The organism is Arthrobacter flavus, from assembly GCF_039526005.1.
GTDB lineage: Bacteria > Actinomycetota > Actinomycetes > Actinomycetales > Micrococcaceae > Arthrobacter_D > Arthrobacter_D flavus.
Map to the genome: position 1 here is coordinate 54,738 of NZ_BAAAIJ010000007.1, position 56,585 is coordinate 111,322.

Genomic DNA, 56,585 nt, shown 5'->3' on the forward strand with positions numbered 1-56,585 from the left:
GATCGGCGGGAACCACGATGTTCAGGCGATCTATGCCGCCTTCGGGGGTTTCGCCACTGCTGTCACCGCACGCCGACAGTACCAATACCGATGCGGCCGCCGCCGCGACCAAAGCTGAACTGCGCTTCATTGGGCGATCAAGCTTCATGATGAATTCCTTTCCTGGGCGTGATGCAGATCACCAAGCCGTCCGGTTCATCGTAGGGAGCCATGATCTGGTGGAGAAGAATATGGACATAACGCGCGTATTGGTCATTACGGTCATGAGATCCGCGGCGTCGAATGGGCCCTGACGTGCCAAAATGGCTTCATGATCCAATCAATGTCGCTTAGGTCACAGTTGTTTCTTCTGCAGCTGTCGATCGTGCTGATCATTGTTCTCATCGCTGGGTCAGTGGCAATCCGAATGCAGGAGCAGCAGATTCGCGATGCGTACGAATCGCGAATGGTTGGGGTAGCCCAGTCGGTGGCGCAACTGCCCACCATCATCGAAGCGTTCGACGATGAACGTCCCAGCGACACCATCCAGCCGATAGCAGCCCTGATTGCCCAGTCGACCAACGTCACCTACGTGGTGGTCACCGATGACTCCGGGATCCGCTATTCACATCCGAACCCGGACATGATCGGGAGCATGGTCTCCACCGATCCCTCAGTTCCGCTGTCGGGAGAAACGTTCGTGGGTACCCAGACAGGAACGCTGGGAGAGTCGTGGCGCGTGAAGGTCCCCATTTTCGCTGCTGACGACTCGGTGATCGGTACCGCCTCAGTGGGAATCCTCGAGTCCCGGCTCAGCCAGGATCTTCAGGAGGATCTGCCCCAGTTGCTGGTCTGGCTGATCGCTGCGGCCCTGATGGGATCAGCAGGAGCCATTTACGTGTCCCGTCTGGTCTGGCGCCGGATCTACAAACTCGAACCTGAAGAAATTGCCACCTTGCTCGAGACCAGGGACGCCATGTTGCACGGCATCGGCGAAGGAGTGGTCGCCGTCGACGAACGCGGGAACCTGGCACTCATTAACGATGAGGCGCGGCGGTTGCTGGGTCTAGATGACTCGGCCGTTGGGCGTCCCATCGACGATGTGCTGGAACCAGCACTCGGCGGGATGCTCAATTCGGACGGGGCGGTGGAAACCACAGTGCTGGTGGGCGAACGGGTACTCCTGGCCCAAGCCAACCGCGCAGTTGTTGACGGTAGACGGGTGGGTAGCGTGCTGATCCTCCGTGACCGCACGGAACTGCACCAGTTACTCCAGGACCTGGACGGGGCCCGGGATGTCACCCAGGCTTTACGCGTGCAGGCTCACGAGTTCTCCAACAAAATGCACATCATTTCCGGCTTGCTGGAACTCGACCGAACCGAGCAGGCGGTTGATTTCATCACCCGGTCCGGGCACGGTGGATCGGTGGTCTCAGGCGACCTCTGCCCGGGGATCACCGACCCCGACGCGGCGAGCCTGCTGATGGCGAAGAGTACGATCGGCGAGGAAAAGAACATCCGGGTGATCGTTGACGGGAATTCTACGTTGCATCCCGACGGGACCACTGATCAGGTGACCATCCTGGGAAATTTGATTGACAACGCGATGGAGGCGATCGTCTCCAACGGGACGATCCATATTTCGACTACAGCCAACGAGACGGGGTGCGTGATCACGGTGTCCGACGACGGACCAGGTGTTCCGGAGACTGCACGGCAGCAGATCTTCGAAAGCGGCATCACCACCAAGGCCGATAGCTCATCAGCTGCACGAGGCTTCGGGCTTTCACTGGTTCAGAGGGTGACCGAACGCCGGAAGGGCGAGATCTCCGTGACCGATTCCCCACTGGGAGGTGCCGAGTTCAGGGTCAACCTGACCCCTGCTCCTGCGCCGGTTCCAGTGGGCGTGGAGCGCCAGTGACACAGTTGATCCGCACAGCAGTCATTGATGATGACCGGGAGGTGGCTGGGATCCATACCGGGTTCCTCCTGGCCCATGGAGGGTTTGACGTGGTCGGTGTTGCCTACAACGGAACCGACGGGCTGCGACTGATAACCAACGATCGACCAGAGTTGGTGCTGCTGGATATTCACCTACCGGACCTATCGGGTATTGAGGTACTTCGCGCGGCTCGGAATTTGCCCGGCGATCCCGTGGACATCATTGCCATTACCGCTGCCCGTGAACTCGAGACGGTGCGCGCTGCGATGGCGGGAGGTGTGCTGCACTACCTGGTGAAGCCGTTCAACTCGAAGGTCCTTCTGGAACGTCTTGACCAGTATGTTGCCCATCGGCGCAGCATCATCGAACACAGCGCCGGGGGGTCCCCCACGCTCGATCAGGCGGTGATTGACCGGCTCCTGGGCCCCGCGCAGGAACGACGGGGAGCGGGTGGCGGATCACGATCGTCGCAAAAAACACTCCCGCTTGTCCTGCCGAAAGGACTATCAGGTCCGACCCTTGAAGCTGTGATCGGCGATCTCCGGTCGCACCCCGACGGGTCGTCAGCATCGGAAGTTGCCCTGAGGCTCGGATTGGCGAGGGTGAGCGCTCGTCGCTATCTTGAGTATCTGGTAGCTCGGGACCAAGCGAAAATCACGCCCAAATATGGCGCCGCGGGCCGGCCGGAGAAACGCTACGCCTGGACCGGCTGACCCACAAAGCACGGGTAGGTGCGTCCACCCGTTCTAATGGACGCCCCAACCCGCACTGTAGCTCCGCCGTCCCCCACGGCAAGCGGAGTTACACAATCATAATTTTGACATACGATGATGAAAACGTGAATACCCGGGGGGTAATCAATCACAAATAGTCAAACATCACGCAAGATGATTGGCACGCGGCGTCAACTCAGTCCGCCTTCGTGACGCCCAGATAATCGTCAGGCCGCTCGTCACCAGTAAGATCGCGCCGAAGGGCAGACCGATTTCCCACATTCCAAGGTGCTCCTCGGATACCAGACTCATCACCGCAAAGACTACGACTGCTCCGAAGCCGACGGCCAGCAGCGCCGACGCGCTCCGGTGCGCGGGTCGCCCGGCGGGATCCACAAGACCTTTCAGGGCGGGCAGGATTAGGCAGGCTGCGACGTAAGCCGGGTAGAGCCTCCCCGCTTCCGCGTAAAGACGAACCGTTTCCTGATTCCCGTAGGCGAAGAGGCCGGTAGAGCTTTCTGGGAGGTCGCTGATCGCAAAGAGTACGACGGTAGATAAAACAACCACTGCCAACACCGTGACGCCAATTGGGCCGACGATAAGCCAACGCGTACGTGGCGACCTAAACGCCGCGGCAATGCGGAGCCCAAGCAGCACGAAAACCGCATACAGAGAGAGCCGGATCACGAGATTGGCGATATTGATTCCACCAAGGAGCCTGTCGCAGGGGAGGTAAATCTGCGGCAGGCTCAGGCCCACAGCGATAACCAGCAGGACCAGTGCAACGAAAATCCCCCGCCCCCTCCCCCGGAGGGCATCAGGAAGGCGCAGCAGGACAAACGCTGTGCAAAGCCCCAGCACTATCCACTGGATCACCTGCCCATTCATCCGAGGTTCTCCCAAAGGTCCTGGTCCCGGCTACTGGCTAGCTCGAGCTTTTTCAACGACTTACCCAGCACGTCCAGACGGTCGCGCGCCAGCAGCACCAGCTCCGCATCTGACAACATACCCAACGCCCGATTGCGACCGTCGGCCGGCCATCCACCCTCTGCTGAAGTGAGGAGACTGGTCACAACCAACCCACTGGCGAGCGAGACCCCAGCGACCCGTGCAGCCTCGACTGCGAGTTCAGGTGTCAGCCGGCCAGCAGTGAGCTGCGCTGATAGATTCTGCGGAGCAATCCCTGCCCGGGCGGCGAGTCCCTGACGCAGCTCGCCCCGGTCCACCGCGTCAATCCAAGCCCGCACCGAATTCCGATGCGGAAACGGTGCCAGCTCAAACCGGACGTCCCGGCCGGCCGCCTCCTCATCCTGGCTACGGGCCACAATGAGTTTCAACACATCGATGTGTGAAACCTGGCTGATCAGCTCCGCGTCGGTTGGCTCCCGGATCCCTGTAGGGAGGTCCCGGTAACCATCAAAATTGCCGAGCTCGTGTGCTGGGTTCAACCCATAGGCTCGGGCACTACTGACGACGGTGCCAATCGCCACCTTCCCACGCACCAGCTGCTGGCCGAGGGTGGACCTCTTGATTCCTGCCTTGCGGCAAAGGTCCGCGACAGTGTCGTCGGGCGCAATCCGAGAACGCCACAGCTGAAATGACTTAGCTGTGACCGCCATTACGACCCCTCAATTGGACTTGTAGTGCAAAAGTTGAAGTATACTGAGATCGCTGGCTCCCCATTCTGCGATTCCCCCATACGCAGAACGCGGAGCCAGTCTCAATTTAACGGCCGGCTCCCTTTCGAGGTGGGTGGCACGGCCATCTGGGGCGGCGGGCTACCAGCGGGCCTTCTTTTCTGTCTTGCCCTGCTTCCCGCTGCGGTGGACCGGTTGGTGGTTGGGCCCGGTGCTCCGCGATCCCGCCAGCTTCCCGAAATCTGGGTTCTTTTTCTCCAGCGCAAGCTTGGCCCGTGGGTCATCCTGAAGCTTTTTCGCCGCCAAGTCCGACAACTGTACCGACAGTTCTTCGGGCTTGTCCTGGGATTGGCTTGTGGCGTGGTTTTTCGATTGGTCGGTCATGATGATCCTTAGATAGTCGACCGCCGAACTCGATTCAACGGCCGCTGGGTGAGTAAGAAACGTCGCTCGGAGGCACGGCCTCTACAAGCATGGTTTTCGATAGGAAGCAGGTAATCCCTGAAGGGCTACTCGAAAATTAGTGTTCTCATGTGCCTAAACTTACACGCTGCCCAGCAGGTCGGCCAGAGCTGCACCGGGACTGACTAGATGGATTTGCTGCTGGTCGGCAGTTCGCGCCCCATCGAGTCGGTTGGAATAACTCCGGCGGCCGTCTCGGCTACTCGTAGCGCCGCCTCCAACCCTGCTACGGCCCTTTCGTACTCGGAGCTGTCCACCTCGTCGCCCTCGAACCGCTCCCGCAACAACGCCGCCGTACGCATTGATCGGATCAACTGTGACGTGTCGCTTCGGCTGAGGTCAGTCATCGCCGGGAAGTCGATTGCCGCGGCCGGATCCAGCTCATAGGTGACCCATTGCTGCAGGACTCTCTCGTGCCTGGTCCGCAGGCCTTCGCGCACCTCCCGTATCTTCTCAGCCTGGACCCTGCGTCGGCGTTCACGCTCGCCCCGCCATAGCCAGCCCACTGCTACACCAGCGAAAACCAGCGCCCCTGCGCTGACCACTCCCCCGCTCCCGGGCACTGTTGCTACTGCGCCGATGATGACGAACACGACAGCGAGAAGACCCGAGAATCCGTACCAGAACAGGGAGTCGGCGTCGTCGTTCCGCCTCAGGGACCTGGACAACGCGAAGGCTGTTGCCGCGGAGAGGATCCCCACCAATGCAAGGGCAATCGCCGCGTGAAAGATGAAACTGGCAGCATCCATAAGTTGTCCTCTCAGCGGGGCCGAGGTCTCGAACCGGGGTGGGCCGAAACCGTGGCGCCCAGATGGAATTGCCTACTATCTATTCAAACGCTTAATCGGGCGGAGTCAATCCCCGCTTCTTGCCTGAAACGCAAAGAATCCCCGCCGTTACGCTTAACGGCGGGGATTCCTTGTTCGGGTATCCCACTAAGGTGGGCCCTGAGGGGCTCGAACCCTCGACCCACGGATTAAAAGTCCGATGCTCTACCATCTGAGCTAAAGGCCCGCATCATCCCTGACCACCGAAGTGGTCGAAATGACCTGCCTACATTATCGCATCCTCCCCCGGTGTGCCGAACGCAGCCATTTGGCGCACCGTCGACAGCCGAGTGAGTGAAGAGCAGGTTGTCCCGGATGGTACCGGGCAGCTGAATTCCGCTTCCGGTTCAGCTGCTCTGGCTGGAAGGAAATGGCAGGAGTATCCTCAATTCATGAGCGGCAACTACGAGAACCAGAGTCCACGGCATCATAAGCCCAAGCCCTTCGCGCCACTGGACTTTGAAGTTTTCGCAGGCGGTGCCGATCCCTCAAGGGTGTCGGAGGCCGCCCATCTCTCAGCGCACGCACTGGTTCACCATGGCCGCCTTGCTGACGATCCGGACATCACCCAGCGTCTTGTTGAGTTGGCCGACCAGCAGGGTCTTGAAGCAATCGCGGAGATGTGGGCGGAAAGCCCCGCACGGTCCCTTCCCGGTGCGCTGTGGCGTCTCTATGCCCTCAGGGCGGCTACCCAGCAGAACCCCGAACGCATCGCCGCCTATTTTGAGTCCGGCAAGGATGTGGCGCAGGTCTCCAAGGTCGTCGCTGGCGTTGCCGAGCCACCGGGCGCAGAGGAGGTGCGGTCCATGGCCGACACCATTCTTTCGGGTGCCTTCGAGGGCGAGTTCGATGTCGCACTCGAGCGTTTCGCCGCATTCTGCCGGGTGATTGCCCTGGGCCAGACCCACCATGCCGACGACGCCGAACCAGCCAATGGGGTGCACGCAGCCAAGCTGACCCGCAATTCGCACCAGCTGATCAAGACCGCCGAGGACCTTGAACACGCTGCTGCCTCTTGGCGCCGGGGCGAATTGGACTAGTTGGCGCTGGGACGCCGGTCAATATTGACATGAGCGCACCGGAGGAGAACACTGAAAGTGGTGTCGGACCGTGGAACCCCCGGGCTTCAACATTTAGCCGCTTCGAGCGGCCTTCCGCCGAGAGGCGCTCCCGGTTCGACACCATTTTTGTGCCTACTGAACGAAATCTGAGTGGCAACGGCAATGCAGCCGGGCACCGGGGCGGCGACAACTAGTCGAAATGAGCCTGTCAGTTATTCTTAGGCAGCAACCGATCAACTCGATGCCCCGGCAGGTTAGGTAGTCCACGTGAAGCTTCGCCTCTTCCCACAGGAGGATGCTGGCCTTGTCCTGCTCTCGGACATGGCCCAGCAACTGGTGCTCGGGGTACGCACCATGTCGGGGATTCTCGGGGCGGACAAACGTGACTATGACAGCCTGACTGAGGAACTGCACCAGCACGAGGCGAACTCAACCGATCTCCATTTCGCGTTGCTCACGTCGATGCGCAGCAGCTTCGTCAACCCGCTGCCGCGCGAGGACCTCTACGCCTTGTCCAGGATGCTGAACGAGGCAATTGAGAAGCTCGACGGCGCTGCCGAGCTCATTTCCCTCTACCAACTCAGTAAACTAAGCCGCCGGGCCGCCGAACAGCTTGAGGTGATCACCCGTCAGGCGGAACTCACCGCTGGCGCGATGAAACGACTGAATTCGATGGATGATCTCGAGGAGTACTGGATCGAGATCCTCCGGTTGGCCAAGCGAGCCGAGCGCACCCACCGGATCTGGTGTGCTGAACTCCTCAACGACCACAAACCCCTGATCTATGCCAGACACCGGGATGTGGCCAACCAGCTGGTCGATGTCACCAAGGACATCCGGAAGGTTGCCACCCACGTGGGCAGCATCCTCGTCAAGGAATCATAGGTGGAACTGTTCCTCCTGGGCATGGTCATCGTGCTCGCTGGAGGTTTCGCGTTTCTCAACGGGTTCCACGACGTTTCCAATTCGGTAGCCACTGCCGTGCGCACCAGGGCGCTGACCCCTAGTATCGCCGTGCTTCTGGTGGCGGTCTTCAACCTCATTGGCGCCCTTTTCGGCACCGGCGTCGCCCTCCTCTTCACCGGCGACGCTCTGCGGGTCCCATCCGGACGGGTGGGCCTCGGTATCCTGATTTCAGGCCTTCTCGGTGCGCTGTGCTGGGGGTTGTTCACCTGGTACCGGGGCAAGCCGTCGTCGTCCACCCACGCCCTCATTGGCGGCTTGATTGGGTCCGGTGGGGCTTCGGCCCTGATTGGTGGCGAATCGATCGCAGACTCGGAGCAGGTATTCCTGCTGCAGATCGCCCTGCCCCTGCTGCTCTCGCCGTTGGTGGCGTACCTGCTCGCCTATCTTGCAGTGTTCCCAGCCATCTGGCTGCTACGTTACAGTCCGCCGCGGAAGGTCAATTCGGGTAGCCGAATGGCGCAGTCAGTTCTTGCCGGGGTGTTTGCGCTGGGCCATGGCCTGCAGGACGGTCAACGGACCATGGTGGTGGTGGTCCTCGCTCTGGTGGCAAGCGGTGTTGCGACCGGGACCGATGTGCCCCTCTGGGTTCAGATCTTTGCGGCAGTGCTGCTGGCAACCGGGTCGTTGTTCGGCGGCTGGCGCATCACCCACACCTTGGCGCACCGGCTGGTCCACGTGGACCCGCTGCGGGGGATGGCTGCCCAGGGCGTCAGCTCGGCGATGCTGTTCGTCGGCTCCATCTCGCTGTCGATGCCGCTTTCAAGCACCCACACCATGACCTCGGCCATTCTTGGAGCTGGCGCCAACCAACGGTTCCCGACCGTGCGTGGCCGTGAGGTGGTGAAGGTGCTGATCGTGTGGTTTTCGACGGCGGTCGTCACCGCATTCATCGGCGCAATTCTCTTCCTGGCGATGAGCCCGCTGCTCTAGACCGTGGGTGGCGGTGCCACCGCTGCACCAGCAGAAGCGGCCCCGAGCGTCAGCTCTGCCGGTTGGAACCGGCGGATCTGACCCTGAGGGCCGCTTCTGGGCTTATCCGCCCGGCTTGGCTAGCCGAAACGGCCTGACACGTAGTCTTCGGTGGACTTTTCCTTGGGCCGGTTGAAAATATCGGTGGTGTCGCCAAACTCGATCAGTTTCCCCGGCTTGCCGGTCGCCGCGATGTTGAAAAACGCGGTCTTGTCGGACACTCGAGCGGCCTGCTGCATGTTGTGGGTCACAATTGCCACCGTGTAGTCGTTCTTCAGCTCGTTGATGAGGTCCTCAATGGCGAGGGTCGAGATCGGGTCCAGGGCTGAACAGGGCTCGTCCATGAGGATGACCTCGGGTGAGACTGCAATGGCCCGGGCGATGCAGAGGCGCTGCTGCTGGCCGCCCGAAAGGCCGGATCCGGGGCGCGCCAGGCGGTCCTTGACTTCGTTCCAGAGGTTGGCCCCCCGCAGGGACTTCTCCACGAGCGCGTCGGCATCGGATTTACTGATGCGCTTGCTGTTGAGCTTCACCCCGGCGAGCACGTTGTCACGGATGGACATGGTGGGAAACGGGTTGGGCCGCTGGAAGACCATACCGATCTGGCTTCTCACGTGCACCGGATCCACCGCGTCGTCGTAGAGGTCGTCGCCGTCGAGCAGTACCTCGCCCTCGACGCGAGCGCCGGGAATCACCTCATGCATCCGGTTCAGGGTGCGAAGAAAGGTTGATTTGCCGCAGCCGGAGGGGCCGATGAAGGCGGTGACCGAGCGAGCCTCGATGGTTACGTTGACGTCTTCCACGGCGAGAAATTTGCCGTAGTAGACGTTCAAATCCTTGACGTCGATACGCTTTGACATCTAAATCCTTATGGGTTGTACAGCGCTGTTAGCGGCTGGTTTTGGGGGCGAACATCCGGGCGATGAGGCGGGCTGCGAGGTTCAGGAGCATCACTAGGATGATCAGAATCAGAGCTGCGGCCCAGGCTCGCTGGGTGCTCGGGTCGGTGCTGGTCGGGGAGGTCGGAGTGATGATCTGGTAATAAATGTAGGTGGGAAGGGTGCTCATCCATCCGCTGAAGACGTCGAGGTTGATGCCGCGGGCAAATCCGGCCGTCACCAGGATCGGAGCGGTTTCGCCAATCACACGGGCGATCGCCAGAGTAACCCCAGAGGCTATGCCCGAGATTGCTGTCGGGATGACTACTTTGGTGATGGTCCGCCACTTCCGCACCCCCAACGCGAAGGAGGCCTCGCGGAGCTCGTTCGGCACAATCTTCAGCATCTCCTCGGTTGACCGGACCACCACGGGGATCATCAGCACCGACAACGCGGCGGCGGCGACGAAGCCGGTCCGGGTGCCTGGCCCGAAGATCAGTCCGAACAATGCTGCGGCGAAGAGGCCCGCAACGATGGAGGGGATTCCGGTCATGACATCGACAAAGAAGGTGATCGCCCGGCTGAGTGGTCCGCCCGTCGAGTATTCGACCAGGTAGATGGCCGCCAGCAGGCCTACCGGCACCGAAATGATCGTTGCCCAGAGGGTGATCTGCAGTGTGCCGAGGATCGCGTGATAGGCGCCGCCCAGGACCGGGGTGCCTTCAGCCACCGTCTGGTTATCGATGGCACCGGTCAGCCCGTTCATCGACCGGAACAGGAAGTCGCTGGTCATCCCTGGCATGCCGCGTTCCAGCACGGTCCAAATCACTGACAGCAGTGGCAGTACGGCGATGATGAAAGCGCCGTAGACCAGATAGGTGGCGAACCGGTCTTTGGCTTTGCGGCTGCCCTCTACTGCGCCCGCGGTTGCGGTGCCACCGACCACGAAGAAGATCGCCGAGAAGATTGCCATCGAGACCGGGCTGAACCCGAGCAGAGCCGAGACTGCTGCGCCTAGGATCAGTGCGCCCACCAGAACGGCCCAGATGGACCATTTGGGAAGCTTGTTCTTGGTGAATTGGGACGGCCGCCGGGTCATGGTTGCATTAGTCATTAGTTGGCACCTGAGAATTCCTTATGGCGGCTGATGATCCACCGGGCGATGACGTTGACGGCAAGGGTGATCACGAAGAGCACGAGGCCTGCTGCGATGAGCTCACTCAGGCGAAGTCCGAACGCCTCGGGGAAGTTGAGAGCGATTTCAGCGGCGATGGTCTGGTTGCCTGTTTGAATCAGGCTGGCGTTCAGTGCACCACCAGAGAGAACCAGGGCGACTGCCATCGTTTCGCCGAGCGCGCGGCCCAGGCCCAGCATTGCGGCGCTGATGATCCCCGGCCGGGCGAATGGCAATACCGCCATTTTGATCATTTCCCACCGGGTGGCGCCGAGGGCCAACGATGCTTCTTCGTGGAGTTTGGGGGTCTGGAGGAAGATTTCGCGGCTGAGGGAGGTGATGATGGGCAGCACCATCACGGCCAGCACAATGCTTGCGGTGAGGATGGTTCTCCCGGTGTTACTGGCGGGGCCCTCGAAGATGGGAATCCAGCCGAGGTTGTTGGCCAGCCATTCGTAGGCTACCGCCAGCTGCGGAGCCAACACCGCATAGCCCCAGGCACCGTAGACCACCGAGGGGATGGCGGCCAGCAGGTCGATCAGATAGCCAAACCCCTGGGCAAGCCGCCGGGGTGCGTAGTGCGAGATGAAAAGAGCGACACCGATACCCACCGGGGTGGCCAGGATCAGGGCGATAGTCGCAGCAATGACCGTACCGATAACGATTGGCCAGATGTAGGAAAAGAATCCGCTACCACCGGAGATGTCCGCGGGATCGGCGACGAAGGTGGGGAAGGCCTGAACCAGCAGGAAGACCGCAACACAGAACAACACTGCCAGAATTAGACAGCCAGCCAGCAGGCTGGCTGTTGAGAATATTTTGTCCCCTGATTGACCGCTGTCGCCTTGTCTGCGCAGCGTGTTCGGAGACACAGTCTTCGTGGACACTAGTGAACCCTTCGGTGCTGGTACTTGATTGTTCCTGCTGGGCTGCCGAAAGCGGGCGTCGTCAGCGGTGGAGGTGGTAACTGCATACCAGCCTAATGGCTGGGCGCAAAGGACAACCCCGCCCGGTCGGTGAGGACCGGACGGGGCAATCGAAGCCTCCTAGGAGGCAACTGCAATCGAATCGATTGCGGCCTGGGCCTGCTCGCGCAGCCCGTCCGAGATCGGGGCGTTGCCAGCCGAATCAGCTGAATCAGCCTGACCGTCTTCGCTGATCACGTAGGAGCCGAAAGCCTTGACCAGGTCTACCGTCTCCTGGTCAGGGTAGGTGGCGCAGTAGATGTGGTAGGAAATCAGCACGATGGGGTAAGCACCGGACTCGGTGGTGTCCCGGGTGAGGTTGAACGACATGTCAACCTCGGGTGCGCCTTCCACCTCGGCTGGCTCGGCAACCTCAACGGCACGTGAAGCCGCCTCCGGGGTGAGCGCCACGAATTCTTCGCCGACCTGGACCAGGACCTGACCGAGGTCCCCGACAGCCGAAGCGTCGGTGTAGGTGATGGCGCCTTCTGTGCCCGAGGTGGTCGAGACGACACCGTTGGTGCCCTGTGCGTTCTCGGCGACGATTTCGGCGGGCCAGTCACCCGATACTTCGTCAGTCCACACCTCTGGAGCGGCCGTTGCAAGGTAGTCGACGAAGTTTTCGGTGGTGCCCGATTCGTCGCTACGGTGCACAACAGTGATGGCCAGATCAGGAAGCTCAACCCCGTCATTCTGGGCGGCGATTGCCTCATCGTTCCAGTTGGCGATATCGCCGCGGAATACTGACGCGATGGTTTCGGCGTCCATGTTCAATTCGTCAACGCCGGGCAGATTGAACGCCACGGCGATCGGTGCAATGTAGGCGGGAATGTTGAAAGCGCCATCGGGTCCGCAGACCTCAACTGCCGCAGCGTGCTCTTCCTCATCGAGGTAGGCATCCGAACCAGCGAACTGGACTCCACCACCAGTAAACGCTTCGCGACCGGCGCCGGATCCGTCGGGTGAGTACTGAACGGTTGCGTCGGGGTTGGCTTCCTGGAAGCCGGACTGCCAGGCGGTCATTGCCGCACCCTGGGAGGAAGCGCCGGAGCCCGTCAGCGTGCCGGTTACAGTGCTTTCCGCGGAGCCGTTGTCCCCGGTGGTTGCTGCCGGCTCGTCGGTTGCGCTGTCGGTGCCGCAGGCGGTCAAAGCGAGCGCGGCGACAGAGATTACTGCCGCTGCGCGGCCAAAGCGAAGAACCTTCACTTGATGTTGCCCCTTCCAGGGAGTCGAAAAATTGGTGCTGTGGGCACCTCTGAAGAACGAGGATCTGAATTTTTCAGTGTGCGTTCCTTGACCAAGCTAGGCGCCACAGGTAAAGAGCCTGACGGATCAAAGTGAACGGAGGGTGAACATGAAACATACAGTTGCGATCAACGCGTTCAGTGGCCTTGCCAAACCGCCCCAGGTGCTGTGCGGATCTCGTGGGCGCGGTTGCGGCTCCCAACCCTGGTAACCGGGGCTAGGCTGGGTTCCATGCCGCGGCCATCAAACCTCTCGCGAGCCCGCTCCTTTGTTCGCAACCGGACGCGGGTGGGTTTCCGTCGGAGTTCCAACTCGGTGATCCCCGCAATCCAGATGACTGTCTGTGCGGTGGGCGCCTATGTATTCGCGGAACGGGTCCTCGGTCACAGTGGGCCACTGTTCGCCGCCACCTCCTCGATGATTGCGTTGGGCTTCACCCGCGACCCGCGGCTACGCCGGGTGCTGGAGGTTGGGGTGGGCTGCACTCTCGGCATTGCGCTGGGGGACGTGCTCCTGGCCCTGTTTGGCACCGGGATCTGGCAGGCAGCAGTGGTGCTGTTCGTGTCGATCCTCCTGGCACGATTCCTGGACAGCGGCACGATCTTCACCACGCAGCTGGGCCTGCAATCCTTGCTGGTGGTGCTTCTGCCAGCCCCCGACGGCGGCCCCTTCACCCGCAGTGTCGACGCCATCGTCGGCGGCCTGTTCGCCCTGGTGATCGTGATCCTCGCCCCGAAGGATCCCCGGAAAGAACCCAAAACGAACGTGCGGGAGTTGTTGGGCGAACTCTCGACTGTGCTTCGCGAGTCGTCGACGGCGCTGACCCGCAGCGACCCGACCCTGGCCTGGCACGCCCTGATCAGGGCACGCAACTGCCAGCCGCTGATGGAGGGCCTCTCCGGCAGCATGGGGGCGGCCAGGGAAGTGGCACGCCTGTCCCCCGCCTATCGACGCCATCGCCAGGAACTTGCCGAGCTCGGCGGATCAATCGATTCGATAGACCTTGCGGTCCGTAACGCCCGGGTATTCACCCGGCGGCTGACCTCGGTCATCAACCATGCGGCTCTCACCGACGAGGCAGTTCAGGAGCTTTCCCAGGTCATCGAGGACACCGCCGATGCCGTCGATATGCTCGGCCGGGCTCTCTCGGCGTCCAGCGCCCCGGAACGGGAGCTAACGGTCCGCCAGGCACGGGAAGACCTTGCGGCAGTGGCCACCATGCTCCACCCTCGTCTCCTGCGGATCCAGCGTCTGGAGGGAGAAGGCCTGGTATTGCTCTACCGCCCTCTGATAGTTGACCTCCTCGAGGCAACGGGCCTGCCCCACGATGAGGCTGCCGGGTACCTGCCGAATTTGTGAGCCTGGTCAAAGCTGGCGCCCGTCGTAGTGTCTTTGCCGCTGCAGGTCCCTACCCGCCGGTACGTTAGAGGGCATGGCTACAAAGACAGCACGCCCGGCACGCACCTCCGCACCCGCCTATCGGTGTGGAGAATGCGGTTGGACTACCGCGAAATGGGTGGGCCGCTGCGGTGAATGTCAGGCCTGGGGGACGGTCGAGGAAACCGGCCAGGTGGTGGCGAGAACGACGGCGGCTGTCACCGTCGCGACCCCAGCCCTACGGATCTCGGAGATCGATGCCAGTGCGGCGTCCTACCAGCCGACGCAGATTGGCGAATTGGACCGGGTCCTCGGTGGCGGCCTGGTACCCGGTGCGGTGATCCTCCTCGCGGGGGAACCCGGCGTGGGTAAATCCACCCTGGTGCTCGACGTCGCGGCCCGGGTGGCGCGGCTCGGCAAGGACGTCCTGTACATCACCGGGGAGGAATCGTCGGCCCAGGTTAAACTGCGGGCCGAGCGGATCGGCGCCCTCGCCGACACCCTCTACCTCACCGCCGAATCCGATCTGGGACAAGCACTCGGCCAGGTGGAACGGCTGTCGCCGTCGCTGCTGATCGTGGATTCGGTGCAAACCCTCAGTAGCGCCGCCGTCGACGGCACCGCCGGGGGCGTCACACAGGTGCGGGAGGTTGCTGCCTCGTTGATCGCCGCCGCGAAGACCCGCGGCATGACGACCATCCTGGTGGGGCATGTCACCAAGGACGGGTCCATCGCCGGCCCCCGCCTGCTGGAGCACCTGGTGGATGTGGTGTGCCAGTTTGAAGGCGATCGTCATTCACGGCTTCGCTTGATGCGGGCCATCAAAAACCGGTACGGGCCCACTGACGAGGTGGGCTGCTTCGACCTGACAGAGACTGGCGTGGAGGGCCTCGCCGATCCGAGCGGCCTTTTCGTGTCACGCACCAAAGACCCCGTGTCCGGCACCTGCATCACTGTCACGCTCGAGGGGCGCAGGCCCCTGTTGGCCGAGGTGCAAGCCCTCCTCGCAGAGTCGTCGAACTCGCAACCCCGGCGGGCAACCAGCGGGCTCGACAGTTCACGGGTGGCCATGCTGCTGGCCGTTCTCCAGCAGCGTGCTTCGCTGAGCCTTCATAAGGACGACAGCTACGTTGCAACAGTCGGCGGGGTGAAACTCAGTGAACCAGCCACGGATCTGGCAGTGGCACTGGCCATCGCCTCCGCGAAAACCAACCAGCCGCTCGCAGGCCGGCTGATCGCCTTCGGCGAGGTGGGCCTTGCCGGTGAGGTCAGGCCGGTCCCCGGCATCGCCCAGCGGGTCCAGGAGGCCGAACGGCTCGGCTTCACCCACGCCGTGGTACCGGCTTCCCCCAATGGGCCCGGCAAGGTTCCTGCGGGTTTCAAGGTGCACGAGGTATCGACCCTGACCGAAGCCCTGGAGTTGCTCTTTTAGCCGTCCCGGCTAGACCCGCACACAACCGTTATACATTTGCGCCTGTACCTGGTAGCCGGGTTTCGGCGGCGCGCCCACTAGGATTGGAACGGCTGCGCTGGTGCCTGCGCGGCAGGGCTTTGCACATTCGAGAACAGGTTGGCAACGCCGGTAGCCGGAAGGAAGTGGCAATGGTTCGCAGTCCAGAGGACGCGTTGAAGGCCACTTTGGCGCGGGTTGCGCCAGGCACCCAGCTGCGGGATGGTCTCGAACGCATCCTTCGCGGGCGAACCGGAGCCTTGATTGTTCTCGGCTTTGACCGCACGGTGGATTCGATCTGTTCCGGCGGGTTTGATATCGGTATTACCTTCTCTCCCACCCGGCTCCGGGAACTTGCCAAAATGGACGGCGCCATCGTGTGCGATAAGGATGCCAGCAATATCCTCCGGGCGGGCGTCCAGTTGGTACCTGACCACACCATTTACACCCAGGAATCCGGGACGCGGCACCGGACCGCAGAGCGGGTAGCCATCCAGACCGGGCTCCCAGTCATCTCAGTCAGCCAGTCGATGCACATCATCGCCCTCTACATCAATGGACTGCGGCATGTGCTGGAAGGCTCCGAGCCAGTCCTGGCCAGAGCCAACCAGGCCCTCGCCACCCTCGAACGCTATCGGGCTCGACTGGACCAGGTGACCGGCTCACTGTCCGCACTGGAAATCGAGGCGATGGTCACGGTCCGGGATGTCGCGGTGACCCTGCAACGTCAGGAAATGGTCCGGCGGATCTCCGAGGAGATTTCGCAGTATGTGCTGGAGTTGGGCGTCGATGGCCGGCTCCTCTCACTGCAGGTGGAGGAACTGACCACCGGGCTGGGCCCGGGCAGCGAAATGGTGCTCAGGGACTACCTGGACCTTGGTGACTCCAACCTGGTGGTCGACGACCAACTCGCGAAGCTGCAGGCCTTCAGCTCCACAGACCTCATCGACCTCGGCACCATCGCCAGTGTGGTGGGCTTCAACCCCTCGGTTGATTCACTGGATGCAGTGGTCCAGCCCAAGGGCTTCAGGCTGGTGTCCGGCATCAAGGCTGTGCCGCCTGCCGTGGCGAACCGGCTGGTCGACCACTTCGATGGTCTGCAAAACCTGATGGCAGCGAACATTGATGACCTGATGGCGGTGGACGGGATCGGGGAGCAACGTGCCCGGACCGTGCGTGAGGGACTGTCAAGGATCGCCGAAACAAGCCTGCTTGATCGCTTCATGTAGCTGCTATTGCAGCTCAAAAGCTACTTCACCGCTGGTCCGTTCGCCGAGCGTCACACTCAGGTTGTAAAAACCGGGGGTAGGGTTCGCCTCGACCGCCTGGCAACCCGGTGCGCTTCGGTTTCGTTCCCAGGTGAAGTTTGCTTCCTCCGACCCGCCCGGTGGGATATCCCGGTTGAGGTCCTCAGCACCCTCCTGGCAGTCGGCCGAGGAAAAGATGCGATCCTCACCGCTGGTGACCAGGAATTCCATCTGGGACGTTCCCACATTGATTGGGCAGGGGACCTCACCCGTGTTGGTTATCGTCAGCGTGAGTACTGGATTTTCTTCGGGGGCGTAGGCGTCCGCATCGGTCGATGCGCTGACTTCCGCCTGCTCCGGACCACACCCGGGTTCCGACGGAGAAGGAGCCACGGTCGGTGCTGGGGACTCAGTCGGTGGTGCGGACTCGGTGACTTCTGCCGCTGGTTCGGATGGGAGGGATGAGGGGGATGGTTGGGCCGAGCCGGTGGGTGCGGTCACGGCGTCGTCGGTGTTGCCACCGTTGCCAATGAGGCCAGCTATTGCGATTCCACCCCACACCAGCACGCCAGCCAGGATGAGGCCCAGGACCAGCACCACGGTCCTGCGTCGGCGATACACCTTCGGGCTGACCCGGGGCGCGCTGGACGGCCGCGCTGGCCTGTCCTGCGGCCCGCCTCGCGACGGGCTTCCCTGTGAATCCATGGGTTAAGGCTAGGGACCCAATCGTCGGATGGGTGTCACACCACGCCGGTCAGTACAGTATTGATGGTCAACTATCAGGAGTGCCAATGATCCCGGTTCCCACCGCCCAGCTGCATCGACGCGTCATCGGCTGGTTCGACGCCGAGGCCCGGGACCTCCCGTGGCGTGGCCCCAGTCGCACCCCCTGGGCGGTGATGGTGAGCGAGTTCATGTTGCAGCAGACACCAGTGGTGCGGGTCTTGCCTGTCTTCGCCGCCTGGCTCGACCGGTGGCCCGGACCGGCTGACCTTGCCGCAGTTCCAGCCGGTGATGCCTTGAGGCATTGGGGGCGGCTTGGTTACCCGCGCCGCGCCCTGCGCCTCCACGCAGCCGCAGGAGCCATCGTCGAACACCATGGGGGGCGGGTGCCAAACACCGCCGCGGAACTCCTGACACTTCCCGGCGTCGGCACCTATACGGCCGCTGCGGTGGCTGCGTTTGCGTACGGGAAGCGGGAGACAGTTGTTGACACCAACATCCGCCGCGTTCACGCTCGTCTGGTCGGCGGGGATGCCCTCCCTGCCCCCGCTCTGACCGCCGCCGAGATGCGGCGGGCGGCAAGTCTCCTGCCCGCCGACGACGCCGAGTCAGTCCAGTGGAACGCTGCAGTGATGGAGCTTGGGGCATTGATCTGCACTGCCCGGGCGCCCAAGTGCTCCCAGTGCCCGGTGCTCGACGCGTGCGCGTGGGTCGCTGCGGGGCGGCCGGAACCTCATTACGTACCCCGGGGACAGGCCTGGGCTGGAACGGATCGTCAGGTGCGTGGTGCCATCATGGGAGTCCTGCGGGACGCTGCGGCACCGGTGATCAGGGAGGTCCTCGTTACCAACCCGGTGGACCTCGCACTCGGCTCGCCGCCCGAGACCGTGGTGACACCGCTGCTGAAATTGCACCGCCTGAACGCTTCCCGGGAGCAACTCGAACGCTCCCTTGACGGGCTCGTGGCGGATGGTCTTGCCAGCGAGGCCCCGGCCGGCATCAGCCTCCCGAGCTGAGCGGTCCAGGGCAGCCCAGACCGCTTTAGAGTTCCCCGAACCCGTTTGCCACCTCATGACCTATCAGGTCGATGGCTTTCTGCGCGTCAGGGCCAACGGCTGACGCGGTCAGGACCTTGCCCTGGCCGAGACCCAGGCTCATGAGCAGCATCACGGACTTCGCGTCCACCCCATTGACCGTCACCTCGACATCCAGTTCACTCATCATCCGGGCCAGGGTCGCGGCGGGGCGGGCGTGCAACCCCATCGGGTTCGGCAATTCCCAGGCTGCCTCAACCGGCGGTCCACCGGTTGGGGTTTGAGATTCGCCTGCTCCGGGGGCTGCTGCAGCATGGCTGACAAACGGTTCGAGCTCCGTTGGATCCAACGCGACGATTGCGGCCTCGGCGGCACGTGTCACCGCGTCTACGTCGGCACCTGACTGCGCCTCGACGGCCGCCGCGACTGCACCTTCGACCAGTGCTGCGCGGGCGAGTCTGACCCGCGAACGCTGGTCGCTGTCAATGAACTCGAGCGCCATTTCGGCTGTCATCACCGCAGAGCCCAGATCTGTCAGAAGCACGACGCCGGCGCCCTGGTCTGCCGTCGAAGTCGCCTCAAGCACCTTCTCCAGGCTGGTTCCGATCAGCGGGACCCCAGAATCATCTTCCAACCCACCGGCGGCGACGAGCGGAACGTCCGCCGCCATCTCGCGGGCGAGATCACAGACTCCCTCGGCGATCTTCGAACTATGGGACACGATGACCAGGCCAACGTTCACTCCTGAGCACCTGCCGCGTCGACCGCCGCCTGCAAGATCAGCCCGGACGAGACGGCACCCGGGTCGAGATGGCCAGCGCTGCGTTCACCGAGGTAGCTGGCACGGCCCTTCCGAGCGATCAGGGGTTCCGTAGCCGCAGCACCGGCGTTGGCGGCGTTGGCGGCGGCGGCCAGCACCTCTGCAACCGAGGCGCCGGCCATCGCGGCGGTGCCTGCCGCCTCAACCGCAGGAGTCCAGGCATCGACCATCGTCTTGTCACCGGATTCAGCTTTACCGCGGGCTACGATCCCATCGCGGGCTGCGGTCAGCAGCCCGGCGACTTCGTTGGGGCCGATCAGCTCGGTGTCGCCCAGCGAAGTGGCTGCACGAAGCAGAGCGGTGCCATAGAGGGGACCAGCGGCGCCACCCACCGATGACATGAGGGTCATCGCGGCCAGCTTCAGGACGGCACCCGGCGTGGCAGGGTGGTCGCCGTCGTCAAGCTTCTTCACGACCGCCGTGAACCCTCGGTCAAGATTCTCGCCATGATCGGCATCACCGATAGCGCGATCAAGATCGATCAGGTATTGCCGCTGCTCGCTGACTACCCGGGCGCTTTCCCGCAACCAGGCGACCACCCAATCAGTGGTGAGGGTACTGGTGGATCCTTCGACCACGCCTAGACCCCCCAGTGGAGGGCCGCGGTGTGAACTGGCGAATCCCACAACTCCACCATTTCGTCGTCGAGTCGCAACACGGTGATCGAGGCGCCCTGCATTTCCAGGGCGGTGATGTAATTGCCCACCAGGGATCGTTCAACAACGATTCCCTGTTCCTCAAGGAGTTGCCTGGCACGCCGGTAGACGATGTACAGCTCGCTCGCCGGGGTGCCCCCCATGCCATTGACGAAGAGCAGTACCTTCTCACCGCTGTCTACCTTGAGGTCGGCGAGGATTGGCTCCATCAGCCGTCCAGTGATCCCGTCGGCGTTCTCCATCGCAATGCGGTGCCTGCCCGGCTCACCGTGGATGCCGATGCCGATTTCGATCTCGTCGTCGGTGAGGTCGAAGCTCGGCTGGCCCGCATGCGGCACAGTACAGGCGGCGAGCGCCACCCCCATGGACCTGACATTGTCGATGACACGCTGCGCAATTGCAGTGACCGCATCGAGGGAGTCCCCCCGCTCCGCTGCGCCGCCCGCGATCCGTTCGACCAGGACCGTTCCACCGACGCCTCGTCTCCCAGCGGTGTACAGCGAGTCCTCAACTGCGACGTCGTCGTTCACCAGGACCGTTCGCACGGTCACACCCTCAGCTTCCGCGAGCTCGGCTGCGGTTTCAAAGTTCAGGACGTCGCCCGTGTAGTTCTTCACAATGTGGAGCACCCCTGCTCCCCCATCAACAGCTGTGGTGGCTGGAAGAATCTGGTCGGGGGTTGGGGAGGTGAACATGGCCCCGGGTACTGCGGCGTCGAGCATTCCCCGACCCACATATCCGGCGTGTAGCGGTTCATGACCGCTGCCGCCGCCGGAGACCAGCCCGACTTTTCCTTGGCGGGGTGCGTCCTTCCGGGTGATGAACAGCGGTTCGGGGTGGACACTGACCAGGTCTGCGTGGGCTGCCCCGAATCCTTCAACGGACTCGGTGACTACCTGCTTTGGGTCATTGATTAGCTTTTTCATGGCGCTCCTCGGTGAAAGGACACAGGATCAGGTTCGCCGGTCCGCTGGACCTGCTGGCCTTGTCTGAACCCTACCCCCCGGCCATCTGCTTGCCTATAGGGTGCACTACTGGTTAAACGGCTGTGGGAGGCCCCGAGCCAGTTACGCTCGGTTCCTCCCACAGCACCAATCCTTCGGCGGCTTCCACTAGCGACTCTGAATCGAGTGAAGGCCTGCTGGACCAGATCTAGCGGTTGTCGCCCTTGAAGGCGTCCTTGACGTTCTCGCCAGCGTTCTTGATGTCGCCTGACGCCTGGTCCTTGTGGCCATCGGCTTCCATCTTTTCGTTGCCGGTGAGCTTGCCCAGGCCCTCTTTGATCTTGCCGCCCAGCTTCTCGCCGCTGTTTGCTGCCTTGTCGTCTGCACCCATAGTCTGACCTACTTCCGCTCGGTGTGTCGTGGCCCGGGTCCGGGTCCCGCTTTTCGCATCGTCATAGATGCCAAGCTCCCTTAGCTTATCGATCATGGCCTTGGTTTGCCACCTTCTGCTAGCTATTCCCGAGCTGACGGATCATCCGGGTGTTGCCGAGGGTGTTTGGTTTGACCCGGGCAAGGTCGAGAAATTCAGCGACGCCCTCGTCGTGGGATCGAAGGAGTTCCGAGTAGACGGCCGGGTCCACCGCCGACTGGTCAGCCATCACCTGGAACCCCTGGCGCTGAAAGAATTCCACTTCGAAGGTCAGGCAGAAGACCCGTTCGACGCCCAGGGCGCGCGCGTCGTCGAGTAGCCTCGCCACCAGGGCAGTGCCGACCCCGCGCCCCTGCGCGGCGCGGAACGTGGCAAGGGTGCGGATCTCGGCCAGATCCTCCCACATGACGTGCAGGGCCCCGCAGCCCAGGACGCCGTCGTCGTCCTCGGCAATCCTAAACTCCTGCAACCCCTCGTAGTAGGCAACCGTTTCCTTGGCCATCAGGACCCGACTCTCAGCGAGCGGAGCCACCAAGGCCTTGATCGCTGGGACGTCGGAAGTACGAGCGGGCCGGATTCTGAAGGAGGAACTCACTAAGGCAGTCTACAAAGCCTGCTGCGGGGATCAGCTATAGGCCGAGTTCGGGGGGCAGGTCTGTGCGGTTACCGAGAACGTGGTGGGCCAGGAAGTGCCCGACGACGCCGTACCAGACTTTCGCGTGCTGGGGTTTGAGAATCCAGTGGTTCTCATCCGGGAAGTAGAGGAACCGGTGATCGGTACGGCCATCCTCATCGACGGCCAGCTGGGATCGTGACAGCAGTTCGTACCAGAGCCTGAGGCCCTCCCCGATTGGAACGCGGTAGTCCTTGTCCCCGTGGATGACCAACATGGGTGTCGAGATGTTTTCCACGTGGTGGTGCGGAGAGTTGTCCGACGCCATCTCTGGCGTCATCTCCTTCTCCCAGTAGTAGGACGCATCAGTGGTTGGGCCAAACTGGTCGAGCGCCCACAGACTGGCGTGGGTGACTATTGCGGCAAACCGGTCTGTGTGACCAGCTATCCAGTTGGCCATATAGCCGCCGAAGGACCCGCCCATGGCGGCGGTCCGGGTCTCGTCGATGTCGTCTCGTACTACCACGGCGTCGGTGGCGGCCATCAGGTCAGTGAACGGTGCTTTGCCCCACTGCCCCCAGCCCCGGTCGATCATGTGCTGGCCGTACCCGGTGGACAAGGCCGGGTCAGGGAGCAGGACCGCGTAGCCCTGGGCTGCCAGCAGCCACGGCGACCAGCGCCAGGTCCACGCGTTCCAGGAGCCTAGCGGGCCGCCGTGGATCCACAACAGCAGCGGAGCGGGCCGGGCAGGGTCCGCTCCCGTGGGGAGGACCAGCCAGGATCCGATCAGCTGCCCATCGTCGGCGGTGGTCTCTACTCGTTCCAGCCGTCCTGGTAAGGCTGGCCGCTCGACTGGTCCCCGTAGTGCCGCCACGGTTCGGTTGATGAGGTCAATGGTGACCACCTCGGGGGGAAATTCATAGGAGCTGCGCAGTGCGTAGGCGGTGCGACCATCGGGGGCCACCACCGCGTCGGTGTACGAAGCTGCGTCGCCGGTCACCCGGGTCACCGCATCGGTGGCTACATCGATCAGGAACACCGGCGATGCGCCCTCCTCATCGGCGGTGACCAGCACGGCGCTCCCATCGGGCAACCATGCCGCTGGGGACGGCCAGCGGTCCCATTCTGCGGCAAGAGGAAGCAGATCGCCGCCGGCGAGCGGGAGGAGGCCAAGTGTTTGTTGCGGCGCAACCTCAGCGGTGGTCCGCCGGGCACGGTGAACCACCAGGGTGGCCCCGTCGGGGCTGATCGGTCCGGGCGAGAGGTCGTAGCCGGGGTCGTCGAGCAGAACCGAGCGCTCCCCGGTGGCTACGTCAATCCTGGCAAGAATGCTTCGCAGACCCCCCTGCCCCACCGGTATTCTCACCGATGTCACCACCACTGAGCCATCCGGGCTGATCACCTGCTTGACGTTCCTGAGTGTGGAGCCTGCGGTGGGCGTGATGTTGCGAAGCTTGGGCCTGTCTGCAGCGTCAACTGTCCGCAGCGGCTCTCCAGGGCTTCCCTGCTCCTCCAACGCGAAGTAGCGGGGCTCTGCCGGGCCTAGATCAGCATCCCAGTATCGCACCGGATAGCCGGAGTGCAGGATGGCAGCCACTTTGGCCTCCTTCCGCACCTTACGGCGTGCGCCGTCGTCGCCCTCGTCAGTCGACCCCGGGAGCACGTCAGCAACGACGATGGCGGCCTCCGCCCCGGAGGACGTCAGGACACTGCGCACGCCTCCCTGGCGAGAGAGCACCAGCTGCGCCTCGCCACCCCGGGCCGGAAGCCGCCAGATCGCGTTGGTGGGTTCCTTGGCCGCGTCTCCCTCAGCTCCCTCAGGATCGGGGCGCGCCGAGGTGAATAACAGGTCCCCACCGGCCAGGAAGGAGGCGCCCGTTTCGCCCTTGGCGCTGCTCGTAATCCGGCGCGCCGATTGCTCGCCGCGCGGATCAACTTCCCAGAGCGCCGTACCGTATTCAGTCGCCTTGGCATTGAGCGTAGCTACGGTCGTCACCAGTCTTGAGCCGTCGGGGCTCAGCACCAGGCTGGCCAGCCGGGGCATCGCGATGAAACGATCCAGGTCGTGGAAAGGGGTCTCGGGCTGCTGTTCCGATTCGGGTGTCATCGACCCTGTCTACCACCGACCCGCTGCCAACGTGTCGTGGTTCACAGCGACTTCTCTGAGAGAGTAATAAGTTGCTTCAAGCACACAAGAAGGCTTGTGGCGGATCGGGGACGCCTGCAGCTGAAATGCTGAAGGCCTCCGGCTGACACCATGGTGCCGGCCGGAGGCCTTCAGACTGACGCCGCGCGGCGTCGTCACTGTTTACTCGGGGACTGTGGCCTCAATAGCCGCAGGCGCATCCTCAATCTCTTTCGGAGCACCGTGTCCAACGAAGGTGAAGCGAGCTTCGTCCCCCTCACCTTCAACATCAACTGAGACCAGTTCACCGGACTTGAGCTCGCCGAACAGGATCTTCTCGGACAGCTGGTCCTCGATCTCCCGCTGGATGGTGCGGCGCAGAGGCCGGGCACCCATCGAAGGATCGTAACCGCGAGTGGCCAGCAGGACTTTCGCCGCGGGGGTCAGCTCAATGCTCATCCCCTTGTCAGCCATCCGCTTGCCCAGCCGCTCCAGGAACAGGTCGACGATCTCCACGATCTCGTCCTGGGTGAGCTGCGGGAACACCACCGTGTCATCAACACGGTTGAGGAACTCTGGGCGGAAGTGCTGCTTAAGTTCTTCCGTCACCTTCGCCTTCATCCGGTTGTAGGTGGTGGTCGTGTCGGTGCCGGACTGGAAACCCGTCATGACGCCCTTGGAAATGTCCCGGGTGCCGAGGTTGGTCGTCATGATGATCACGGTGTTCTTGAAATCGACCACCCGGCCCTGGCTGTCGGTCAGTCGACCGTCTTCCAGGATCTGGAGGAGTGAGTTGAACAGGTCCGCGTGGGCCTTCTCGACCTCATCGAACAGCACCACCGAGAACGGACGGCGCCGCACCTTTTCGGTGAGCTGTCCACCCTCTTCGTACCCCACATAGCCTGGAGGGGCACCAAAGAGCCGTGACACGGTGTGCTTCTCGGAGTATTCGGACATGTCCAGAGTGATCAACGCGTCTTCATCACCGAACAGGAATTCCGCCAGCGCTTTGGCAAGCTCGGTCTTACCGACACCGGTAGGGCCAGCAAAGATGAATGATCCACCCGGCCGTTTCGGATCCTTCAGCCCGGCACGTGTGCGCCGAATTGCCTGAGAGATCGCCTTGATGGCGTCGTTCTGACCAACGACCCGCCTGTGCAGCTCGTCTTCCATCTTGAGGAGCCTCGTGGACTCTTCTTCGGTGAGCTTGAAGACCGGGATACCGGTTGAGTTGGCCAGCACCTCAGCAATGAGTTCCTCATCGACCTCGGCGATGTCATCAAGCCCACCCGACTTCCAACGACGCTCCTTGTCCATCCGCTCGTCATGAAGCTTCTGCTCCTTGTCGCGCAGTGAAGCCGCACCCTCGAAGTCCTGCGCATCAATCGCCGACTCCTTCTCCCGCTTGACGTCCGCGATGCGGTCATCAATCTCCTTCAGCTCGGGAGGGGCAGTCATCCGGCGGATACGCAGCCGCGCCCCAGCCTCGTCGATCAGGTCGATCGCCTTATCGGGCAGGAACCGGTCCGAGATGTAACGCTCGGCGAGGGTTGCAGCCGAGGTGAGCGCCTCATCGGTGATGGACACCCGGTGGTGCGCTTCGTAGCGGTCCCGCAGGCCCTTGAGGATTTCAATGGTGTGCGCCACTGAAGGTTCCTGCACCTGAATGGGCTGGAACCTTCGTTCCAGGGCCGCATCCTTTTCGATGTGTTTGCGGTACTCGTCGAGGGTGGTGGCACCAATCGTCTGCAACTCACCTCGGGCAAGCATGGGCTTCAGGATCGACGCAGCATCAATTGCACCTTCTGCGGCTCCTGCACCCACCAAAGTGTGGATCTCGTCGATGAACAAAATAATGTCACCGCGGGTGCGAATTTCCTTGAGTACCTTCTTGAGGCGTTCCTCGAAGTCTCCGCGGTACCGGGAGCCTGCAACCAGCGACCCAAGGTCGAGGGTGTACAACTGCTTGTCCTTGATCGTCTCAGGGACGTCTCCTCGGACAATAGCTTGGGCAAGACCTTCGACGACTGCCGTCTTGCCGACACCTGGCTCACCAATCAGAACAGGGTTGTTCTTGGTGCGACGTGAGAGCACCTGCATCACGCGTTCCATTTCCAGAGCGCGCCCAATCACCGGGTCAAGTTTGCCTTCGCGGGCAGCCTGGGTGAGGTTGCGCCCAAACTGGTCGAGGACAACCGAGCCGGCCGGGGTGCCTTCCTGCTGCTGACCGCCCACTGATGCAGGCTCTTTGCCCTGATATCCAGACAGTAACTGGATCACCTGCTGGCGGACGCGGTTGAGGTCGGCGCCTAGCTTCACCAGCACCTGGGCTGCGACACCCTCACCCTCACGGATGAGGCCGAGCAGGATGTGCTCGGTGCCAATGTAGTTGTGGCCAAGCTGCAGTGCTTCCCGCAGCGAAAGCTCAAGTACTTTCTTGGCACGCGGGGTGAACGGGATGTGGCCGGACGGTGCTTGCTGGCCCTGGCCGATGATCTCCTGGACCTGCTCACGGACGGCGCCGAGGGAGATGCTGAGGGATTCGAGCGCCTTGGCGGCGACTCCTTCTCCCTCGTGGATGAGACCGAGCAGGATGTGCTCGGTGCCGATGTAATTGTGGTTGAGCATGCGGGCCTCTTCTTGGGCCAGCACTACAACACGACGGGCGCGGTCGGTAAATCTCTCAAACATGGGGCACACTCCTAGCTAACGCGTAATTCGATGCTACGTGTCCTGCACAGGCTTTTGGAGCGTGTTCGCCACAGGCGAGATATCACACCCACCTGAGCCTGCGCCCCAAGGGGGCGCAGGCGGGTCTCTCGTTAGCGCTGTGCAGCGCGGTAGGCCTCGACGATTTCGCTGTTGACGCGTCCACGCGCCGAAACATTGTGGCCGTTGGCCCGCGCCCATTCACGGACCTGCGCTGCTTCCTGATTACGGCCCGGAGTCGTTGCCCGCGTTTTGACCTGCGTGCTGCGGCGGGCTCCAGCTACGTAATTGCTCATTGCAGCCCTTAGTTCCTTCGCATGGGACTTTGAAAGATCTATTTCATACTGCACACCATCAAGGCCAAAACGTACAGTTTCATCAGCTTCGCCACCGTCGAGGTCATCGATCAGGAGGATCTTTACTTTTTGTGCCACGGCTTGCTCCTGCATTTTGTGGTGAATTGTTATGTAACCCCAATTATGGGCTAGGCAGACAGTAACCGTCAAAGTGCAGAATAAATCCTGCTTGTGGGAACTTTTCCGAGAATACGACTGAACTACTTCATCGGGACTCCGCTGGGTCCTCATGATCGGGCGCTGCAACTGGTGCTTCCTGCTGCGCCTGGGCCCGACGCTCCTCGGCCTGGCTCATTGCCTCGCGTTCAGCCCTATCCGCGTTGAAAATTGACCGCATGACAAAGTAAAAGACCGCCCCAACCCCTATCGATGGAAGCAATACTGCAACATACTCAAGCACGACTATCTCCAACTGGTTTCAGAATGGGAAACAGGATGGTTTCCCTAATACCCGTATTGGTGAACAGCATCACTAGCCGGTCAATGCCAAGACCGATGCCTCCCATGGGGGGTGCGCCATATTCGAGCGCACGGAGGAAGTCCTCGTCGAACTGCATAGCTTCGTCGTCGCCGGCAGCGCCCTGGCGGGACTGCTCTACCAGGCGCGCCCTCTGCACCACCGGATCGATAAGTTCGGAGAACGCCGTCCCACGTTCCATTCCGCCGATGATGAGGTCCCACGCCTCGATCAGAGCGGGATCCTCACGGTGCGGCCGAGCGAGCGGTTGGGCGGAGGGAGGATAGTCGTAAACAAAAGTCGGCTGGATCAGGGTCGGCTCAACCAACTCTCCGAACAATTCAAGGACCAACTTTTCGCTACCCCAGTCCGGAGCGATCTTCACCTGGTGTACGTCGGCGATATGTCGCAGCTCTTCAGCGGAGGTCTCGGGAGTTATCTGGCTACCCACCACCTCTGAAAGGCCCGGATAGACGCCGAGCCAGCGCCACTCCCCGTCCAGGTCAACCACCCCAGCCTCAGTTTCAATGGTCCGGGTGCCCAGGACATCGGCACAATTAAGAATGATTTCCTTCATTCGTTCAGCCATTCCAAACTGATCGGTGTACGCCTCGTAACACTCCAGCATGGTGAATTCGGGGCTGTGAGTTGAGTCGACCCCCTCATTGCGGAAAATGCGGCCGATCTCATAGACCCGGTCTATTCCGCCGACAACCGCACGCTTCAAATAAAGCTCCAGTGCGATTCGAAGAGTCATTTTCTGATCGAAAGCGTTGAGATGGGTTTCAAACGGTCGTGCAGCAGCACCGCCATGCACCAACTGCAGTATTGGCGTTTCTACTTCGACGTATTCCAGCGAGTGCAGGGTTTCCCGAATGGATCGGACGATAGCGGCCCTGGTTCGAACCATCTCCCGCGCTTCTTCGCGGACCATCAGATCGACGTAGCGTTGCCTGACCCGGGTCTCCTCGCTGACTCCCGCATGCAGGGTAGGCAGCGGGCGCAGCGCCTTTGAGGCCATGCTCCACTGGTCCGCCATGACCGAGAGCTCGCCCCGCCGGGAACTGATAACCTCACCGTGCACTTCAACGTGGTCCCCGAGGTCCACCAGCGCTTTCCAGTCCGCAAGTGACTGGTCACCAATTTCGGCAAGGCTGAGCATAGCCTGAAGCCTTGCTCCACCACCCTCCTGCAGTGTCGCGAAACACAGCTTCCCGGTGTTGCGAATGAACACCACGCGACCCACCACCGAAACAACCTCACCTGTGGTGGCTTCGGCGGGCAAGTGGCCGAATTCCTTCCGCAGCTCAGCCAACGAGTGTGTGCGCCGCGGCTTCACCGGGTAGGCCTCTTCCCCCCGTTCGAGCAGACGTTCGCGTTTCTCCATGCGGATACGCATCTGCTCGTTGGCTTCGTCGGCGGTGCCCACGACATCGGCGAGGGCTGATTCACTGGCGGTACTGGAATTATCTGGGGTCACGAGAGATAAGTTTACCGGCTGCTTTCAGCCGCCCAGATCTGGAGCCAACCAGCAGCCTGGTTCTGTCAGGACCCCAGTGGAGCGTTATCGATCAGCCTGACCGATCCAACCTTCGCCGCGATCAGCGCCAAGGCCTCTCCGGTGAAGGGCGTCTGGCGGCAGTTGAAGGCCAGCGGTTCAAGCGTCGAGGGGTGGACCACCTCGAAGTAGTCCAGTTCCACCAGCGGCTGGCTGGTGACCAATGCCACAGCAGAGTCCAGGTCCAACGGCTCCTGCCGTTCCGCTCGACCCTCAAGGAGACGCAGCGCCCGTGAGAGCACTAACGCTGCTTCTCCCTCGGCTGCTGTCAGGAAACGGTTTCGGCTGGAGAGCGCCAGTCCATCAGCGGTCCTGACCGTTGGTACCGCGACAATCTCGGCGGGGAAATCCAGATCCCGAACCATCCGTCGGATCAGGGCAAGCTGCTGTGCATCTTTCTGGCCAAAATAGCATCTGAACCCGGCGTCAACGGTTGGCGCCGCAAGGTGCAGCAGTTTCGCAACCACCGTGAGCATTCCGTCGAAATGCCCTGGTCGGGCTGCCCCTTCAAATCGTTCCCCGAGGGCCCCGGAATTGAGGGAAACAAGCGGCGGGCCGTCCGGGTACATCACCGTCTCTGAGGGGGCGAAGACCACCTCTGCCCCGCAGCCGGCCAGCAGTTCCACATCCTGGTCCAGCTGCCGCGGGTAGCGTTGCAGATCTGTGCGTTCACCGAATTGCAGCGGATTCACGAAAATCGAGGCGACCACTACGTCGTTGTCTTCGTGTGCCGACCGCACCAGCGCCGCGTGCCCTTCGTGGAGGGCACCCATGGTGGGGACAAAGCCGAGGCTGGGGCGCCGCTCACCGCGGAGTGTTCCAGGGCGTCGGTCCAGGAGTTCAGCGGTGGTCTCGGATAGTTCGGCCGGAGTCCTGACCACCCTCGGGCGGTGCGGACCGTTCACGATGTGCCCAACGTATCGAGGGCTAGCGCATGGGCAATTGCCACGCCCTGGGCGTGGCTGAGAAGTCCCCGCTCGACGGCCCGTCGGGCGGTGGCAACCGCTAGTGAACGATAGGCGGCCCGAATGTCCTCGGAGGGTTGGGTTTTCAAGGCCGTCAGGTGCGCCTCGACGGTTCCTGTGTCCCCGCGTGCCACTGGCCCAGTAAGTGCTCCCTCGCCGGCTGATAGAGCGTTTTCAAGTGAAGCGCGCATCAGAGGTCCGAGCATTCGGTCGGGCTGTTCGACGCCAATGGCAGAGAGCAGTTGGGTCGACTGGGCGGTGATCGTCACAAGATGGTTCGACGCGTGAACCAGCGCCGCATGGTACAGCGCTCGGTGCGCTTCTTCGATCACCACCGGCTCCGCACCCATCTCGACGACCAGCGCCTGGGCGACCGGAAGCACGGCTGCCGGAGCGGTAATCCCAAAGCTGCAGTCGGGCAGGCGCGCGAGGTCGAGACTCATGCCGGTGAAGGTCATAGCAGGGTGCAACGCCAGCGGAATGGCCCCAAGCCTGCGGGCTGGTTCAAGCACCGAAATGCCGAACCGCCCGGAGGTGTGGGCAACGAGTTGCCCCGGCTGCCATGCCCCGAGCACGGCCAGACCCTCGACGATTTCCGCAAGCGCATCATCGGGAACCGCGATCAGGACCAGCTCGGACCGCTCGATGATCTCCGGGATCTCCAGCACCGGCACGTCGGGCAGCAAGATCTCCGCACGTTCCCGGCTCGCCTCGGAAACAGCCGACACCCCAATCACTGCATGGTCAGCGGCGCGCAGAGCCGCACCGAGCACTGCTCCCACCTTGCCAGCCCCGATGATCCCGACCCCGAGCCGACCCGGGCGCCGTGCCCCGCTACCGCTCGTCATTTCGAGGGGTTCCTTCCTCATCCACCGGCATTTCTCCTTGCTCCTCCGATTGGTCGTCAAGTCGTGTCGCTTGGTCATAGCTTGGCGCCGGAGGCATCAGGGTGGCGTCCGCAACCTCCACCGGCCTCATCCACTGCTCCGGCAGACTGCGGCGACGCGCCTCTGCGGCCCGGATGCCCTGTTCGTGAAAGAGCCGCCAGGCGGTGTCCTCATCGACCTGCTGGATCCGTGGGCTGACGGGCCCTGGGGTGGTATGGAGCAAGAGATCAGCGACCCGGAACCGCCGATATACCGGCCCCTGGTGAAGTGCCAGCGATTGGGTCCGCTCGTGCGGGACCACGGCGAGGTTTCGCCAGAAGAATCCTGATCGGATCAGGAGGGCTGTCCTGGTCACCGCGAAACCATTGCGGCGCCATTCCAGCGGACCAATCCACCGCGCACGCCGCGGGGTCGAAAGGAACCCGGCCCGGCTGTCCTTCCCTTCCATTCCAGCGGTAAAAACCTCGAGGGGCTCGTCAGTGCCGGGGTCCGGAAGCACCAGGGCGAGGATCTGCAGGACGTCCTGGCGGGTCCCTACCGGCAGGAGCGTTGCCCGCGCCTGGGCGTCTCCCGATGCTGATATGCCGTATCCCGCTACGTTGACCGTCATCCGGTACCACCCTTTGATCCGCCACAGCGGTGACTGGGTAATTCCGACAGCCTGGATTCGCCCGGGTGGGACGGTCTGTGTCCGGGTATCCAGGAGCCCGTAGCGGACCCGGATACCATCCGGGGAAATCGCTGCCCGGAAGTTGGACCCGTTCTTGATGCTGCTCCAGTAGCCACCAGCAACACCGAGGCCCAACGGTATGATCACCGCCAGCGGTGCCGCCTGCTCAAGGAGCACCGCCAGGACAACCACCACTGCGACACCGAGGATAAGGAAGATGGTGGTTCCTGAAAGAAGCGCGGCTGCGATCACCCGCCCGGGTGTCAGAGCCAACACCTCACGCTCGGGTGCCTCCTGAATATCGTCTGGGTTATCGGGGTCAATGCTCACCCCCGCTGCCCGGGCCAGGATGGTGGCGCGTAGGCGTTGCGCATCGCTGAGCTTAAGGAAAGCAAGCCTGACGGCCGACTCGCCTGCGTCAGCCACCTCGAATTTCAGTTCCGCCAGGCCGAAGACCCGCGCAAGAAACGGCTGCACCACATCAATGGCCTGGACCCGGTCCAGCCGCGCCTGCCGGTTCTGCCGGAACAGAATCCCCGAGTTGACCTTCACATGCTCGGCCGTCACCTGATAGCGCGTGAAGTACCACGACAGGAAGAAGCCAAGCGCGACGAGCACAACGATTCCGGCAATCGCGGCAATGGTCCAGGGCAGCCGCCCTCCGCCGTCGGACAGGTTGGGAAGACCATCGCCGCTGAGAAGGCTCTCAAACAGGTCTTGCCCAGCGAAAAAAGCGATTGCGATCAAAGCAATCCAGCCCCGCACCAGTGGGGAGATGACGTGGACCCTGCGCCATTGATTGTCGGAGGTCGCCACCAGCGACTCATCCGGAACGACCGGGTTTCCCTGGGGTGTCTGGTCCTGGGTTGTCACAGTCCAGCCAGCTTTGCCTCACCACGGGCAGACAGCTGCTCGCGCAGCCGTGCGCCCTCGTCAGCTGGCAACCCTGGGATGGACGCGTTGGTGCCTGGGGAAGCGGTATGCATCTTCAGGGTGCATAATCCGAAGGCCCGCTCGATGGGGCCGACCGCGACGTCCACATACTGCATCCGCCCATAGGGAACCACCATGGTCCGTTGATAGAAGACCCCGGTGCGGATCAACAGGTCTTCGTTTCGCTCCGCGTAGCCAATCGCCCTGACCTGCCGTGGCAGCAGAATCCCTCGCCAGACGGAGAGAACCAGCGCCCCGATTGGCAGGGCCCAGGCTACCCACATGGGTGGGAAACCCCACCAGATGTCGGTAAGACGCAGGATGAGGGGAATGCTGAAGATGGCGACGTTGATGATCGTGCCGATTACCCACCCGAGCAGGCGCACCCTCAGGTACTTCGGTGATACCCGGGTCCACTCCAGACCGGCCGGATCAATAGGTTCCTTACGCATACTCCCCCTCGTCATTGCGACTACTTTCCCCGTCGGCGCCGGTGGCACCGTCGTCGGGCGGCAGCCGACAGAATCCCTGCACCATCAGTCCCACAACGATCATCATCATGCCGCTGGCCACCAAGGCGACCGTGCCCCAGACTGAGGCTGTCACACCGCGCACGGCCACGAGCGAAAGCTGGTCTACCAGAATGCCCAGGTGCCACCCGGTGTTCAGTGCGCCAGCGTACGCTGTCGCCTGGGCCAACACCACGGTCCGAGCAGCGAGGATGGGGTTGAGCGGCCGGTCGCGGCGCCCGTTCCGCCAGCGCTGGACCCGGATCCCGAAGATGAGCGTTATGGTCAGGATGGCCGCCACCGTCAGCAGCGAACTCAGGTGCAGTGAGGGAACCGGAAAACCGTTCCGGCTTGCCCACAAGTTCATCATCCAGCCACCAATACCGGCTACCACTCCGAAGGCTGCCAGCCACCTGACCTTTAGGGTACCCACTGCGTGTCAGCCCCTTCATACGGTTGGATCCCCGTGCGATCGGGGGCGCCACTGACCAGTTCAGCGACCAGGCGTCCGTGCAGCAGCGCAGTCGAATCCATCCAGGCCCAGGGTTGCAGGACAAAGGCCCGCTCGGCTGCCCGCGGGTGCGGAATGGTGAGTCGCTCGTCGTCTGAGCTGAAGTCGCCAAAAGTGATGATGTCGACGTCGAGAGTCCTCGGCCCCCACCTGACGTCCCTGGTCCGGTGATGCTTTTCCTCCACCGACTGACAGTGGGCCAGCAACTCGTAGGGCCCCAGATCGGTTTCGACTTCGATCACCATGTTCAGGTACTCCGGCTGATCCGCCGGACCCCCGACCGGGATCGACCGAACCACCGGTGAGACCTCACGCAGCCGCACCCGGGTGCTGTCCACCAAATCGGCGACGGCGAGGGACAGGGTGCTGTGACTGTCGCCAAGGTTGCTCCCCAGCGCCAGCACCGAGCGCACCCGCCCGGTCACGAGGGGGCCTGGCCGATCCGGGTGCGCACCAGCGAAACAGCGACGTCCCCAAACGGCACCGGAATCGGCGCCCGTGGTTTGTGAACCGTTACCTGAACAGTTTCGGCCGGGAAGGACGCGAGAAGCCGCGACGCGATCCGTTCGGCCAACGCTTCAATGAGGTTCAGGGGTTCACCGGTGATGGCGGCGGAAACCTGCTCAGCGACGTCACCGTAATGTGCGGTGGTGGTGAGATCGTCGGTGGCTCCCGCCTCGCGAAGATCAAGATGCAGGACGACGTCGACGACGAATGGCTGACCATCCCGGCGCTCGGAGTCGAAAACGCCGTGGAAACCCACCGCGGTTATCCCGGTGATCGTGATGGTGTCCTGCGGGACCGGTGTCATGGCGGGGCCTAGCCGGTCCATGCGGCGGATACCTTGACGGCATCCAGGTTGGGCCCAACTTCATGCACGCGCACACCCCAGGCACCTGCGGCCGCGGCCAACGCCGACACAGCTACCGTTGCCGAGTCGCGTTCCTGCGGTGCGGCTGCTTTGCCCGCCGAGGTGAGGAGCGTCCCAAGGAACCGTTTACGTGAAGCACCGATCAGGACCCGATGACCGAGCGCGTTGAACCGGTCAATGGCACGCAGGATTGTCCAGTTGTGGGCCTCATCCTTGGCAAATCCAAGCCCTGGGTCAAGGATGATCTGGTGTGGGTCCACTCCGGCGGCGACGAAAGCGTCCCGGACCTGACTCATTTCAGCGATCACCTCGTCAACAACATTTTCGTAGTCGGCGAGTGAGGCCATCGTGGTTGCGGTACCCCGGCGGTGCAGTAGAACGTAGGGCACCTTCCGCTCGGCGATCAGGGCGGGCATCTCAGGGTCGTAGCCCAGGCCGGAAACGTCGTTCACCAACGCAGCGCCAGCGTCGAGCGCTTTCGCCGCTGTCGAGGCGTGCATGGTGTCCACGCTGACGAGCGCACCGGCCTTCACCAGTGCTGCAACCACCGGAAGAATCCGGTGCTGTTCCTCATCAGGGCTGATCAGGTCAGCATTGGGACGGGTGGATTCGCCCCCCACATCGATGATGTCAGCGCCGGCGTAATGCATCCTGAGACCTTCCGCGACCGCCTCATCGGCGCTGGTGAAGCGCCCGCCGTCGCTAAAGGAATCAGGGGTGACATTGAGGACACCCATCACGAGTGAACGGTCGGCGGGGAGGTCTGCCAGGGTCTTCGCGACCTTGGAGACCCTCAGGACAGGAATCGGTGATGTGGCGGGGCCGGTTCCCGGCGCCGCAGCGAGTGAATCCATCGGTATTTGGTGTCCTATCTTCCGAGTATCAGGCTCATGGCTTCGGCACGGGTGGCGGGGTCGCGCACCTGGCCGCGGACGGCTGACGTGACAGTCTTCGCTCCGGGCTTGCGAACTCCCCGCATTGACATGCACATGTGTTCGCACTCGATAACCACAATGGCACCCTTTGGCTGCAGATGCGTCATGAGCGCCTCAACAATCTGGGTGGTGAGCCGCTCCTGCACCTGGGGGCGGCGAGCGAAAACCTCCACCAACCGGGCCAACTTGCTTAGCCCGGTGACGCGCCCCTCCGCCGAGGGGATGTACCCAATGTGGGCTGACCCGTGGAAAGGTACCAGGTGATGCTCGCAGGTGGAGTAGAACGGGATGTCCTTGACCAGCACCAGCTCTTCATGATCAATTGCGAAGGTGGTGGAGAGGATTTCCGCTGGGTCCTGATGCAGCCCCGCGAAAAACTCGGCGTAGGCCTTGGCCACCCGTTTGGGGGTTTCCACCAGCCCTTCCCTGTCGGGGTCCTCCCCGATTGCAGCGAGGATTTCCCGCACTGCCCGCTGGATTCTGGGCTGGTCTACTGGAGAGCCGGCAGCTTCAAGGGCCGCCGAGAACACCTCGTCGTCGAATTCAGTCACTGAAGCAATGCTACGCGGTACCTGCGATCCCACCGCTTAAGGCTGAGAACTCTCGGCGCCACCTTTGCCGGGTGCCCCTTCACCGGACTCCGGTTCGGGCAGATCGTCGCCGTGAACGTCGAAGTCGCCAACGATTCGCGCCTCGGCAATCTGATCCTGGGGTGCCACGGTCTCGGGTGCAGGTTCGCCGGCCTCGCTGGCTTCCGCGCGCTCCTTCTTTGAGACCACCGGCGGCAACGCGTGCACTGGACGGGAATCTTTCGACAACCAGACATCGCGCAGGTCTCGCTTGCGGATCTCGGTGAACACCTCAGCGATTTCAGCCTGGTTCAGTGTCTCCCGCTCCAGCAACTCCAGCGCAACCCGGTCAAGCACGTCCCGGTTCTCGGTCAGAATTTCGTACGCCTCGTCATGGGCGTTGTCGACCAGCCGGCGGATCTCCTCGTCGACGATGTACGCAATGTGATCCGAGTAGTTGCGCTCGTGACCCATGTCCCGGCCGAGGAACGGCTCACCTCCACCCTGGCCGAGCTTGACCGCTCCGATCCGTTCGCTCATCCCATATTGGGTGACCATTTTGCGGGCCGTGGCAGTTGCCTTCTCAATGTCGTTGGATGCACCCGTCGAGGGGTCGTGGAAGACGATCTCCTCGGCGACCCGGCCGCCCATGGCGTAGGCCAACTGGTCCAGCAGCTCGTTGCGCGTGATCGAGTACTTGTCGTCGCTGGGCAGCACCATCGTGTAGCCGAGGGCGCGGCCGCGCGGGAGGATGGTGACCTTGGTGACCGGGTCGGTGTTGCGCAGGGCAGCAGCCACCAGGGCGTGTCCGCCCTCGTGATAGGCGGTGATCTTGCGTTCCAGTTCCTTCATGACCCGGCTCCGCTTCTGCGGTCCGGCGATCACCCGGTCGATCGACTCGTCAAGCGCCCGGTCGTCGATCAGTTGCGCGTTTGATCGTGCGGTCAGGAGAGCCGCCTCGTTGAGAACGTTGGCCAGGTCCGCGCCGGTAAAACCGGGGGTCTTCTTGGCTACCGAACGGAGGTCCACCCCTGGGGCCATCGGCTTGCCCTTGGAGTGCACTGTGAGGATGTGTTCCCGGCCCAGCATGTCGGGTGCTTCAACGCCAATCTGCCGGTCGAAGCGTCCTGGCCGAAGGAGCGCTGGATCCAGGACATCGGGCCGGTTGGTGGCAGCGATAAGGATGACGTTCGATGTTGCATCGAAGCCGTCCATTTCAACCAGGAGCTGGTTCAGGGTCTGCTCGCGTTCATCGTTGCCGCCGCCCACGCCAGCGCCACGGTGGCGCCCGACGGCGTCGATCTCGTCAACGAAAATGATCGCGGGCGCGTTCGCCTTGGCTTGCTCAAACAGGTCACGCACCCGCGAGGCGCCCACGCCGACGAACATTTCAACGAAGTCGGAGCCTGAGATGGAATAGAACGGCACTCCCGCCTCACCGGCTACCGCGCGCGCCAGCAGGGTTTTACCGGTACCCGGGGGGCCATAGAGCAGCACACCCTTGGGGATCTTTGCACCGAGGGCCTGGAACTTGGCCGGTTCCTGCAGGAATTCCTTGATCTCGTGGAGTTCCTCGACCGCCTCATCAGCGCCAGCGACGTCGTTGAAGGTGACCTGCGGCATGTCCTTGGTGACGAGCTTCGCCTTGGACTTGCCGAACTGCATTACCTTGGATCCACCGCCCTGCATCCGCGACAGCAGGAACCAGAAGATGGCACCGATGATCAGGAGGGGCAGGAGCAGACCGAGCAGGCTGGTGAACCAGTTGCTTTCGGCCGGCTGATCAGTGAAGCCGTCGACGTCGGAGGTGTTGATAGCTGCGACCACGTCTTCGGCACGGGCGGTGCTGAAGAAGAACTGGACGCTGCGTCCCATGTCCTCGTAATCGTCGCGCAGCGTGAGATCAACCCGCTGGTCGCCGTCGTAAATCTTGGCCTGCTCCACCTGGTTGTCGTTCAGCAGGTCGAGCCCCACATTGGTGTCAACCCGCGAACTGCTGGTACTGAACAGGTTGGGCAGGATAATCAGCAGCGCCACCACGGCGAGCACAATCCAAAAGATGGGCCCCTTGAAAAGGTTCTTAAATTTCATTCGTCTCAGGGCTGCGAGACCCTGTCCCTCCTGCTTAACAAACCAAATATCGCTTACGGCAACGCGGTCCGCGCGCAACGAAAGCTGCTACCCAAGCTTTACACTGTCTGCACACAACCACGCACCAAATTGCGCATAAGTTCCCTATGGGCGGACAGACTTCGAGTGTGTCCGACCCGTTGGCGTCCCGGTCTACTCGTAGACGTGCGGCGCGAGGGTTCCGATGAAGTCAAGGTTGCGGTACTTTTCTGCGAAGTCCAGGCCGTAGCCGACAACAAACTCGTTGGGGATGTTATAGCCGACGTACTTCACGTCGATGGCGACCTTCGCGGCTTCTGGCTTCCGCAGCAGGGTGCAGATCTCGACGGAGGCCGGTCCGCGGGACTGCAGGTTGGACTTCAGCCAGGAAAGGGTCAGACCCGAGTCAATGATGTCCTCCACGATGAGGACGTGTTTGCCCATCAGATCGGTTTCCAGATCCTTGAGGATGCGTACCACCCCCGAAGACTGGGTGCCGGAGCCGTATGAGGATACCGCCATCCAGTCCATGGTGACGTGGGAATGCAGGGCACGCGCCAGGTCAGCCATCACCATGACTGCACCCTTCAGGACACCGACGATCAGGATGTCCCGGCCGGCGTAGTCGGCGTCGATCTGAGCCGCCAGTTCGGCTACGCGCTGCTGGATTTCCTCTTTTGTGTAGAGAACATGCTTGAGGTCGTCATGGACGTCCTGTGAATCCACCAATTGCTCCTGAGGGTTTGGATAGGGCGGCACCGAAAGGCTTAGGAAAGTGCGCGGTTGTTTCTAAAGACAAGACTGCCATAGCTTGGGTCGCCTTGGGGAACGGATTTCCCGCGCACCTGCCGGTGCACGCTGATGAATCCACCAAGTTGCACCGGGCCGGCGGACCCGCGGCGCTCCAGCAGCGTCTCTGTCGCACGGATCCTTTCAAAACTCGGCTGTTCCCCGCCGAGCCGGACCGCGGCGAGGGCCAGGACGCGCTGCCTGAGGGATGGCGGCAGGGCGCGGAGTGCGTCTTCGGGGAGCAGGATGTCCTTGCCGTCGATCATGTGTAGTTGCTCGAAGCTTTCGACGCTGACCCGATCCAGGTAGTCGGCGTCCTGCGCCAGAATGCGTGAGGTGCGATACAGTGCCCGGGCCACCCCTGGGCCAAGCTGGTCTTCCAGATAGGGCAGTACCTGGGTTCGGACCCGGGAACGAGCGAAGCTGGGATCAGAATTAGACGGGTCATGCCACGGCTCCAGACCCTCGAAACGGCAAATCTCGACCGTCTCCTCACGGCGCAGCCCCAGGAAGGGACGAAGGTAACGGCCGCGCTGGGCCGGCATACCGGCAAGGGATCTGGTGCCGGAGCCGCGTGCCAAGCCCAACAGCACCTGCTCCGCCTGGTCATCGAGCGTGTGACCAAGGAGAACAGCTGCCGCACCCAGTTCAGCCGCGGCAGCGTCCAAAACCTCGAACCGAGCGGTACGCGCAGCCGCTTCCGGACCCATGCCTGTCTGGTTGACCGTAACTGCCCGGACACTCACCGGTTCCAGCCCCAGTTCTGTGAGCGTGGTTGCTGTCTGCGCAGAGACCGCTGCACTGTCCGGATGGAGGCCGTGATCCACGACCACCGCCCCCACCCGGTACCTCCCGGAGCGGGCCGAGTGCGCTGCGACGGATGCCAGTGCCAACGAGTCCGGTCCTCCGCTGCAGGCCACCAGGATCAGAGACCCCGCCGGGGCTCCCCCCGATTCAAGGGCCTGTTGCAGCAGGTTGCGGGCATTGGCCACCACCGGGCTGAGCCGGGGTCGCCTAACCACCGTTGCGCAGTCCCATCCGGGCGATCCACTTGTCCGGGGCATGGATTTCTTCCTCTGTTGGAAGGTGCTCTGCACTGGTCCAGACAACGTTAAATCCGTCCATGCCCACCCGGTCCACGACCCGGCGCACAAACCTCGCACCGTCACTGTATTGCCGCATTTTGGCATCGAGCCCAAGGACCCGCCGCAGAAACTTCTCTACCGGTCCGCGTGACTTCCCCCGCGCGCTGAAACGGCGGCGAATGGTTTTGACGCTCGGGACGATGCTTGAGTCGACGGCGTCCATCACCACGTTCGCGTGTCCTTCGAGGAGGCTCATGACCGCAGTGAGGTGTGACATTCGTGCCTTGTCCTGCGGATCCTGGAGCAGGGAGAGGATTCCGTTGTCGCTGGAGTCAATCCTTGTGGGGTCAGTGCCTTTGGTGTCACTGCCTTTGGGGTCACTGTCTTTAGTGCCACTGCCTTTAGTGTCACTGTCGACCGCGTCCTGGCCCGCACCTGAGGGGGCGCCACTGCGGGTGAGACCTTTCGCCGCCTTCGCCAGGCGGTCGGAGAGGCCATCCGCCTTATCCAGCAACCCCTCGGTCAGCTCGGAGATATGTGCCAGCATGTGATCCTTCAACCAGGGCGCGGCGGCGAACTGGACCCGATGGGTTTGCTCATGAAGGCAGACCCACAACCGGAAGTCGGCCGGCACCACGTTCAACTCACGCTCCACCGCGAGGATATTGGGGGCTACGAGCATCAGTCGCCCGCCTGATCCGTTCTTCGCTGGCCCGAAGGGGTCGTATTGCCCCAGCACCTTTGAGGAGAGGAAAGCCAGGATGGCACCGAATTGGGCTCCGGTAAGGGTCCCGCCGAGAGCCGCACTGGCGGTGGTGAGCTGTTCCTTGTTGGTGCGGGAGAGATGTTCCAAAGCGGGCGCCATGAGCGCCTGGAAGCTCTGGGTGTTTGCCTTCGCCCAGGACGCCCGATCCACGATCAACAGGTCGGAATCCCGCAGGTCCTTGGCGGCGTCGAGCCCAGTGATCTGGTGGACGTAGCCGATTGATGCGTCAGCTGCGGCGCGGAGCTCAGCGACAGCCTCGGCGATTTCCCGTGGACTGACCTGCGGGCCAGCGGACGTGAGCTTGGCTGCGCTAGCAGCAGCCAGGTCCCAGTTGATGAGTTGAGGCGGTGCCTGGTGTCGGACAGTGGACGAAAAGTTGCTCTCCATGGGGTCCATTCGACCACACTAGCCTGTGAAGATTGGCGCTGCTATCGGCAACCACAACCCGCGATGGCCGCTGCCGTCCGGTCGATTGCGGCACGCGCTGCGACAGTATTTCCGTCCAACTCTCCGGCAATGAATGAGAAGACCAGAAGCCGTCCGTCAACAGTGACCAGGTACCCGCTGAGCGCCGTCACCGCGTTGAGTGTCCCCGTCTTCGCCCTCACCAATCCGGCGCCGTTTGCGGCAGGACCCTGTAGCTCGTACCTATCCTGCAGGGTGCCAGATAGTCCAGCGATCGGCATACCCGCCAGGACCGAGACGAGCGCAGGATCTTCGGAGATTGCCAAGGCCCGCACCACTGCGGCCAACTGGGCCGGCGACACGTCGTTGCGCGGCGAGAGCCCAGCAGCGTCGCTAATGATCATCCCCTCCCCGGGAACTCCCAGCTGTCCCAGAACGCTATCGATGGTATCGGTGGCGCCACCAAAGGATGCCGGCTGGCCGGCGGCTCGCGCCGCCAGCCGGGCGAGGGTCTCGGCGAGGTAGTTGTCGCTGGTGAGGAGCATGTGCTCGATCTGCTGTTCCACGGTTGCCGATGCGACCGCTGCCAACTCGACGGCGTCGGCGGGCGCAGGTGCCCGAATGACTTCAGCCACCACCTCCACACCGGCTTCGCTGCCAGCGGCGGCAAACGCCGCGCTGAAGGCCGTTGCCGCGTCGAAAGCCGCGTCGGCTGACCGGGGCCCCCGGGAGACCCCCTCTTCAACCCATGACGAATTGATCGCCATTGGATAAATGGGGCTGATCTCACCAGCCGCAATGTCCCCCGGTAACCATCCTGCGTTGAGTGTGGGTCCCACGAACATCGTGTCATCAAGCACGATGGTGAACGGTCCGTCGGCCGGGTCCACCGCGTCGAGGGTTTTGTCGGCAAGGGTTTGCAGGCCAGCATGGCCCACCACAGCGTCCGGATCCGACTCCCCGGCGGACAGCAGCACGTCGCCCCCGGCAACCAGCACCAGCTCGCTGCTCCTCGCACCGGCAACCACCGAGGTCTCGAACCGCCGCTCGGGTGACAGCTTGGTCATTGCGGCGGCCGCGGTGAGCAGCTTCTGATTGGAGGCCGGCAGCTGCTGAGCAGCCCCATCCTGGTCAAAGAGGACATCGCCGGAGATGGCGTCCACCACCACCCCGGACAGGTGCCCCGGGCCGTCGAGCATCAGCTCGGCTTCGACGGCTGCCGCCAGAAGCCCCGGATCTGGAAGCGGTGCTTCAGGATCAAGTGCCGCTACCTGCGCGGGCGGAGTCAGTTCGGACGGCGGTATCTGGAGCTCAGGGGTGCTGGGCTGAGGAGCGGGTGCTGGCTCTTCGAGCGCGCTCACCACCGACGGAACAGCGGCAACCCCCAGCGGTACCGCCAGAACCGCGAACACGGCAACAAGGAGGGCCGCGGTGCTCACGCGTGCGCTGCGGAGCATGCAAGTCCCCCCATCGATTAGCTGTCGAACTGGTTCGAACCCACGAGATGCGCCCCAAACCGATATGTTTAAGATTAGACCGGCGCGGCAGCCTTTAAGGCATACCGCCGCGCTACCCCAAAGGATTCCACAGGAGAGTGCCATGAACCTCGACGTCACCATCGAGATCCCCAAAGGATCACGCGTCAAGTATGAAATCGACCACGAGACCCACCGGCTACGCCTGGACCGTGTCCTCTTCACCTCAATGCAGTACCCGACCCACTACGGCTACTTCGAAAACACCCTCGGCGAGGACGGCGATCCGCTGGATGCGATGGTCATGCTCCAGGACTTCGACCTCATTCCGGGTGTGCTGGTTGAGTCGCGCCCGATCGGTGTCTTCAACATGACCGACGACGGCGGCGGTGACGCCAAGGTACTCTGCGTTCCCACCGACCCGCGCTTCGATCACATCAAAGACCTTTCGGATGTGTCACCGTTCCTGCTGGAAGAGATCAAGCACTTCTTCGAACGGTACAAGGACCTTGAGCCGGGCAAATGGGTTGAAGCAGCCGATTGGGCGGATCGGGAAGCCGCGGAGGCCGAGGTTGAAGCCTCGCTCAAGCGTTTTCAGGAGCTCGGGGAACAGCGGGAAGAGGACGAGCCGCAGGGCCGCGACGTGGACGCCGATGTTGAGAACGCTACCGGCACACCGCAGGGCCGCTAACCGGGACAAAACAACGTTTTTCGGTTGATTACACCGGTTTAGAGCATGGCTTCGGGCATACTGAAGCCATGCTCTACGTCTTAACGATCAACCAGCGCGACTCCCGCGAAGTGGGAGACCTGGTCAATGGTCTACTGCGCGGGTTGCGCCAGGTCGAAACCGTAGTGCCATTCCAACGGTCAACGGGGGATGAACTGCAAGGTGTCGTCGACAACGCCACCACTGCCATCGACGTCGCCCTTACGGCACTGAGACACCGTCGATGGCATGTTGGGATCGGCGTGGGTGGCGTTCACTCGCCCATCCCCGAAAATATTCTCGAGGCTCAGGGCTACGGCCTGGTGTACGCGCGACGGGCGGTTACCCGGGCGCAAAAGACCGGCGAACGCATCCCGTTGGCCGTGGAAGGGCCGGACTCGGAGGTGGCGGCAGAGGCTGAAGCGGTGCTTCGACTGCTGGGGCAAATTGTCTTCACCCGAACCGAGGCCGAGTGGAACGTGCTGGATCTGCTGACCCCGGGCGCCCGGGGTCAGCAAAAGCTGATCGCCGCGGAGCTGGGAATCACCACCCAGGCAGTCAGCAAGGCAGTTGTCAGGTCGCACTGGGTGGAGGAATGGGCAACCCGTCCGGCGGCAGCCCGGCTCCTCGACCTGGCGGCCGGACCGGCGGCACTGCCGCCGTCAACGTTGCCCTACGAATCGAGCAGCACCTACTGACTCAGTGCCGCACGCTACACGAGGGAGCGGAGGACCTTGGCGGCACCGTCGTCGTACACGCTGCCCGTCACCTCGGTTGCTGCCGCGAGCACTTCATCGGGTGACTGTCCCATCGCCACGCCCCTGGCCGCCCACTCGAGCATCTCAATGTCATTGCGGCCATCACCGATCGCAACAGTACGGGACGGGTCGATTCCCAGACGCCGGCGCAGTAGCTCAAGGGCACTCGCCTTGGTGACACCAGCCGCGGCAATATCAAGCCAGGCAGTCCACCCCACCGAGTAGGTGACACCGTGCAGGCCAATCGCCTCGACCGCCTCCCCGAACTGTTCAGCGGTGCTGTCGGTGCTGAACACCACCACCCGTACCGCGGCCGCGTCGAGCATTTCGCTGAAGTCCACCGTGTGGGTATCGGCCCCGAAGCTGGCATCCTGGAACAGTTCGGTGGCAAGGAAATTTCCCTCGTCATCCTCAAGCGCGTATTTGGCGGTGGGCAATTTCTCCCTGAGCGCGACGAGTGCCGGTTTGGGGTCGAAGGTGACACGATCGATGATTTCGAACCCGAGGGCTAGTTTCGGATCGACGCGGAGTGTTACCCCTCCGTTGGAGCACACGCTGTACCCGCTGGTGATGCCAATCTGTTCGATGATGGGCAACGCCGCACCGAGTGAGCGCCCGGTGGCGATAATGACCTGATGCCCAGCGTCGACCACCGCCCGCGCGGCGTCACGGACCTCGTCAGACATCACTCCCTTGTGGTCCACGAGGGTGCCGTCGACGTCGAGGGCGATGAGTTTGCGTTCGGTCTGCTGGTCTTCGATGCCTGCAGTGGAGAATTCTTTCATTACTCCAGTGAACCAGATTCGCTGCTCCTCGGGGTAGGTCGGGTCAGGATGCTCCAAGAACCGGGAGTACGTCCAGCCCGCCCAGGTAGGGACGGAGCGCCTCCGGGACCGTCACTGAGCCATCGGCATTCTGATGGTGCTCGAGGATGGCGACGATCCAGCGGGTGGTGGCGAGCGTACCGTTGAGTGTTGCAACAGCCCGGGTGCCCTTGTATCCCTCCGGCTGCCGCTCCCGAATGTTGAGGCGGCGGGCCTGGAAGGTGGTGCAGTTGGAGGTGGATGTCAGCTCGCGGTAGGCCTCCTGGGTGGGAACCCATGCTTCGCAGTCGAACTTGCGGGCGGCGGACATGCCGAGGTCACCGGCGGCAGTGTCGATCACCCGGTAGAGCAGCTCCACCTTGGCGAGCATTTCCTCTTCCCAGGCGAGCATGCGAGCGTGCTCCGCATAGGACTCTTCCTCGGTGGTGTACGCGAACATTTCGACCTTGTTGAACTGGTGGACCCTGATGATTCCCCGGGTGTCCTTGCCGTGTGAGCCAGCTTCCCGGCGATAGCAAGAGGACCAGCCGGCATAACGGACCGGACCGGAAGAGAGGTCGAGGATCTCATCGGAGTGATAACCCGCCATTGCTACTTCGGAAGTGCCCACCAGGTAAAGGTCGTCCTCCGCGAGGCGGTAGATTTCGGCGTCGTGGGCGACGTCGAACCCAGTACCCTGCATGATTTCCGGGCGAACCAGCGTCGGGGTGATCATGGGAGTGAAACCAGCCTGAACAGCCTGGTCCATGGCCATATTCAGCAGCGCAAGCTCCAGCCGGGCGCCAACACCCTTGAGGAAGTAAAAGCGGGACCCCGAAACCTTCGCTCCGCGCTCCATGTCGATTGCACCGATCAGCTCACCGATTTCCAGGTGGTCCCTGGGCGTGAAGCCTTCGGCACTGAAATCACGTGGCGTGCCGACTGTCTTGATGACCTCAAAATCGTCCTCGCCACCGGCCGGGACGCCGTCCTGGATGGCATTCGGCAAGCGACGCAGGAGTGCGTCCTGGTCCTGCCTGGCCGCTTCAGCCTCGACCGCTGCTGCCTTGACTGAAGCGGCGAGCTCCTTAACCTCCGCGAGCAGCGCCTGCTTTTCGTCACCTTTGGCCTGGGCGACCCGCTTCCCGAAAGCGTTCTGGTCTGCCCTGAGGGATTCGGCGCTGGTTACCACCTCACGACGTCGGGAGTCAGCCGAAATGATCGCATCCACCAGCGCAACGTCTGCGCGGCGGGCTCGCTGGGAGGTGCGGAATTTCTCAGGGTTTTCGCGGAGTTCATTAACATCGATCACGAGCCAAGACTACCAATGGCCCAGGACGATTATCCCCGGCTGACACTTCATGGCGATACGCTGAGGTGCATCATGCCGATTCGCCTGATCCTCCTCTTCGTCCTGGCCCTTGCCGCTGCCGCCTCCGCGATGAGCTGGTTGGGGGTCCGCCGGTTGCATTCCCGGCAGCATCCAGCTCCGACGGCGCTGCCTGGCCGCCCGGCCCCGACGGGCCGACAGCGAGTGGCCCTGATCATCCACCCCGGAAAACTCAACGCCGATCTTGCGCGGAGTCAGGTGCACATGGCCTGCGCTGAGGCGGGGTGGGACCCACCCCTGGTCTTTGAGACCACGGTCTACGAACCGGGTTTTGAGCAGGCGACCCGGGCGCTGCGGGAGGGGGCCGACGTCGTCATCGCCGCTGGCGGTGATGGGACGGTCCGTGCCGTGGCCCGAGCGTTGTCTCATCAAGATGCGGCGCTGGGGCTGCTGCCCCTGGGGACCGGGAACCTCTTGGCCCGCAATCTGGGGATTCCCGTGTCGGATCTGAAGGCCAGCGTGCACGGGGCACTTCACGGCGACGGGCGGCGAATTGATATGGGCCGTATCGAGTTGCACAACGAGCAGACCGGATCCCGTACCGAGCACGTCTTCCTGGTGATGGGTGGCGTTGGCCTAGATGCGGTGGTCGTTGCGGCCACCAGCGATGTCCTGAAAGAAAGGTTGGGGTGGCTGGCCTACAGTGAGGCCGGGTTCCGCAGCCTTCCGGGTAGGCGCCAGCGGGTGAGCATTAGCCTCGACGGTCAGCCCGCACAGAGCCGGAAGGTACACAGCGTGCTTTTTGCCAACTGTGGGCGGTTGCCAGGGGGAATCGAATTGATCCCGAACTCGACCCTCGATGATGGGTATCTGGATGTCGTGGTGATGAGCCCGCGCAGCATAGTGGGGTGGATCTGGCTGGGGACCAAGATTGTCTTCCGCCCCCGGAGTGTCATCCCGGTGATCAACTACTATCAGGCCCGACACATCACGGTGACGGTAGCGGATCCTACGGAAACCCAGCTCGACGGCGACCTCGCAGGGGCCGTCACCTCACTGGACGTCAGCATTGACCCTGGCGCGTTGCTTGTCAGGTCCCCACCGTTCCCTGACCTGCAACGCACCAGATCAATGGTGCGAAGAACCAGAGGTTAGCGGGTGCCGCCCTCGGTGTCGGAATCCGTGTATTCTCCCTGCGGCCCGGTACCGTCCGCTGGATCTTCCTCGACGTCCGTGTATTCGCCTTCTTTCTCAGGGTCCTGGTCGCCGGTGTACCCGCCTTCGGTCTCTTTTTCTTTCTGCGCGCCGGTGTAACCACCACCGGGGATTGGCTCAAGGTGCTCAGACTCCGAGTCCGGGAATTCGCCTTTTGCCTGGCTGTTGATGAGCTGCTGCTCCTCCGAGAAGCGCAGATCATTGGCCTGGTCTCCGGCGTCCCCGCGGTAGTTTTCGTCAGAGGTGGCTCCGCCGCCCTCGTTCGGGTTGACGTCGCGTCCGTCGTTAGCTTGCTCGCTCATAGTGCGCCTTTCGTTGAACGGTTGCGCCGACCTCGGCGCCTTGAGTGAAGCCTACTGATGAACAGGTTCAACTGGGAAGCATCCCTAAGCTTTAAGCAGCCCGCGAACAGCCTTCTCGGAGGCCGAGTAGCTGGCAATTTCAATCACTTCGCCGGCCATGAACCGGTCGACCAGCCGCGGATCAACATAGGAACGTTTGGCGACTGCCGGCGTATTGCCCAGCTTTTCGGCAACCGCGCGCATTGTCGCCGCCACAGCCTTCTGCCGGGCGGTCTTGCTGGTGGCCAGCAGGTCGCTGCGGGCAAGGTCCATTGCTGCAACGACAGTGGCCTGCCAGGTCCGGAAGTCCTTGGCGGTGAAGCCCTCGCCGGTGACCTGACGGAGGAACCCGTTCAGTTGCGAAGCGTCGACGCGATGCCAGTCGCCGTCGGGGGTGCGGTAGGCGAGGGCGGTGTCGGCCTGCTCCCGCTTCACCATCGGCCGCAGCGCTGCCGCAAGGTCTGCATCCTCGACGGAGGATTCCCATTGCTGGCCACTCTTTCCCGGGAACTCAAAGATGATCATCGGACCCTTGATCCGGACGTGCTCCACCTGCAGGGTGGTGACCCCAAAGGACCCATTGGTCTCCGCATATTGCTCGGAACCGATTCGGAGCGACCCTGAATCGACGATTCGTAGTGCAGCGGCGAAGGCTCGCTCCCGGGGAATACCCTCACTGCGGAGGTGGGTGGTGATAACCCGTCGGGCGGCGGGAAGCTTTTCCCCGAATTCGAGTGCCCGATCGAATTTCTCGCGATCCTTCTTCTCCCGCCAGGCCGTGTGGTAGACGTATTGTCGGCGACCCGCGGCGTCGGTACCCAGCGCTTGAATATGCCCGTTGGGGTAGGGCGCAATCCAGACATCCTTCCACGCCGGGGGGATGGCCAGCTCCTTGATGCGCCGAAGATCGGCAGCGTCGCGCAACGGGGTTCCATCGGCTAGCCGGTAGCTGAACCCCTTACCGTGTCGACGGCGAGTAATGCCCGGCTTTTCACAGTCACTGCGGCGAAGTCTGGGCATTGGGCCACCTTTCCGGATCGAGAAGATCAGCCTACTGCGTATTCCTGGTGAGAGCACGGCAGGTGCGCGTCAGCCAGCGAATGTGGTGTGAGATGGCCAGCGGTAGCAGCTCGCGTTGAGTTTAACCGTTCCGAATCGCTGCAGCCGCTCCCGGACCAAATCGTCACGATCTCAGGATGAATGCGTCGCATGCCGTTTCAGTGCCGAAGCACCCACGCCGCGCTATCCGGCTCCAACCATCCGTCCTCAGCCTGGGGCGCCGAAGCGATGACCACCGTGCTGCCCGGGGGCAACCGTGCTGGTGCATCTCCCATGGCCACAGCAACAAAGAACTCCGACCCGCGTTCACAGATGAGCAGGTCGCCGTTCCCCACCCGCCAGACGCCAGCATCGCCGGAGTTCAGTACGCCCTTAAACCCCAGCTGGCGCCGCAGCTCAAGTGCGGCGGTGACTAACCGGAGCGTTGAATGCTCGTCCTCCTGATGCACCTCGACAGCCGATGCCCCCCACGACGACGGAAGAGGGAGCCACGGCGAGGAAGGCGCATCGACCAGTGAGAAGCCGTGGGACTTTTCGGGGGCCACCGTCCAGGGAAGCGGCACCCGCGCGCCGTCGCGGGACACTCCACCGCGCTCCCACATGGGATCCACCCGTGCGGCCACTGGCACATCGACCTCAGTCAGCCCCAGCTCTTGCCCCTGATAAATGTACGCACCCCCCGGTAGACCAAGAATGGCCAAGAGTCCTGCCCGCGCCCGCGCCACGCCGCGGCTGCCCCCACCGAAGCGTGTTGCCGAACGAACAATGTCATGATTTTCCAGGGCCCAGGTAGGCGATGCACCATGTTCCAGCCGGGCTGCTTCAAGCTCACGCCCAACACCAGCCCACTCATTGGCATCCCAGCCAAGACGGACGAACGCAAAGGCGAACGCCTGGTGCATCTCGTCGCTGCGGGTGTACCTCGCCGCCTGCTGCGGATCGAGGTTGACCTCGCCCACCAGGAAACGCTCCGGAGTGTATGAATCGGTGAGCGTTCGCCAGCGCCGATACACTTCGTGGACCTCCTCCTGGTCCGACACCAGTGGATTTGATCTAAGCCCGTCGACGACGGTGCCCGTGGTTGCCGCATCCGGCAGGCCCTCAGCCTTGAACAGTGCATGCGCTACATCGATGCGCAGTCCATCAACTCCCCTGTCGAACCAAAAACGCAGCACCTCCGCGAAGTAGTCCCCGACCAACGGATTCCGCCAGTTCCAGTCCGGCTGGGCCGGCGAGAACAGGTGCAAATACCACTGGTGGTCGGAGTCCGAGCCCGGATTTACTCGGCTCCACGCGCTGCCACCGAAGACACTCTGCCAATTATTCGGGGGCGTGGCGGGATCGGGTCCGTCCGCGAAATGGAACATTGCCCGCTCGGACGAGCCCGGCGATGACCTGAGCGCCTGTTGGAATAGCGGGTGCTCCGATGAGCAGTGGTTGGGAACGACGTCGAGCACAATCCTCAGGCCCAGCGAGTGGGCAAGATCGAGCAGCTGATCGAATTGTTGGAGGGTCCCAAAGAGGGGGTCGACATCGCAGTAATCGCTGACATCGTAACCCTGATCCACCTGGGGCGAAGGCTGGAACGGAGTGAGCCAGATGCCGTCCACACCGAGAGACGCGATATACGGAAGACGAGACAGTAAACCAGCAAGATCCCCGACTCCATCACCATCGCCGTCCGCGAAAGACCTCGGATATACCTGGTATATGACGGCTGATTGCCACCACGGATCGCTCATTTGGTGGCCCCGGAGGTGAGACCCTCAACAATGCGACGCTGGAAGATGAGCACCATGATCACCAGCGGAATGGTGACAATCACCCCCGCGGCCATTTGCTCCCCAAAGGGTGCCTGAAACTCGGTGGCCCCGGTGAACTTGGAGATGGCAACCGTGGCAGTTTGGATCGCAGGGTCATTGACCATCGAGAGAGCGATGATGAACTCATTCCAGCTGTGGATGAAAGTAAGGATTGCGGTAGTGAAGACACCCGGCGCTGCGAGAGGGAGCAACACCTTCCGGAATGCCTGCCACTTGCTGCAGCCGTCGATCATCGCGGCTTCCTCAAGATCAAACGGCAATGACTTCATGAAGGTGGTCAGGTTCCACACGGCAAGCGGGATCGCAAAGGACAGGTTGGGGACAATCATCGCCTGATAGGTGTTGATCCAGCCGATATCGGTAAAAAGCCGCAGCAGGGGAACAACAACCGAGATGCCGGGAAACATTGATGTTGCAATGATGACGCCCAGGATCACCGATTTGAACCGGAAGTTGAGCCTGGAGATGGCGTACGCCGCGAAGATTCCCAGAACCAACGCGGCCGCCGTGGTGACTCCGGCAACAATCAGGCTGTTAAGCAGTGCCTGTCCGAACATGGTGGAACCGTCAAAAACCTTGATGTAGTTTTCGGCGGAGAACGGTTGAGGAAGGAGGGTGTTGTCGAAGATGTCGGAGGTACGGCGGAAGCTTGAAACCAGCATCCAATAGAACGGCGCCAGGCAGTAGACGAGGATTGCGGCTAGGCCGACGTACACCGAATAGGATTTCCACCCTCGCCGCTTACCCAGGCGCTTGGGCGCTTTCTTGGCGGGTGTGTCCACGGCGGCTGTTTCCACGGCGGGAACTACGGGAATCTGTGTCATCGGGCTGCCTTGACCTTTCGGGTGCTGGTGGCTCGGCTCAACGCCCGCACCTCTTTGGTCCCGGCGACATCCGCGCCGAGGATTTTGACGAAAGCGATTGCAACCACCGCAACGTAAAGGAACAGGATGATCGCGAATGCCGATGCCGAGCCGTAGCGCAGTTGGTTTGATTCGTCCCAGGCGAGCATCGAGAGGGTTTCGACCGATTCCTTGCCGGGACCGATCAAGACGAACGGGAGGTCAAACATTCGCAGAGCGTCGAGCAGGCGAAACAGGACCGCAACCAGGAGTGTGGGCTTGACGAGTGGAAGGGTGATGGAGCGAACCTGGCGCCAGAACCCGGCACCATCGATTCTCGCCGCCTCGTAGACCTCCTCAGGAATGATCTGCATACCCGCCAGCACTAGAAGGCCGATGAAGGGGGCTGTCTTCCATACCTCCGCCACGATGATTGCTACCTTCGACGCGACACCTTCGGCGGTCCAAAGGATCTCGCTTCCGATCAGACTGTTGGCGATGCCGTCCGACTGGAAAATCCATCGCCACAGGAGGCCCGAGACGGCCGTGGGGATAGCCCAGGGAATCAGAATGCTTGCCCGGAGGAAACTCCGGCCACGGAAGGCGCGGTTCATCGCGAGAGCAAGACAAAGGCCCAGAATGGTTTCGAGGGCGACTGTGGTGACGGTGAAGAAAGTGGTATTTCCGAATGCGTTGAGGAACCGGGCACCTGTTTCGCCAACAAAGAGGTCGGTGTAGTTTCCGAGCCCTACAAAGACTTCTCCTTCCGAGACGAACCCATCGGCGTCAAGTCCTGACTGCTGACGGAACATGGACTGGTAGAGCGCCGAAATCAAGGGGTAGGCAATGACCAGTGCGAGCACGAGAAGAGTTGGCGAGAGCAGCATTGCCGCCATTCGACCCTCGCCTGCGGTGCGTTTACCGGATGTGTTCCGCCCGGGTGGGCGGGCACCCGACGTCGCCCGCACGGACGCGGAAGTTCTCGTACTCATGTGGTCCTCACTTGATCTTTAACAGATTCTGATACGTGCCGTGCCCGCCCGGGCTGACCCCGGGCGGGCACGCGTGTCACTATTCGGCGGACAATTCCTCGAGCTTCGCCTGCATATCGGCGAGTGCCGCCTCAGGGTCCTTGTCGCCTGTCAGCGCTGCGTACGCTTCTTCCTGGATAGCCGTTGTCGTGGCGCCATACTGGACTACCTTCGGGCGGGGCTGCGCATTCTCCAGCGACTCCAGGAGGGTGGGGTAGAACGGCCGTTGCTCCACAACGGCGGGATCCTCAAGAAGGGCCGCATACACTGGCGCACGCGAGCTCTTGTCTAGCCGAGCGCGAGACTCTTCTTCACTGGTGAAAAACTTGATGAAGTCCAGAGCCGTGGCCTTATTGGTGGTGAAGGGCGAAATGGCCAGGTTCCGGCCGCCAAGGGTGGAAACGCCGGGGTTGTCTCCAATGCCTGGGACTGAGCTGACACCAAACTTGTCAAGCACTTCACTGGAGCCGTCAGTAGCGGTCAACGACGAGTAGACAAAGGGCCAGTTTCGCAAGAACACCACTTCGCCGTCCTGGAAAGCCCGGCGTCCCTGCTCTTCGAGATAGGTGATGGCGTCACTCGGAACGAGGTCGTCGGTGAAGGCATCACTCAACTGGGTCAATCCTGCCAAGGCTTCCGGAGAATCAACGGTCGGGTTGCCTTCCTCGTCGAACACCGCACCGCCTGCCGAGGCTACAGCCTCGGTGAAGTTCACCGTGAGCGCTTCGTTCTTATCGAACTGGCCCGCGTAGCAGGACACGCCCTCTCCTTCGGGAAGCGCGAGGATCGCGTCGCACGCAGCCTCCATTTCATCCCAGGTTGCTGGCGGGGAGTCAATCCCTGCCGCCTCCAACAGGTCAGTCCGGTAGTAGAGCAGGGCGCCATCCGTGTAGTACGGAGCCCCGTAAAGTGTGTCGCGGTAAGACGCGGCATCGACCGTCGCGGGGATCATACGGTCGGTGGGGAGCGCATCCTCGGGGAGCGGCTCGATCCACCGGTTCGCTGCAAATTCGGAGGTCCAGACGACATCGAGGTTCAGCACACTGAAGGTGTCCGACTCAATCTGCGCGTTCTGGATCAGCTGCTGACGCTGCTGGTCGGCGGAGTCCGGAAGCTCGATCAGCGTCACTTGCTCATCGGGATGCTCGGAATTCCACTTGTCGAGACTGTCCTGTGCAGCGCCCGACGCATCTCGGGAAGAGACGTAGTTGATGGGACCGCGTCCCTCGAATTCTGCTTCTGATACGGCTGTTCCTTCGTCCTCGGATACTTCGCCGCCCGCGCAGCCCGAAAGCGCGAGGGCTGAGATAGCAAATGCTGCCGTGCCTAAAAGGATGTGCCGGTGTTGGCGACGTTGCCTCATGTACTGCTCCTTGTGTGTGTTGACGGTGTTGAAAAGGAATTGTGGGTGGCCGTTAGGAACTGGCCCGTGGCGGGCCCGTCGATCCACGCTTGATCAACCGGTGCTGCACGACCCGTGGGCCGAGATCCCGTGACCGAAGAATTTTCCTGACGGCGATCTGTCCCATCTCCTCCAGCGGCTGCGCGATGGTGCTCAGGGCTGGGTGAACATGCTGTGAGGTGGAGGTGTTGTCGAAGCCAAGCACTGAAACGTCCTCGGGAACCCGTCGACCAAGCTTCTGCAGTTCGTTGACGACGGCCGCACCCATTTCGTCGCTCATGGCAAAAATGGCGGTTAGGTCCGGGTCTTGCTGAAGGAGTTGAGCGAGGCCGGGGGCGCCACTTTCATAGAAGAATGTGCCGGCCGCCGTGACCGTCGCGCAGCCTGCCTCGATCATCGCCCGTTCATACCCGCGCTGCCGGGGTTGTGCGACGAAAACAGATACAGGATCTCCGGCGAGTAACCCGATGCGCCGGTGACCGAGCTTCAACAGGTACCGGGTGGCATCATAGGCAGCAAGTTCATCGTTGATAGCGACGCTCGGCGAACCGGAGTTGTCGCTGATGGCAACCGAGATGATCGGGATGGCGGGGCCAAGGAGCTGACGCATTTCCGGGGTGATGACGGCCGAGATGAGGATGACCCCGGCGGCGCGGTAGGTGCGTAGGGTCCTCAGGTAGCCTGCGATGAAGGTGGACTTCACGCCTGTCCGGCCGAGCATCACCGCGTAGCCACGCTCACGGGCGGCATCCTCGACCCCCCGCATCACCTCGGAGGCGAGAGCGTCGGACACCATTGGTGCCAGGAGGCCAATAACTGACGTCTGACGGGTCTTGAGCGTTCGTGCGAGGGAGTCCGGCTCGTAGTTGAGCTTTTTGATCGCCCCCTCCACGCGCTGGCGTGTGGCGTCCGTATAGCCAACCAGGCCATTCATCACCCTGGACACCGTGGCAGGCGAAACGCCGGCTTGTTGGGCCACATCCCTGATCGTTGTCACGGTTTCCTCCCCTCTGAGGACTCACGAAATCCGTTACGTAAACGGTTTACGTAATCGGTTTCGTGACTTGCAGCACTAACGCTAAGCCGAGGGAGTAAGAAAGCCAGCACGTTTCGTAAACAGGTGACCGAACCTTCCGATCCGGTCGCGGTCTACTGGGGTATCCAAGCATCCGAGGACTGATTGGCAGTGGTCGGGAAGGTCTTCGACGAAAGTCCTGGAACGCCACCCCCTCCAGGCGAGCGGGCGGCGTCCGTGCGACAGCTGGTGGCGATCAGCTAATCATTCTGCTGGAGTGATTCCACCCAGATCCGAGCTGCCCTGAAGGCCTCATCCGAGGTATGCCTGGCGACCGAGTGTTCGCGCCGATCGGCTCTGGCGTAGGACCCGAGAAACCGCAGGTGGGGACTGATCCGATGCAACCCCTTCAACGCGTCGGCCACCCGGGCATCAGCAATATGGCCTTCGGCGTCGATGCTGAAGAAATAGTCGCCGAGGAACTGACCGGTGGGCCTGGATTCGATCCGGCTCAGGTTCACTCCACGGGCAGCGAACTGGTCGAGGATCTCCATTAGCGCGCCGGGGTGGTCTTCCGGCAGCGGAATGACGAGGGTCGTTTTGTCGGCACCGGTGGGCTCGGGCAGGACGTCGGGCCGGCTGACCAGGATGAACCGGGTCACTGCGTCGGCGACGTCTCCGATGTGGCTTCCCAGCACGGGCAGGCCCAACCGCTCAGCCACGAACGGCGAACAGATCGCTGCATCGTAAGGACAGTCTTTTTCCAGGAGGCCCACTGCCGCTGCGGCCGTGGATGAACCCGGCATATATTCTGCCCCCGGAATATTCTGGGTGATCCACAACTGGCACTGAGCCCAGGCATGCCCATGGGTCGAAATGGTCTGGACGTCGTTCAGCCGAATCTCCGGTTTGGCCACCAGAACAAAGGTAATGGGAACGAGCACCTCGCGGATGATCCGCAGTGGTTCGCCCTGGGAGATGGCGTCGAGGGTGGCGCTGACCCCGCCCTCCACTGAGTTTTCGATTGGCACCATCGCGGCATCAACGGACCCATTGCGCACCAGGTCCAGGGCGGCGTTCACCGTCGGCGCCGGAACCCGCCGGGCGACGTCGGCGCCGGGGACCTGTAAGAGAGCCGCCTCCGTGAAGGTGCCCTCCGGGCCCAAAAAGGTATAGGACGCCTCAGGTGCGGGTGAGCTCATGGATTCCTCACAGTCACAGAACGGTGGGCGGCTGATTGGTGTCGGAGACCATCGGCCTACCTGCCTCTAGCCAGGCACCCATCCCACCATTGACGTTCACCGCCGAGTAGCCATTGGCGACCAGCCACTGCGTGACTCGTTGGGAGCGACCACCGGTCCGGCAAATGACGTGCAGGTCGGTGTCCGGGTCGAGTTCATCCAGGCGCGCTGGAATCTGCTCCATCGGAATGTGCACCGCGCCGTCAATGTGGCCTGCCTC

Annotated in this window: 57 protein-coding genes and 1 tRNA gene (2 of these 58 cut by a window edge); 12 read left to right on the forward strand and 46 right to left on the reverse strand. The window is 62.5% G+C overall.

What is annotated here, in order from left to right; translation table 11 throughout:
- Positions 1-148, reverse strand: the 5' end (the start) of a protein-coding gene (locus ABD059_RS02530) for a Bug family tripartite tricarboxylate transporter substrate binding protein (protein ID WP_343877593.1). The gene continues 848 nt to the left of window position 1, outside the view; only the first 148 of its 996 coding nucleotides appear in the window; it begins with the start codon at positions 146-148; its stop codon lies beyond the left edge, outside the window.
- A 162-nt stretch (positions 149-310) separates the two neighbouring features.
- On the opposite strand from ABD059_RS02530, the gene ABD059_RS02535 reads away from it, so the two are divergent.
- Both ABD059_RS02535 and ABD059_RS02540 read left to right on the forward strand, forming a co-directional pair.
- Positions 311-1,900: an ATP-binding protein gene (locus ABD059_RS02535; protein WP_343877594.1), complete on the forward strand. Its 1,590-nt coding sequence runs from the start codon at positions 311-313 to the stop codon at positions 1,898-1,900.
- Entirely contained in the window at positions 1,897-2,634 is a 738-nt protein-coding gene (locus ABD059_RS02540) for a response regulator (RefSeq protein ID WP_343877596.1), read from the forward strand. The genes ABD059_RS02535 and ABD059_RS02540 overlap by 4 nt, the downstream gene beginning before the upstream one ends.
- 165 nt (positions 2,635-2,799) lie before the next feature.
- Here ABD059_RS02540 and ABD059_RS02545 read toward each other — a convergent pair whose 3' ends face one another.
- The 5 genes from ABD059_RS02545 to ABD059_RS02565 all read right to left on the reverse strand — a co-directional run bounded on the left by ABD059_RS02545 (position 2,800) and on the right by ABD059_RS02565 (position 5,747).
- The gene (locus tag ABD059_RS02545; RefSeq protein WP_343877597.1) at positions 2,800-3,522 is read right to left on the reverse strand and encodes a hypothetical protein; all 723 of its coding nucleotides are present in this window, start codon (positions 3,520-3,522) and stop codon (positions 2,800-2,802) included.
- Positions 3,519-4,253: a hypothetical protein gene (locus tag ABD059_RS02550; RefSeq protein WP_343877598.1), complete on the reverse strand. Its 735-nt coding sequence runs from the start codon at positions 4,251-4,253 to the stop codon at positions 3,519-3,521. The genes ABD059_RS02545 and ABD059_RS02550 overlap by 4 nt, the downstream gene beginning before the upstream one ends.
- A gap of 159 nt (positions 4,254-4,412) precedes the next feature.
- Positions 4,413-4,655: a hypothetical protein gene (locus tag ABD059_RS02555; RefSeq protein ID WP_343877600.1), complete on the reverse strand. Its 243-nt coding sequence runs from the start codon at positions 4,653-4,655 to the stop codon at positions 4,413-4,415.
- A 203-nt stretch (positions 4,656-4,858) separates the two neighbouring features.
- On the reverse strand, positions 4,859-5,482 hold the full coding sequence (locus ABD059_RS02560) for a hypothetical protein (protein ID WP_343877601.1): 624 nt from the start codon (positions 5,480-5,482) through the stop codon (positions 4,859-4,861).
- A gap of 192 nt (positions 5,483-5,674) precedes the next feature.
- Positions 5,675-5,747: transfer RNA gene (locus ABD059_RS02565), tRNA-Lys, on the reverse strand.
- Between the two features lie 205 nt (positions 5,748-5,952).
- Here ABD059_RS02565 and ABD059_RS02570 point away from each other — a divergent pair.
- The 3 genes from ABD059_RS02570 to ABD059_RS02580 all read left to right on the forward strand — a co-directional run bounded on the left by ABD059_RS02570 (position 5,953) and on the right by ABD059_RS02580 (position 8,517).
- Positions 5,953-6,600, forward strand: a complete 648-nt coding sequence (locus ABD059_RS02570) for a hypothetical protein (RefSeq protein ID WP_019483960.1) — start codon at positions 5,953-5,955, stop codon at positions 6,598-6,600.
- 288 nt (positions 6,601-6,888) lie between these two features.
- Positions 6,889-7,506, forward strand: a complete 618-nt coding sequence (locus ABD059_RS02575; RefSeq protein WP_343877602.1) for a DUF47 domain-containing protein — start codon at positions 6,889-6,891, stop codon at positions 7,504-7,506.
- Positions 7,507-8,517: an inorganic phosphate transporter gene (locus ABD059_RS02580; protein WP_343877603.1), complete on the forward strand. Its 1,011-nt coding sequence runs from the start codon at positions 7,507-7,509 to the stop codon at positions 8,515-8,517.
- 119 nt (positions 8,518-8,636) lie between these two features.
- Here the strand turns inward: ABD059_RS02580 and pstB are convergent, their stop codons facing one another.
- From pstB to pstS, 4 genes are all read right to left on the reverse strand, one after another.
- Positions 8,637-9,416, reverse strand: a complete 780-nt coding sequence (gene pstB, locus ABD059_RS02585; protein WP_343877604.1) for a phosphate ABC transporter ATP-binding protein PstB — start codon at positions 9,414-9,416, stop codon at positions 8,637-8,639.
- A gap of 28 nt (positions 9,417-9,444) precedes the next feature.
- Positions 9,445-10,548 (reverse strand): phosphate ABC transporter permease PstA, encoded by a 1,104-nt coding sequence (gene pstA / locus ABD059_RS02590; RefSeq protein WP_343877605.1) that lies wholly within the window; start codon positions 10,546-10,548, stop codon positions 9,445-9,447.
- On the reverse strand, positions 10,548-11,495 hold the full coding sequence (pstC, locus tag ABD059_RS02595) for a phosphate ABC transporter permease subunit PstC (protein WP_343877606.1): 948 nt from the start codon (positions 11,493-11,495) through the stop codon (positions 10,548-10,550). The genes pstA and pstC overlap by 1 nt, the downstream gene beginning before the upstream one ends.
- Positions 11,496-11,654: 159 nt before the next feature.
- Positions 11,655-12,779 (reverse strand): phosphate ABC transporter substrate-binding protein PstS, encoded by a 1,125-nt coding sequence (gene pstS / locus ABD059_RS02600; RefSeq protein WP_343877608.1) that lies wholly within the window; start codon positions 12,777-12,779, stop codon positions 11,655-11,657.
- A gap of 270 nt (positions 12,780-13,049) precedes the next feature.
- On the opposite strand from pstS, the gene ABD059_RS02605 reads away from it, so the two are divergent.
- The 3 genes from ABD059_RS02605 to disA all read left to right on the forward strand — a co-directional run bounded on the left by ABD059_RS02605 (position 13,050) and on the right by disA (position 16,874).
- Positions 13,050-14,177: an FUSC family protein gene (locus tag ABD059_RS02605; protein ID WP_343877609.1), complete on the forward strand. Its 1,128-nt coding sequence runs from the start codon at positions 13,050-13,052 to the stop codon at positions 14,175-14,177.
- Positions 14,178-14,250: 73 nt separating this feature from the next.
- A complete protein-coding gene (gene radA, locus ABD059_RS02610; RefSeq protein WP_343877610.1) occupies positions 14,251-15,627 on the forward strand; it encodes a DNA repair protein RadA in 1,377 nt (458 codons plus the stop codon).
- 170 nt (positions 15,628-15,797) lie between these two features.
- Positions 15,798-16,874: a DNA integrity scanning diadenylate cyclase DisA gene (gene disA / locus ABD059_RS02615; protein WP_343877611.1), complete on the forward strand. Its 1,077-nt coding sequence runs from the start codon at positions 15,798-15,800 to the stop codon at positions 16,872-16,874.
- A gap of 3 nt (positions 16,875-16,877) precedes the next feature.
- Here the strand turns inward: disA and ABD059_RS02620 are convergent, their stop codons facing one another.
- The gene (locus tag ABD059_RS02620) at positions 16,878-17,597 is read right to left on the reverse strand and encodes a hypothetical protein (RefSeq protein ID WP_343877613.1); all 720 of its coding nucleotides are present in this window, start codon (positions 17,595-17,597) and stop codon (positions 16,878-16,880) included.
- Positions 17,598-17,683: 86 nt separating this feature from the next.
- Between ABD059_RS02620 and ABD059_RS02625 the strand changes: the two genes are divergently transcribed.
- Positions 17,684-18,631 (forward strand): HhH-GPD family protein, encoded by a 948-nt coding sequence (locus ABD059_RS02625; protein ID WP_343877614.1) that lies wholly within the window; start codon positions 17,684-17,686, stop codon positions 18,629-18,631.
- A gap of 25 nt (positions 18,632-18,656) precedes the next feature.
- On the opposite strand, the gene dhaM is transcribed toward ABD059_RS02625, so the two are convergent.
- From dhaM to dacB, 24 genes are all read right to left on the reverse strand, one after another.
- A complete protein-coding gene (gene dhaM / locus ABD059_RS02630) occupies positions 18,657-19,391 on the reverse strand; it encodes a dihydroxyacetone kinase phosphoryl donor subunit DhaM (protein ID WP_343877615.1) in 735 nt (244 codons plus the stop codon).
- Positions 19,388-20,047 (reverse strand): dihydroxyacetone kinase subunit DhaL, encoded by a 660-nt coding sequence (dhaL, locus tag ABD059_RS02635; RefSeq protein WP_343877616.1) that lies wholly within the window; start codon positions 20,045-20,047, stop codon positions 19,388-19,390. The genes dhaM and dhaL overlap by 4 nt, the downstream gene beginning before the upstream one ends.
- A 2-nt stretch (positions 20,048-20,049) precedes the next feature.
- Positions 20,050-21,051: a dihydroxyacetone kinase subunit DhaK gene (gene dhaK, locus ABD059_RS02640; RefSeq protein WP_343877617.1), complete on the reverse strand. Its 1,002-nt coding sequence runs from the start codon at positions 21,049-21,051 to the stop codon at positions 20,050-20,052.
- A gap of 226 nt (positions 21,052-21,277) precedes the next feature.
- Positions 21,278-21,460 (reverse strand): CsbD family protein, encoded by a 183-nt coding sequence (locus ABD059_RS02645; protein ID WP_343877618.1) that lies wholly within the window; start codon positions 21,458-21,460, stop codon positions 21,278-21,280.
- Between the two features lie 118 nt (positions 21,461-21,578).
- Positions 21,579-22,094, reverse strand: a complete 516-nt coding sequence (locus ABD059_RS02650) for an amino-acid N-acetyltransferase (RefSeq protein ID WP_343877619.1) — start codon at positions 22,092-22,094, stop codon at positions 21,579-21,581.
- A 34-nt stretch (positions 22,095-22,128) separates the two neighbouring features.
- On the reverse strand, positions 22,129-24,219 hold the full coding sequence (locus ABD059_RS02655) for a S9 family peptidase (RefSeq protein WP_343877620.1): 2,091 nt from the start codon (positions 24,217-24,219) through the stop codon (positions 22,129-22,131).
- A 201-nt stretch (positions 24,220-24,420) separates the two neighbouring features.
- Positions 24,421-26,928: an ATP-dependent Clp protease ATP-binding subunit gene (locus tag ABD059_RS02660; protein WP_343877621.1), complete on the reverse strand. Its 2,508-nt coding sequence runs from the start codon at positions 26,926-26,928 to the stop codon at positions 24,421-24,423.
- A gap of 131 nt (positions 26,929-27,059) precedes the next feature.
- Positions 27,060-27,380 carry a histone-like nucleoid-structuring protein Lsr2 gene (locus tag ABD059_RS02665; protein WP_343877912.1) on the reverse strand — a complete coding sequence of 107 codons (321 nt, stop codon included), beginning with the start codon at positions 27,378-27,380 and terminating at the stop codon, positions 27,060-27,062.
- 127 nt (positions 27,381-27,507) lie between these two features.
- Positions 27,508-27,702, reverse strand: coding sequence for a hypothetical protein (locus ABD059_RS02670; protein ID WP_343877622.1), 195 nt, complete (start codon positions 27,700-27,702; stop codon positions 27,508-27,510).
- On the reverse strand, positions 27,695-29,158 hold the full coding sequence (gene lysS, locus ABD059_RS02675) for a lysine--tRNA ligase (RefSeq protein WP_343877913.1): 1,464 nt from the start codon (positions 29,156-29,158) through the stop codon (positions 27,695-27,697). Before lysS ends, ABD059_RS02670 begins: the two co-directional genes overlap by 8 nt.
- A 146-nt stretch (positions 29,159-29,304) precedes the next feature.
- On the reverse strand, positions 29,305-30,222 hold the full coding sequence (gene panC, locus ABD059_RS02680) for a pantoate--beta-alanine ligase (protein ID WP_343877623.1): 918 nt from the start codon (positions 30,220-30,222) through the stop codon (positions 29,305-29,307).
- On the reverse strand, positions 30,219-31,130 hold the full coding sequence (locus ABD059_RS02685; RefSeq protein ID WP_343877624.1) for a Rossmann-like and DUF2520 domain-containing protein: 912 nt from the start codon (positions 31,128-31,130) through the stop codon (positions 30,219-30,221). The genes panC and ABD059_RS02685 overlap by 4 nt, the downstream gene beginning before the upstream one ends.
- Complete coding sequence (locus ABD059_RS02690) at positions 31,117-32,712, reverse strand: PH domain-containing protein (protein WP_343877625.1); 1,596 nt, start codon at positions 32,710-32,712, stop codon at positions 31,117-31,119. The genes ABD059_RS02685 and ABD059_RS02690 overlap by 14 nt, the downstream gene beginning before the upstream one ends.
- Positions 32,709-33,224: a PH domain-containing protein gene (locus ABD059_RS02695; RefSeq protein WP_343877627.1), complete on the reverse strand. Its 516-nt coding sequence runs from the start codon at positions 33,222-33,224 to the stop codon at positions 32,709-32,711. The genes ABD059_RS02690 and ABD059_RS02695 overlap by 4 nt, the downstream gene beginning before the upstream one ends.
- Positions 33,217-33,714, reverse strand: coding sequence for a DUF3180 domain-containing protein (locus tag ABD059_RS02700; RefSeq protein ID WP_343877628.1), 498 nt, complete (start codon positions 33,712-33,714; stop codon positions 33,217-33,219). Before ABD059_RS02700 ends, ABD059_RS02695 begins: the two co-directional genes overlap by 8 nt.
- Positions 33,702-34,217 (reverse strand): 2-amino-4-hydroxy-6-hydroxymethyldihydropteridine diphosphokinase, encoded by a 516-nt coding sequence (gene folK / locus ABD059_RS02705; protein ID WP_343877630.1) that lies wholly within the window; start codon positions 34,215-34,217, stop codon positions 33,702-33,704. The genes ABD059_RS02700 and folK overlap by 13 nt, the downstream gene beginning before the upstream one ends.
- Complete coding sequence (folB, locus tag ABD059_RS02710; RefSeq protein WP_343877631.1) at positions 34,214-34,624, reverse strand: dihydroneopterin aldolase; 411 nt, start codon at positions 34,622-34,624, stop codon at positions 34,214-34,216. Before folB ends, folK begins: the two co-directional genes overlap by 4 nt.
- Positions 34,612-35,517, reverse strand: a complete 906-nt coding sequence (gene folP / locus ABD059_RS02715; protein WP_343877633.1) for a dihydropteroate synthase — start codon at positions 35,515-35,517, stop codon at positions 34,612-34,614. The genes folB and folP overlap by 13 nt, the downstream gene beginning before the upstream one ends.
- 14 nt (positions 35,518-35,531) lie before the next feature.
- The gene (folE, locus tag ABD059_RS02720) at positions 35,532-36,149 is read right to left on the reverse strand and encodes a GTP cyclohydrolase I FolE (RefSeq protein ID WP_343877634.1); all 618 of its coding nucleotides are present in this window, start codon (positions 36,147-36,149) and stop codon (positions 35,532-35,534) included.
- A gap of 36 nt (positions 36,150-36,185) precedes the next feature.
- Positions 36,186-38,258 carry an ATP-dependent zinc metalloprotease FtsH gene (ftsH, locus tag ABD059_RS02725; protein ID WP_343877635.1) on the reverse strand — a complete coding sequence of 691 codons (2,073 nt, stop codon included), beginning with the start codon at positions 38,256-38,258 and terminating at the stop codon, positions 36,186-36,188.
- A 192-nt stretch (positions 38,259-38,450) separates the two neighbouring features.
- Positions 38,451-39,002, reverse strand: coding sequence for a hypoxanthine phosphoribosyltransferase (gene hpt / locus ABD059_RS02730; RefSeq protein WP_343877636.1), 552 nt, complete (start codon positions 39,000-39,002; stop codon positions 38,451-38,453).
- Positions 39,003-39,043: 41 nt separating this feature from the next.
- Positions 39,044-40,036 (reverse strand): tRNA lysidine(34) synthetase TilS, encoded by a 993-nt coding sequence (gene tilS / locus ABD059_RS02735; protein ID WP_343877914.1) that lies wholly within the window; start codon positions 40,034-40,036, stop codon positions 39,044-39,046.
- A gap of 43 nt (positions 40,037-40,079) precedes the next feature.
- On the reverse strand, positions 40,080-41,303 hold the full coding sequence (locus ABD059_RS02740) for a zinc-dependent metalloprotease (protein WP_343877915.1): 1,224 nt from the start codon (positions 41,301-41,303) through the stop codon (positions 40,080-40,082).
- 41 nt (positions 41,304-41,344) lie between these two features.
- Complete coding sequence (dacB, locus tag ABD059_RS02745; protein WP_343877637.1) at positions 41,345-42,778, reverse strand: D-alanyl-D-alanine carboxypeptidase/D-alanyl-D-alanine endopeptidase; 1,434 nt, start codon at positions 42,776-42,778, stop codon at positions 41,345-41,347.
- A 142-nt stretch (positions 42,779-42,920) separates the two neighbouring features.
- Here dacB and ABD059_RS02750 point away from each other — a divergent pair, with 142 nt between their 5' ends.
- Together ABD059_RS02750 and ABD059_RS02755 are read left to right on the forward strand one after the other, a co-directional pair.
- Positions 42,921-43,487 carry an inorganic diphosphatase gene (locus tag ABD059_RS02750; RefSeq protein WP_343877638.1) on the forward strand — a complete coding sequence of 189 codons (567 nt, stop codon included), beginning with the start codon at positions 42,921-42,923 and terminating at the stop codon, positions 43,485-43,487.
- Positions 43,488-43,555: 68 nt separating this feature from the next.
- Entirely contained in the window at positions 43,556-44,203 is a 648-nt protein-coding gene (locus ABD059_RS02755; RefSeq protein ID WP_343877639.1) for a hypothetical protein, read from the forward strand.
- A gap of 14 nt (positions 44,204-44,217) precedes the next feature.
- Here ABD059_RS02755 and ABD059_RS02760 read toward each other — a convergent pair whose 3' ends face one another.
- Together ABD059_RS02760 and serS are read right to left on the reverse strand one after the other, a co-directional pair.
- The gene (locus ABD059_RS02760; protein WP_343877640.1) at positions 44,218-45,048 is read right to left on the reverse strand and encodes an HAD family hydrolase; all 831 of its coding nucleotides are present in this window, start codon (positions 45,046-45,048) and stop codon (positions 44,218-44,220) included.
- Positions 45,049-45,091: 43 nt separating this feature from the next.
- Positions 45,092-46,378, reverse strand: a complete 1,287-nt coding sequence (serS, locus tag ABD059_RS02765) for a serine--tRNA ligase (protein ID WP_343877642.1) — start codon at positions 46,376-46,378, stop codon at positions 45,092-45,094.
- Positions 46,379-46,450: 72 nt separating this feature from the next.
- On the opposite strand from serS, the gene ABD059_RS02770 reads away from it, so the two are divergent.
- Entirely contained in the window at positions 46,451-47,551 is a 1,101-nt protein-coding gene (locus ABD059_RS02770) for a diacylglycerol/lipid kinase family protein (protein WP_343877643.1), read from the forward strand.
- Here ABD059_RS02770 and ABD059_RS02775 read toward each other — a convergent pair.
- The 9 genes from ABD059_RS02775 to ABD059_RS02815 form a co-directional block, all read right to left on the reverse strand.
- Complete coding sequence (locus tag ABD059_RS02775) at positions 47,548-47,913, reverse strand: hypothetical protein (protein WP_343877644.1); 366 nt, start codon at positions 47,911-47,913, stop codon at positions 47,548-47,550. The genes ABD059_RS02770 and ABD059_RS02775 overlap by 4 nt on opposite strands.
- 84 nt (positions 47,914-47,997) lie before the next feature.
- The gene (locus ABD059_RS02780; RefSeq protein WP_343877645.1) at positions 47,998-48,972 is read right to left on the reverse strand and encodes a DNA topoisomerase IB; all 975 of its coding nucleotides are present in this window, start codon (positions 48,970-48,972) and stop codon (positions 47,998-48,000) included.
- Between the two features lie 197 nt (positions 48,973-49,169).
- A complete protein-coding gene (locus ABD059_RS02785) occupies positions 49,170-50,753 on the reverse strand; it encodes an alpha-amylase family glycosyl hydrolase (protein ID WP_343877646.1) in 1,584 nt (527 codons plus the stop codon).
- Positions 50,750-51,658 carry a carbohydrate ABC transporter permease gene (locus tag ABD059_RS02790; RefSeq protein WP_343877647.1) on the reverse strand — a complete coding sequence of 303 codons (909 nt, stop codon included), beginning with the start codon at positions 51,656-51,658 and terminating at the stop codon, positions 50,750-50,752. The genes ABD059_RS02785 and ABD059_RS02790 overlap by 4 nt, the downstream gene beginning before the upstream one ends.
- On the reverse strand, positions 51,655-52,668 hold the full coding sequence (locus ABD059_RS02795) for a carbohydrate ABC transporter permease (protein ID WP_343877648.1): 1,014 nt from the start codon (positions 52,666-52,668) through the stop codon (positions 51,655-51,657). Before ABD059_RS02795 ends, ABD059_RS02790 begins: the two co-directional genes overlap by 4 nt.
- Positions 52,669-52,747: 79 nt before the next feature.
- Positions 52,748-54,070, reverse strand: coding sequence for an ABC transporter substrate-binding protein (locus ABD059_RS02800; RefSeq protein WP_343877650.1), 1,323 nt, complete (start codon positions 54,068-54,070; stop codon positions 52,748-52,750).
- A gap of 52 nt (positions 54,071-54,122) precedes the next feature.
- The gene (locus ABD059_RS02805) at positions 54,123-55,106 is read right to left on the reverse strand and encodes a LacI family DNA-binding transcriptional regulator (RefSeq protein ID WP_343877651.1); all 984 of its coding nucleotides are present in this window, start codon (positions 55,104-55,106) and stop codon (positions 54,123-54,125) included.
- A gap of 278 nt (positions 55,107-55,384) precedes the next feature.
- A complete protein-coding gene (gene pheA, locus ABD059_RS02810; RefSeq protein WP_343877652.1) occupies positions 55,385-56,326 on the reverse strand; it encodes a prephenate dehydratase in 942 nt (313 codons plus the stop codon).
- A gap of 13 nt (positions 56,327-56,339) precedes the next feature.
- Positions 56,340-56,585, reverse strand: the 3' portion of a protein-coding gene (locus ABD059_RS02815) for a rhodanese-like domain-containing protein (protein WP_343877653.1). The gene runs 81 nt beyond the window's last position; only the last 246 of its 327 coding nucleotides appear in the window; its start codon lies beyond the right edge, outside the window; the stop codon is at positions 56,340-56,342.

Excerpts from the sequence above, each read along its gene's own strand:
- ABD059_RS02535 (WP_343877594.1), top strand. The coding sequence starts at position 311 with ATGATCCAATCAATGTCGCTTAGGTCACAGTTGTTTCTTCTGCAGCTG.
- ABD059_RS02545 (WP_343877597.1), bottom strand. The coding sequence starts at position 3,522 with ATGAATGGGCAGGTGATCCAGTGGATAGTGCTGGGGCTTTGCACAGCG.
- ABD059_RS02550 (WP_343877598.1), bottom strand. The coding sequence starts at position 4,253 with ATGGCGGTCACAGCTAAGTCATTTCAGCTGTGGCGTTCTCGGATTGCG.
- ABD059_RS02555 (WP_343877600.1), bottom strand. The coding sequence starts at position 4,655 with ATGACCGACCAATCGAAAAACCACGCCACAAGCCAATCCCAGGACAAG.
- ABD059_RS02560 (WP_343877601.1), bottom strand. The coding sequence starts at position 5,482 with ATGGATGCTGCCAGTTTCATCTTTCACGCGGCGATTGCCCTTGCATTG.
- ABD059_RS02570 (WP_019483960.1), top strand. The coding sequence starts at position 5,953 with ATGAGCGGCAACTACGAGAACCAGAGTCCACGGCATCATAAGCCCAAG.
- pstB (WP_343877604.1), bottom strand. The coding sequence starts at position 9,416 with ATGTCAAAGCGTATCGACGTCAAGGATTTGAACGTCTACTACGGCAAA.
- pstA (WP_343877605.1), bottom strand. The coding sequence starts at position 10,548 with ATGACTAATGCAACCATGACCCGGCGGCCGTCCCAATTCACCAAGAAC.
- ABD059_RS02605 (WP_343877609.1), top strand. The coding sequence starts at position 13,050 with ATGCCGCGGCCATCAAACCTCTCGCGAGCCCGCTCCTTTGTTCGCAAC.
- radA (WP_343877610.1), top strand. The coding sequence starts at position 14,251 with ATGGCTACAAAGACAGCACGCCCGGCACGCACCTCCGCACCCGCCTAT.
- disA (WP_343877611.1), top strand. The coding sequence starts at position 15,798 with ATGGTTCGCAGTCCAGAGGACGCGTTGAAGGCCACTTTGGCGCGGGTT.
- ABD059_RS02620 (WP_343877613.1), bottom strand. The coding sequence starts at position 17,597 with ATGGATTCACAGGGAAGCCCGTCGCGAGGCGGGCCGCAGGACAGGCCA.
- ABD059_RS02625 (WP_343877614.1), top strand. The coding sequence starts at position 17,684 with ATGATCCCGGTTCCCACCGCCCAGCTGCATCGACGCGTCATCGGCTGG.
- dhaK (WP_343877617.1), bottom strand. The coding sequence starts at position 21,051 with ATGAAAAAGCTAATCAATGACCCAAAGCAGGTAGTCACCGAGTCCGTT.
- ABD059_RS02645 (WP_343877618.1), bottom strand. The coding sequence starts at position 21,460 with ATGGGTGCAGACGACAAGGCAGCAAACAGCGGCGAGAAGCTGGGCGGC.
- ABD059_RS02655 (WP_343877620.1), bottom strand. The coding sequence starts at position 24,219 with ATGACACCCGAATCGGAACAGCAGCCCGAGACCCCTTTCCACGACCTG.
- ABD059_RS02660 (WP_343877621.1), bottom strand. The coding sequence starts at position 26,928 with ATGTTTGAGAGATTTACCGACCGCGCCCGTCGTGTTGTAGTGCTGGCC.
- lysS (WP_343877913.1), bottom strand. The coding sequence starts at position 29,158 with ATGCGTATCCGCATGGAGAAACGCGAACGTCTGCTCGAACGGGGGGAA.
- ABD059_RS02685 (WP_343877624.1), bottom strand. The coding sequence starts at position 31,130 with ATGACGAGCGGTAGCGGGGCACGGCGCCCGGGTCGGCTCGGGGTCGGG.
- ABD059_RS02695 (WP_343877627.1), bottom strand. The coding sequence starts at position 33,224 with ATGCGTAAGGAACCTATTGATCCGGCCGGTCTGGAGTGGACCCGGGTA.
- folB (WP_343877631.1), bottom strand. The coding sequence starts at position 34,624 with ATGGACCGGCTAGGCCCCGCCATGACACCGGTCCCGCAGGACACCATC.
- folP (WP_343877633.1), bottom strand. The coding sequence starts at position 35,517 with ATGGATTCACTCGCTGCGGCGCCGGGAACCGGCCCCGCCACATCACCG.
- ftsH (WP_343877635.1), bottom strand. The coding sequence starts at position 38,258 with ATGAAATTTAAGAACCTTTTCAAGGGGCCCATCTTTTGGATTGTGCTC.
- ABD059_RS02740 (WP_343877915.1), bottom strand. The coding sequence starts at position 41,303 with ATGGAGAGCAACTTTTCGTCCACTGTCCGACACCAGGCACCGCCTCAA.
- dacB (WP_343877637.1), bottom strand. The coding sequence starts at position 42,778 with ATGCTCCGCAGCGCACGCGTGAGCACCGCGGCCCTCCTTGTTGCCGTG.
- ABD059_RS02750 (WP_343877638.1), top strand. The coding sequence starts at position 42,921 with ATGAACCTCGACGTCACCATCGAGATCCCCAAAGGATCACGCGTCAAG.
- ABD059_RS02755 (WP_343877639.1), top strand. The coding sequence starts at position 43,556 with ATGCTCTACGTCTTAACGATCAACCAGCGCGACTCCCGCGAAGTGGGA.
- ABD059_RS02760 (WP_343877640.1), bottom strand. The coding sequence starts at position 45,048 with ATGAAAGAATTCTCCACTGCAGGCATCGAAGACCAGCAGACCGAACGC.
- ABD059_RS02770 (WP_343877643.1), top strand. The coding sequence starts at position 46,451 with ATGCCGATTCGCCTGATCCTCCTCTTCGTCCTGGCCCTTGCCGCTGCC.
- ABD059_RS02775 (WP_343877644.1), bottom strand. The coding sequence starts at position 47,913 with ATGAGCGAGCAAGCTAACGACGGACGCGACGTCAACCCGAACGAGGGC.
- ABD059_RS02780 (WP_343877645.1), bottom strand. The coding sequence starts at position 48,972 with ATGCCCAGACTTCGCCGCAGTGACTGTGAAAAGCCGGGCATTACTCGC.
- ABD059_RS02785 (WP_343877646.1), bottom strand. The coding sequence starts at position 50,753 with ATGAGCGATCCGTGGTGGCAATCAGCCGTCATATACCAGGTATATCCG.
- ABD059_RS02790 (WP_343877647.1), bottom strand. The coding sequence starts at position 51,658 with ATGACACAGATTCCCGTAGTTCCCGCCGTGGAAACAGCCGCCGTGGAC.
- ABD059_RS02795 (WP_343877648.1), bottom strand. The coding sequence starts at position 52,668 with ATGAGTACGAGAACTTCCGCGTCCGTGCGGGCGACGTCGGGTGCCCGC.
- ABD059_RS02800 (WP_343877650.1), bottom strand. The coding sequence starts at position 54,070 with ATGAGGCAACGTCGCCAACACCGGCACATCCTTTTAGGCACGGCAGCA.
- pheA (WP_343877652.1), bottom strand. The coding sequence starts at position 56,326 with ATGAGCTCACCCGCACCTGAGGCGTCCTATACCTTTTTGGGCCCGGAG.